The sequence below is a fragment of the Ensifer sp. NM-2 genome (assembly GCF_003024455.1).
Classification (GTDB): domain Bacteria; phylum Pseudomonadota; class Alphaproteobacteria; order Rhizobiales; family Rhizobiaceae; genus Ensifer; species Ensifer canadensis.
On sequence record NZ_PVZR01000008.1, the window covers coordinates 225,969 to 281,307 of the forward strand.

59 protein-coding genes and 4 tRNA genes (2 of these 63 only partly in view) are annotated in these 55,339 nt (G+C 59.6%); 51 read left to right on the top strand and 12 right to left on the bottom strand.

Annotated features, from left to right (window positions below):
- On the top strand, positions 1 to 5 hold the end of the coding sequence (locus C6558_RS18195; RefSeq protein ID WP_025426634.1) for a DUF2155 domain-containing protein. Its footprint begins 448 nt before the window's first position; only the last 5 of its 453 coding nucleotides appear in the window; its start codon lies off the left edge, out of view; its stop codon occupies positions 3 to 5.
- Between the two features lie 357 nt (positions 6 to 362).
- Here the strand turns inward: C6558_RS18195 and aat are convergent, their stop codons facing one another.
- The 5 genes from aat to C6558_RS18220 form a co-directional block, all read right to left on the bottom strand.
- Positions 363 to 977: a leucyl/phenylalanyl-tRNA--protein transferase gene (gene aat, locus C6558_RS18200; RefSeq protein WP_025426635.1), complete on the bottom strand. Its 615-nt coding sequence runs from the start codon at positions 975 to 977 to the stop codon at positions 363 to 365.
- Positions 978 to 986: 9 nt separating this feature from the next.
- A complete protein-coding gene (accC, locus tag C6558_RS18205) occupies positions 987 to 2,330 on the bottom strand; it encodes an acetyl-CoA carboxylase biotin carboxylase subunit (protein WP_025426636.1) in 1,344 nt (447 codons plus the stop codon).
- Positions 2,331 to 2,342: 12 nt separating this feature from the next.
- Positions 2,343 to 2,807 carry an acetyl-CoA carboxylase biotin carboxyl carrier protein gene (gene accB / locus C6558_RS18210; protein ID WP_025426637.1) on the bottom strand — a complete coding sequence of 155 codons (465 nt, stop codon included), beginning with the start codon at positions 2,805 to 2,807 and terminating at the stop codon, positions 2,343 to 2,345.
- Positions 2,808 to 2,830: 23 nt separating this feature from the next.
- Complete coding sequence (gene aroQ / locus C6558_RS18215; RefSeq protein WP_025426638.1) at positions 2,831 to 3,277, bottom strand: type II 3-dehydroquinate dehydratase; 447 nt, start codon at positions 3,275 to 3,277, stop codon at positions 2,831 to 2,833.
- 118 nt (positions 3,278 to 3,395) lie between these two features.
- Complete coding sequence (locus C6558_RS18220; RefSeq protein WP_025426639.1) at positions 3,396 to 4,163, bottom strand: DsbA family protein; 768 nt, start codon at positions 4,161 to 4,163, stop codon at positions 3,396 to 3,398.
- A gap of 536 nt (positions 4,164 to 4,699) precedes the next feature.
- On the opposite strand from C6558_RS18220, the gene C6558_RS18230 reads away from it, so the two are divergent.
- On the top strand, positions 4,700 to 5,812 hold the full coding sequence (locus C6558_RS18230; protein ID WP_371412278.1) for a pyridoxal phosphate-dependent aminotransferase: 1,113 nt from the start codon (positions 4,700 to 4,702) through the stop codon (positions 5,810 to 5,812).
- A gap of 163 nt (positions 5,813 to 5,975) precedes the next feature.
- Here the strand turns inward: C6558_RS18230 and C6558_RS18235 are convergent, their stop codons facing one another.
- Complete coding sequence (locus tag C6558_RS18235) at positions 5,976 to 8,786, bottom strand: ribonuclease E/G (protein ID WP_084814296.1); 2,811 nt, start codon at positions 8,784 to 8,786, stop codon at positions 5,976 to 5,978.
- Between the two features lie 837 nt (positions 8,787 to 9,623).
- On the opposite strand from C6558_RS18235, the gene C6558_RS18245 reads away from it, so the two are divergent.
- The 3 genes from C6558_RS18245 (at position 9,624) to prfB (ending at position 14,827) form a co-directional block, all read left to right on the top strand.
- The gene (locus C6558_RS18245; protein WP_225906184.1) at positions 9,624 to 10,787 is read left to right on the top strand and encodes an N-acetylmuramoyl-L-alanine amidase; all 1,164 of its coding nucleotides are present in this window, start codon (positions 9,624 to 9,626) and stop codon (positions 10,785 to 10,787) included.
- A 357-nt stretch (positions 10,788 to 11,144) separates the two neighbouring features.
- A complete protein-coding gene (locus tag C6558_RS18250) occupies positions 11,145 to 13,598 on the top strand; it encodes a penicillin-binding protein 1A (protein WP_025426643.1) in 2,454 nt (817 codons plus the stop codon).
- 97 nt (positions 13,599 to 13,695) lie between these two features.
- Positions 13,696 to 14,827 (top strand): peptide chain release factor 2 gene (gene prfB, locus C6558_RS18255; RefSeq protein ID WP_107027587.1). Its coding sequence is split into 2 segments (ribosomal slippage): positions 13,696 to 13,764 and positions 13,766 to 14,827, totalling 1,131 coding nucleotides; the frame shifts between segments, so codons are not numbered across the junction.
- 142 nt (positions 14,828 to 14,969) lie between these two features.
- On the opposite strand, the gene C6558_RS18260 is transcribed toward prfB, so the two are convergent.
- A complete protein-coding gene (locus tag C6558_RS18260; RefSeq protein WP_025426645.1) occupies positions 14,970 to 15,479 on the bottom strand; it encodes a hypothetical protein in 510 nt (169 codons plus the stop codon).
- Positions 15,480 to 15,592: 113 nt separating this feature from the next.
- On the bottom strand, positions 15,593 to 16,366 hold the full coding sequence (locus C6558_RS18265) for an NAD kinase (protein WP_057211412.1): 774 nt from the start codon (positions 16,364 to 16,366) through the stop codon (positions 15,593 to 15,595).
- Positions 16,367 to 16,525: 159 nt separating this feature from the next.
- On the opposite strand from C6558_RS18265, the gene C6558_RS18270 reads away from it, so the two are divergent.
- Positions 16,526 to 16,601 (top strand) — tRNA-Thr (locus C6558_RS18270).
- Positions 16,602 to 16,720: 119 nt separating this feature from the next.
- On the opposite strand, the gene C6558_RS18275 is transcribed toward C6558_RS18270, so the two are convergent.
- On the bottom strand, positions 16,721 to 17,662 hold the full coding sequence (locus C6558_RS18275) for a LysR family transcriptional regulator (RefSeq protein WP_025426647.1): 942 nt from the start codon (positions 17,660 to 17,662) through the stop codon (positions 16,721 to 16,723).
- Between the two features lie 138 nt (positions 17,663 to 17,800).
- Between C6558_RS18275 and C6558_RS18280 the strand changes: the two genes are divergently transcribed.
- Positions 17,801 to 18,421 (top strand): FMN-dependent NADH-azoreductase, encoded by a 621-nt coding sequence (locus C6558_RS18280; RefSeq protein ID WP_025426648.1) that lies wholly within the window; start codon positions 17,801 to 17,803, stop codon positions 18,419 to 18,421.
- 129 nt (positions 18,422 to 18,550) lie between these two features.
- Entirely contained in the window at positions 18,551 to 18,847 is a 297-nt protein-coding gene (locus tag C6558_RS18285) for a hypothetical protein (RefSeq protein ID WP_025426649.1), read from the top strand.
- Between the two features lie 179 nt (positions 18,848 to 19,026).
- Here C6558_RS18285 and C6558_RS18290 read toward each other — a convergent pair whose 3' ends face one another.
- Positions 19,027 to 19,902: an RNA methyltransferase gene (locus tag C6558_RS18290; protein WP_025426650.1), complete on the bottom strand. Its 876-nt coding sequence runs from the start codon at positions 19,900 to 19,902 to the stop codon at positions 19,027 to 19,029.
- A 218-nt stretch (positions 19,903 to 20,120) separates the two neighbouring features.
- Here C6558_RS18290 and C6558_RS18295 point away from each other — a divergent pair.
- The 3 genes from C6558_RS18295 (at position 20,121) to tuf (C6558_RS18305) (ending at position 21,750) form a co-directional block, all read left to right on the top strand.
- Positions 20,121 to 20,205 (top strand) — tRNA-Tyr (locus C6558_RS18295).
- 23 nt (positions 20,206 to 20,228) lie between these two features.
- Positions 20,229 to 20,302 (top strand) — tRNA-Gly (locus C6558_RS18300).
- Positions 20,303 to 20,574: 272 nt separating this feature from the next.
- Positions 20,575 to 21,750, top strand: coding sequence for an elongation factor Tu (tuf, locus tag C6558_RS18305; RefSeq protein WP_025426651.1), 1,176 nt, complete (start codon positions 20,575 to 20,577; stop codon positions 21,748 to 21,750).
- A gap of 8 nt (positions 21,751 to 21,758) precedes the next feature.
- On the opposite strand, the gene C6558_RS18310 is transcribed toward tuf (C6558_RS18305), so the two are convergent.
- Positions 21,759 to 22,301, bottom strand: a complete 543-nt coding sequence (locus C6558_RS18310) for a GrpB family protein (protein ID WP_025426652.1) — start codon at positions 22,299 to 22,301, stop codon at positions 21,759 to 21,761.
- A 276-nt stretch (positions 22,302 to 22,577) separates the two neighbouring features.
- Between C6558_RS18310 and C6558_RS18315 the strand changes: the two genes are divergently transcribed.
- The 9 genes from C6558_RS18315 to rpoC all read left to right on the top strand — a co-directional run bounded on the left by C6558_RS18315 (position 22,578) and on the right by rpoC (position 35,021).
- Positions 22,578 to 22,653 (top strand) — tRNA-Trp (locus C6558_RS18315).
- A 195-nt stretch (positions 22,654 to 22,848) separates the two neighbouring features.
- Positions 22,849 to 23,049 (top strand): preprotein translocase subunit SecE, encoded by a 201-nt coding sequence (secE, locus tag C6558_RS18320; protein ID WP_025426653.1) that lies wholly within the window; start codon positions 22,849 to 22,851, stop codon positions 23,047 to 23,049.
- 16 nt (positions 23,050 to 23,065) lie between these two features.
- On the top strand, positions 23,066 to 23,596 hold the full coding sequence (gene nusG / locus C6558_RS18325; protein ID WP_025426654.1) for a transcription termination/antitermination protein NusG: 531 nt from the start codon (positions 23,066 to 23,068) through the stop codon (positions 23,594 to 23,596).
- A 208-nt stretch (positions 23,597 to 23,804) separates the two neighbouring features.
- Positions 23,805 to 24,233 (top strand): 50S ribosomal protein L11, encoded by a 429-nt coding sequence (rplK, locus tag C6558_RS18330; RefSeq protein ID WP_025426655.1) that lies wholly within the window; start codon positions 23,805 to 23,807, stop codon positions 24,231 to 24,233.
- 4 nt (positions 24,234 to 24,237) lie between these two features.
- Positions 24,238 to 24,936, top strand: a complete 699-nt coding sequence (gene rplA / locus C6558_RS18335; protein ID WP_025426656.1) for a 50S ribosomal protein L1 — start codon at positions 24,238 to 24,240, stop codon at positions 24,934 to 24,936.
- Positions 24,937 to 25,268: 332 nt separating this feature from the next.
- Positions 25,269 to 25,787 carry a 50S ribosomal protein L10 gene (rplJ, locus tag C6558_RS18340; protein WP_025426657.1) on the top strand — a complete coding sequence of 173 codons (519 nt, stop codon included), beginning with the start codon at positions 25,269 to 25,271 and terminating at the stop codon, positions 25,785 to 25,787.
- A gap of 58 nt (positions 25,788 to 25,845) precedes the next feature.
- Positions 25,846 to 26,223, top strand: a complete 378-nt coding sequence (rplL, locus tag C6558_RS18345) for a 50S ribosomal protein L7/L12 (RefSeq protein ID WP_025426658.1) — start codon at positions 25,846 to 25,848, stop codon at positions 26,221 to 26,223.
- A 266-nt stretch (positions 26,224 to 26,489) separates the two neighbouring features.
- Positions 26,490 to 30,629 (top strand): DNA-directed RNA polymerase subunit beta, encoded by a 4,140-nt coding sequence (gene rpoB / locus C6558_RS18350; RefSeq protein ID WP_025426659.1) that lies wholly within the window; start codon positions 26,490 to 26,492, stop codon positions 30,627 to 30,629.
- Between the two features lie 186 nt (positions 30,630 to 30,815).
- Positions 30,816 to 35,021 carry a DNA-directed RNA polymerase subunit beta' gene (gene rpoC / locus C6558_RS18355; protein WP_025426660.1) on the top strand — a complete coding sequence of 1,402 codons (4,206 nt, stop codon included), beginning with the start codon at positions 30,816 to 30,818 and terminating at the stop codon, positions 35,019 to 35,021.
- Between the two features lie 119 nt (positions 35,022 to 35,140).
- Here the strand turns inward: rpoC and C6558_RS18360 are convergent, their stop codons facing one another.
- Positions 35,141 to 35,437, bottom strand: a complete 297-nt coding sequence (locus tag C6558_RS18360; protein ID WP_025426661.1) for a hypothetical protein — start codon at positions 35,435 to 35,437, stop codon at positions 35,141 to 35,143.
- Positions 35,438 to 35,999: 562 nt separating this feature from the next.
- Here C6558_RS18360 and rpsL point away from each other — a divergent pair.
- The 31 genes from rpsL to rplQ all read left to right on the top strand — a co-directional run.
- Positions 36,000 to 36,371, top strand: a complete 372-nt coding sequence (gene rpsL, locus C6558_RS18365) for a 30S ribosomal protein S12 (RefSeq protein ID WP_003507760.1) — start codon at positions 36,000 to 36,002, stop codon at positions 36,369 to 36,371.
- A gap of 79 nt (positions 36,372 to 36,450) precedes the next feature.
- Entirely contained in the window at positions 36,451 to 36,921 is a 471-nt protein-coding gene (gene rpsG / locus C6558_RS18370) for a 30S ribosomal protein S7 (RefSeq protein ID WP_025426662.1), read from the top strand.
- Between the two features lie 29 nt (positions 36,922 to 36,950).
- The gene (gene fusA / locus C6558_RS18375) at positions 36,951 to 39,050 is read left to right on the top strand and encodes an elongation factor G (RefSeq protein WP_025426663.1); all 2,100 of its coding nucleotides are present in this window, start codon (positions 36,951 to 36,953) and stop codon (positions 39,048 to 39,050) included.
- Between the two features lie 72 nt (positions 39,051 to 39,122).
- Positions 39,123 to 40,298 (top strand): elongation factor Tu, encoded by a 1,176-nt coding sequence (gene tuf / locus C6558_RS18380; protein ID WP_025426651.1) that lies wholly within the window; start codon positions 39,123 to 39,125, stop codon positions 40,296 to 40,298.
- Between the two features lie 316 nt (positions 40,299 to 40,614).
- Positions 40,615 to 40,923 (top strand): 30S ribosomal protein S10, encoded by a 309-nt coding sequence (gene rpsJ / locus C6558_RS18385; protein WP_003507767.1) that lies wholly within the window; start codon positions 40,615 to 40,617, stop codon positions 40,921 to 40,923.
- A gap of 140 nt (positions 40,924 to 41,063) precedes the next feature.
- Positions 41,064 to 41,750, top strand: a complete 687-nt coding sequence (gene rplC / locus C6558_RS18390; RefSeq protein WP_025426664.1) for a 50S ribosomal protein L3 — start codon at positions 41,064 to 41,066, stop codon at positions 41,748 to 41,750.
- 12 nt (positions 41,751 to 41,762) lie between these two features.
- Complete coding sequence (gene rplD, locus C6558_RS18395) at positions 41,763 to 42,383, top strand: 50S ribosomal protein L4 (protein WP_025426665.1); 621 nt, start codon at positions 41,763 to 41,765, stop codon at positions 42,381 to 42,383.
- Entirely contained in the window at positions 42,380 to 42,673 is a 294-nt protein-coding gene (locus C6558_RS18400; protein WP_025426666.1) for a 50S ribosomal protein L23, read from the top strand. Before rplD ends, C6558_RS18400 begins: the two co-directional genes overlap by 4 nt.
- Positions 42,674 to 42,716: 43 nt before the next feature.
- On the top strand, positions 42,717 to 43,556 hold the full coding sequence (gene rplB, locus C6558_RS18405; RefSeq protein ID WP_025426667.1) for a 50S ribosomal protein L2: 840 nt from the start codon (positions 42,717 to 42,719) through the stop codon (positions 43,554 to 43,556).
- Between the two features lie 15 nt (positions 43,557 to 43,571).
- Positions 43,572 to 43,850: a 30S ribosomal protein S19 gene (rpsS, locus tag C6558_RS18410; protein ID WP_025426668.1), complete on the top strand. Its 279-nt coding sequence runs from the start codon at positions 43,572 to 43,574 to the stop codon at positions 43,848 to 43,850.
- Positions 43,851 to 43,852: 2 nt separating this feature from the next.
- On the top strand, positions 43,853 to 44,242 hold the full coding sequence (gene rplV, locus C6558_RS18415; protein WP_025426669.1) for a 50S ribosomal protein L22: 390 nt from the start codon (positions 43,853 to 43,855) through the stop codon (positions 44,240 to 44,242).
- Positions 44,242 to 44,955, top strand: a complete 714-nt coding sequence (gene rpsC, locus C6558_RS18420; RefSeq protein ID WP_025426670.1) for a 30S ribosomal protein S3 — start codon at positions 44,242 to 44,244, stop codon at positions 44,953 to 44,955. The genes rplV and rpsC overlap by 1 nt, the downstream gene beginning before the upstream one ends.
- 38 nt (positions 44,956 to 44,993) lie before the next feature.
- A complete protein-coding gene (rplP, locus tag C6558_RS18425) occupies positions 44,994 to 45,407 on the top strand; it encodes a 50S ribosomal protein L16 (protein WP_025426671.1) in 414 nt (137 codons plus the stop codon).
- A gap of 12 nt (positions 45,408 to 45,419) precedes the next feature.
- On the top strand, positions 45,420 to 45,620 hold the full coding sequence (gene rpmC / locus C6558_RS18430; RefSeq protein WP_025426672.1) for a 50S ribosomal protein L29: 201 nt from the start codon (positions 45,420 to 45,422) through the stop codon (positions 45,618 to 45,620).
- Between the two features lie 12 nt (positions 45,621 to 45,632).
- Entirely contained in the window at positions 45,633 to 45,869 is a 237-nt protein-coding gene (gene rpsQ, locus C6558_RS18435; RefSeq protein WP_025426673.1) for a 30S ribosomal protein S17, read from the top strand.
- Between the two features lie 178 nt (positions 45,870 to 46,047).
- Positions 46,048 to 46,416 carry a 50S ribosomal protein L14 gene (gene rplN / locus C6558_RS18440; protein ID WP_003536525.1) on the top strand — a complete coding sequence of 123 codons (369 nt, stop codon included), beginning with the start codon at positions 46,048 to 46,050 and terminating at the stop codon, positions 46,414 to 46,416.
- A 14-nt stretch (positions 46,417 to 46,430) separates the two neighbouring features.
- A complete protein-coding gene (rplX, locus tag C6558_RS18445) occupies positions 46,431 to 46,742 on the top strand; it encodes a 50S ribosomal protein L24 (RefSeq protein WP_025426674.1) in 312 nt (103 codons plus the stop codon).
- Entirely contained in the window at positions 46,735 to 47,292 is a 558-nt protein-coding gene (rplE, locus tag C6558_RS18450) for a 50S ribosomal protein L5 (RefSeq protein ID WP_025426675.1), read from the top strand. The genes rplX and rplE overlap by 8 nt, the downstream gene beginning before the upstream one ends.
- Positions 47,293 to 47,326: 34 nt before the next feature.
- Positions 47,327 to 47,632, top strand: a complete 306-nt coding sequence (rpsN, locus tag C6558_RS18455; protein WP_025426676.1) for a 30S ribosomal protein S14 — start codon at positions 47,327 to 47,329, stop codon at positions 47,630 to 47,632.
- Positions 47,633 to 47,644: 12 nt separating this feature from the next.
- Positions 47,645 to 48,043 (top strand): 30S ribosomal protein S8, encoded by a 399-nt coding sequence (gene rpsH / locus C6558_RS18460; RefSeq protein WP_025426677.1) that lies wholly within the window; start codon positions 47,645 to 47,647, stop codon positions 48,041 to 48,043.
- A gap of 40 nt (positions 48,044 to 48,083) precedes the next feature.
- Positions 48,084 to 48,617 (top strand): 50S ribosomal protein L6, encoded by a 534-nt coding sequence (gene rplF / locus C6558_RS18465; protein WP_025426678.1) that lies wholly within the window; start codon positions 48,084 to 48,086, stop codon positions 48,615 to 48,617.
- A gap of 12 nt (positions 48,618 to 48,629) precedes the next feature.
- The gene (rplR, locus tag C6558_RS18470; protein ID WP_025426679.1) at positions 48,630 to 48,992 is read left to right on the top strand and encodes a 50S ribosomal protein L18; all 363 of its coding nucleotides are present in this window, start codon (positions 48,630 to 48,632) and stop codon (positions 48,990 to 48,992) included.
- A 128-nt stretch (positions 48,993 to 49,120) separates the two neighbouring features.
- Complete coding sequence (rpsE, locus tag C6558_RS18475) at positions 49,121 to 49,690, top strand: 30S ribosomal protein S5 (protein ID WP_025426680.1); 570 nt, start codon at positions 49,121 to 49,123, stop codon at positions 49,688 to 49,690.
- Between the two features lie 12 nt (positions 49,691 to 49,702).
- The gene (gene rpmD / locus C6558_RS18480) at positions 49,703 to 49,906 is read left to right on the top strand and encodes a 50S ribosomal protein L30 (RefSeq protein ID WP_025426681.1); all 204 of its coding nucleotides are present in this window, start codon (positions 49,703 to 49,705) and stop codon (positions 49,904 to 49,906) included.
- 13 nt (positions 49,907 to 49,919) lie between these two features.
- Positions 49,920 to 50,390: a 50S ribosomal protein L15 gene (gene rplO, locus C6558_RS18485; RefSeq protein WP_025426682.1), complete on the top strand. Its 471-nt coding sequence runs from the start codon at positions 49,920 to 49,922 to the stop codon at positions 50,388 to 50,390.
- A 233-nt stretch (positions 50,391 to 50,623) separates the two neighbouring features.
- Positions 50,624 to 51,964 (top strand): preprotein translocase subunit SecY, encoded by a 1,341-nt coding sequence (gene secY, locus C6558_RS18490; protein ID WP_025426683.1) that lies wholly within the window; start codon positions 50,624 to 50,626, stop codon positions 51,962 to 51,964.
- Positions 51,961 to 52,539, top strand: coding sequence for an adenylate kinase (locus C6558_RS18495; RefSeq protein WP_025426684.1), 579 nt, complete (start codon positions 51,961 to 51,963; stop codon positions 52,537 to 52,539). The genes secY and C6558_RS18495 overlap by 4 nt, the downstream gene beginning before the upstream one ends.
- A gap of 231 nt (positions 52,540 to 52,770) precedes the next feature.
- Positions 52,771 to 53,139, top strand: coding sequence for a 30S ribosomal protein S13 (rpsM, locus tag C6558_RS18500; RefSeq protein WP_025426685.1), 369 nt, complete (start codon positions 52,771 to 52,773; stop codon positions 53,137 to 53,139).
- 228 nt (positions 53,140 to 53,367) lie between these two features.
- A complete protein-coding gene (gene rpsK, locus C6558_RS18505; RefSeq protein ID WP_003536496.1) occupies positions 53,368 to 53,757 on the top strand; it encodes a 30S ribosomal protein S11 in 390 nt (129 codons plus the stop codon).
- Positions 53,758 to 53,860: 103 nt separating this feature from the next.
- Positions 53,861 to 54,871, top strand: a complete 1,011-nt coding sequence (locus tag C6558_RS18510) for a DNA-directed RNA polymerase subunit alpha (RefSeq protein ID WP_025426686.1) — start codon at positions 53,861 to 53,863, stop codon at positions 54,869 to 54,871.
- Between the two features lie 44 nt (positions 54,872 to 54,915).
- A protein-coding gene (gene rplQ, locus C6558_RS18515) for a 50S ribosomal protein L17 (protein ID WP_025426687.1) crosses the window boundary here: on the top strand, positions 54,916 to 55,339 show its 5' portion. 2 nt of this gene lie beyond the right edge of the window; only the first 424 of its 426 coding nucleotides appear in the window; it begins with the start codon at positions 54,916 to 54,918; its stop codon straddles the right edge of the window (only 1 of its three bases is visible, at position 55,339).

Genomic DNA, 55,339 nt, shown 5'->3' on the forward strand with positions numbered 1-55,339 from the left:
GGTAGCCTTGCCTGGCAGGCGCCCTTGAACGCGGCTGCGATATGCCCTCAATTTTTCTGTGCCAACCCGCTCTTCGGTGCGCCGGAACGAGCGCGCACAACGGGCGGCGGTGGACCATCTCGTGATGGTTTCGCTTCGCGGACGTCCGCACCGGCCATGCCGTGACAAGCCGTCCGTAATGTCTTGGAAGTCCAGTAGAATAGCTCCCGCAAATAAATTTGGCAAAACAAAGCGATAGAGCGGTTGCGCGACTCCTTTTGTGAGCGGGCGATGCTCTGGCGCGGACATCCCTGGGCACTTTGAAGGGTCTGAGACGGGGTGGAAATGGGCGTTTGCACCGGGGGCTCAGGTCGACGATGAGCTCAAAACGATAGATCCGGAGAGTTCATCGCATTGGCGAGCATGATCTCATACTCCGCCTTCGGCACGTCGATCGCACCGAAGGACTTGAGATGCTCGGTCGTGAACTGGGTGTCCAGCAATTCAAAGCCCTTGGCGCGCAGGCGCTCCACCAGATGCACGAGGCAGATCTTGGACGCGTTGGTGCGTCTGGAAAACATGCTTTCGCCGAAAAATGCCGAGCCGAGTGAGACGCCGTAGAGACCGCCGACCAGCGCATCGTCCTCCCAGGCTTCGACGCTGTGCGCGTAGCCCATCGAGTGAAGCGTGGCGTAAAGCGAGCGGATCTTGTTGTTGATCCAGGTGGTCGGGCGATCCGGCGCCGGCGCGGCGCAGCCTTCCATCACGGCCTCGAAGGCGGTGTTGAAGCGGATGTCGAAGTGGCTCTTGCGGATTGTCTTTGCAAGACTGCGCGAGACGTGAAAGCCATCGAGCGGAATGACGCCGCGGATTTCCGGCTCGACCCAGAAAAGCTCTGGATCGTCAGCCGAATCGGCCATCGGAAACAGGCCTATGGAATAGGCGCGCAGCAGCATGTCCGGTGTTACGTCGGGTTGCTTGCTGCGCGTCCCTTTCAATGCACGGTCCTATTCGGACGTCGTGGCCAGATGGTGCTCCAGCCAATGGATGTCGTATTCGCCGTTCGCGATATCCTGATTGTTGATCAGGTCCTGGAACAGCGGCAGCGTCGTCTTGATACCATCGATGACGAATTCGTCGAGCACGCGACGAAGGCGCATCATGCATTCGACACGGGTCCGGCCATGGACGATGAGCTTGCCGATCAAGCTGTCGTAGTAAGGCGGGATACGGTAGCCCTGATAGGCACCAGAATCGACGCGAACGCCGAGACCGCCCGGTGCGTGGAAATGCGTGATTGTGCCCGGCGAGGGGACGAAGGTGCGCGGATCTTCGGCATTGATACGGCACTCGATCGCGTGGCCGGAAAACACGATGTCTTCCTGCTTGACCGAAAGCCCGCCACCCGATGCGACGCGGATCTGTTCGTGCACCAGGTCGATGCCGGTGATCGCTTCGGTGATCGGATGCTCCACCTGGAGGCGGGTGTTCATTTCGATGAAATAGAACTCGCCATTCTCGTAGAGGAACTCGATCGTGCCTGCGCCGCGGTACTTCAGCTTTTTCATCGCATCGGCGCAAACCTGGCCGATCTTCATGCGCTGCTCGACGTTGAGGGCAGGGGAGTTTGCCTCTTCCCACACCTTCTGGTGGCGCCGCTGCAAGGAGCAGTCACGCTCGCCGAGATGGATCGCATTGCCTTCGCCGTCGCCGACGATCTGGATTTCGATGTGGCGCGGCTTGCCGAGATACTTCTCCATGTAAACAGCGTCATTGCCGAAGGCCGCAAGCGCCTCGGAACGAGCGGTTGACACGGCCTCGTCGAGGTCAGCCTCGGTCTTGGCGACTTTCATGCCGCGGCCACCGCCGCCGGCGGTCGCCTTGATCAGAACCGGGAAGCCGATCTTGCGCGCGGCTTCGAGGGCGTTCTCAGGCTTCACTTCGCCGTCGGAGCCCGGAACCACGGGGATGCCAAGTTCCTGCGCCGTCTTCTTGGCGGTGATCTTGTCGCCCATGATGCGGATATGTTCCGCCGTCGGACCGATGAAGGTGATGTCGTGGGCGTCGAGGATTTCGGCGAACTTGGCGTTTTCCGACAGGAAGCCGTAACCCGGGTGCACGGCGTCAGCGCCGGTGATTTCGCAGGCGGCGACGATCTGGTGAATGTTCAGATAGCTATCGCGCGACGGCGGAGGACCGATGCAGACGCTTTCGTCGGCCAGACGCACATGCATGGCGTCGCTGTCAGCCGTGGAATGGACGGCCACCGTCGCGATGCCGAGTTCCTTACAGGCGCGCAGTACGCGAAGGGCGATTTCGCCGCGATTGGCAATGAGAATTTTCGAGATCATCGCAGCGCCGCCTTATTCGATTACGATCAGCGGCTCGCCATACTCGACGGGGGCTGCGTCCTGGACGAAGATTTCGGTCACCTTGCCCGAACGCGGGGCAGGGATCTGGTTCATGGTCTTCATCGCTTCGATGATCAGGACCGTCTGACCTTCCTTGACCACGGTACCGACCTCGATGAACGGGCGGGCGCCTGGGGCCGGCGCGAGGTAGGCCGTACCGACCATCGGAGCCGTTAAGGCGTTTTTGGAATTGCGGCTGGTCTCGGCCGGAGCGACAACTGCAGCGGGCTGCGCAGCGTGGACGGCCGGCTGGGCCTGGTAGGTCGGCATCGACATGGCGACCGGCGTGCCGGCGCGCGATACGCGGATGCGGAGGTCTTCCTGCTCCACTTCGATCTCGGTGAGATCCGTGTCGTTCAGGATATTGGCGAGATCGCGGATCAGCGCCTGGTCGATACCGGGTTTCTTGTCAGCCATGGGATATGAGCCTCGTGTTCTTTTTATTTCGACGTTTCTGTCAGGTTCTTTAGCGCATGCAGCGCCAGAATGTAACTCTGCGCGCCGAAACCGCAGATGACGCCTTTGACCGCCGGGGCGATCATCGACTTGTGGCGGAATTCTTCACGCGCGTGGATGTTGGAAAGATGCAGTTCGACCACCGGGATGCCGATTGCGCGGATGGCATCGTGCAGCGCGATCGACGTATGGCCGTAGGCTGCCGGATTGATAGCGACGCCCGCCGCCTTTTCGCCGGCCTCATGCAGCCAGTCCACAAGCGTGCCTTCGTGGTTGGATTGCCGAAAATCGACCTCCAGTCCCAGCGTCTTGCCTTCCGTGGTGCACATCGCCTCGATGTCGGCGAGTGTCTGGCCGCCATAAATCCCCGGTTCGCGCTTGCCGAGCGCATTGAGGTTGGGGCCGTTCAGCACGAAAATTTTGGTGGGCATGCGGGATTCCGGTCCAGTGATAGAGGGTTACCTATAGACTGATGGTCCCGCGAGGAAAAGCCCTTTGGGTCCTCGCGGGATTTGTCCACAGTTGGGACGGGACGGCCAATGCAGGCGGTCAGCAGGCGGTCTTGCCGCAGCTGCGCATATTGGACACTTTGGTGCTGATTTCCTCGGCACCGACGGCTCCGAACACCGCCTCGTTGCCAATCACGTAGGAGGGCGTGCCGGTGATGCCGAGATCGTTGGCAAGGGTGTAGGCCTCGCGTACCGCGGCATCATGCGGCTCTTTTTCCATCTTGGCGCGCAGCTGCTTTTCGGTGACGCCGAGCTTGCCGGCAACGGCAATCGCCGTTTCCTCGGTTGCGCGGTCCTCGCCGCCGAGCAGGGCCCGATGGAACTCGCCGTACTTCTCCGGCGCGGCGAGACGGAATGCAGCGCTGACCTTGTGGGCAGCCAGCGAATCCGGGCCGAGGATCGGCAATTCCTTCAGCACGAAGCGGATGTTCTTGTCCTTCGACAGGATCTCGTCCATGTCCGTCAGCGCACGTTTGCAATAGCCGCAGTTGTAGTCGTAGAACTCGACGACGGTGACGTCTCCATCAGGATTGCCGAGTACCATGTCGTAGTCTGAGTTGAAGATCGCCTTCTTGTTTTCGGCGATCGCACCTTCAGCTGCTTCCTGCTGCTTGGCGCGCTGCTTTGTAGCCAGCGCCTCCTGGACTTCGAGCATGATTTCCGGATTGGCGAGCAGGTATTCCTTGATGAAGGCGCCAAACTCTTCCTTCTGTTTCTGGTCGAGCGCGAGTGCGCTTTGCGGCAAGCTGACCCCTGCCATGAACGCGGCGAGCGTTCCGGCGGCAATCATTTTCGTGCTGAAATTCATTTCTACCTCGTTGTCTCTGCCTGCCCTGTCTGTCGTCCATGTCGCGATACGGCGTCAATGCGCGCTTGTAAAAGACAACAGGAATCTCCAACACCGCAACACGCGGGCAGCATAGGGTGGGCTCCGGCGAAACGAAACGGCAAAATCGGCGGAAATACGGCGCTCGCGCACTTGTGAAGCTTTAAACGATCGGGCAAGGGGGCGGCATGTAGTACCAATCTGTGCTGATATTGACCCATTGCGTCGGAGCGATCTTGGTTTCTGGCGAGGAGACACCATGTGGTCCGGTGAGGATTGTCGACGCTATCCGGAGGCCAGAAGCGCCCGGCCCTTCGGGCGGGCCTTGTGCCGGCCACGGCAGCTTCACAATCCTCGACCGATGCCAAGGCATCGCTCGGCGGTACGCTCCCGCCCGGATGACCGCACACGGTCCCAAACAATAGGTCAATATCAGCGCAGGTTGGTATAGGCCGCTTCTTGAGGATATTACCTTGGTAGAATTGTCGAACCGCAGTGCTATCGAACCCTTTCATGCCATGGACGTGCTGGCCGAGGCAACGCGCCGACGCGACGCCGGCCATCCGGTGATTTCGATGGCTGTCGGCCAACCGGCGCATCCTGCGCCGAAGGCGGCTTTGGATGCGGCGCGCAAGGCGCTCGAGCATGGCCGGCTCGGCTACACCGACGCACTTGGCACCTTGTCTCTCAGAACCGCGATCGCCCGGCACTATCAAAAGCGCCACGGTATAGCGCTTGACCCGCAGCGCATTGCCGTGACCACCGGGTCGTCAGCCGGGTTCAATTTTGCCTTCCTCGCGCTTTTCGACCCCGGCGATTGCGTCGCAATCGCGCGACCCGGATATCCAGCCTACCGCAACATTCTCGCAGCGCTCGGCCTGACGGTCGTGGAGGTCGAGGCCAATGCCGAGAGCGGCTTCACGCTGACGCCGGAAAACCTGGCGCGTGCTGCCGCGAAGATCGGGCGCCCGCTGAAGGGCGTGCTTCTGGCGAGCCCGGCCAATCCGACAGGAACGGTCACGGGCAAAGCGGGGCTCAAGGCGCTTGCCGACTACTGCCGCGCCGAAAACATCGCCTTCATCTCCGACGAAATCTATCATGGGCTGACCTTCGCCGGTGAAGAGGCAAGTGCACTGGAGGTGACCGACGACGTCTTCGTCATCAACTCCTTCTCCAAATACTACTGCATGACCGGGTGGCGTATCGGCTGGATGGTGCTGCCGGAACTGCAGGTTCGCGGCTTTGAGCGTATCGCCCAGAGCCTCTACATTTCGCCGCCGGAGCTGTCGCAGATCGCGGCGGAGGCGGCGCTCGGTGCGCAGATTGAGCTCGATGGCTACAAGGCGGCCTATGCGGCCAATCGCGATATGCTGTTGAAGCGCCTGCCGGAGATCGGCTTTTCGATCGCGTCACCGATGGATGGCGCTTTCTATGCCTATGCGGATGTCAGTCGCTTCACCAATGACAGCATGGCATTTGCCCGGCGGATGCTGGCGGAAATCAACGTGGCGGCAACGCCCGGCTTCGATTTCGATCCGCTTGAAGGGCATCGTACGATGCGGTTCTCCTATGCCGGATCGATAGCCGACATGACCGAAGCGATGGAGCGGATCGCCCGCTGGATCGCCTGATCCTCTGTGGTTTCATCGAGTTGCGGCCTTTTCCGGACTCTTTTTGCGAAGCCCTTGATTCAAACTCGCAGCGAATACACGCTTTCGATTGTCTCCAAACGGAAACGAAAAAAGCCCGGACCAAGGTCCGGGCTTTTCTGTTCGTCCGAAGTTCAGGCGCGGCTTAGAAGAAGCCGCGGCGCTGCCACCATCCGCCCTTCTTGGGCTTGGACTGGTCTTCTTCGGTGCCTTCGTTCTTGTTCGTGACCGTCGAGGTCAGCACCGGTTCCGATGCGATCGTCGAAAGGTCGCGGTTCGCTCGAGCAGGCTTGCCTTCTTCGAGGTCAGCGGCCGTTTCTTCGATTGCTGCCGGCACCGGCTCAGCCGCTTCCGGCTGTGCTTCGACCGCGGTCTGTGCTGCCTCGTCGGCACTGACGACAGGCTCCTCAGCCTTGACGGCCTTCTTGCGTGTACGCTTCGGCTTGGCGGCCTTCTCGACGACCGGTTCCACCGCTTCCGCGACGGTCTCGGCTTCGGCAACGACGGCTACCGCTTCGACCTCGGCTTCTACGGGTGCTTCCGCGTCGCCTTGCTCGCCCGCTTCGCCGTCGCCGGATGCAGCAGCCTGCTCCTCGCCTTCGACTTCACCTTCGCCGAGTTCTGGTCGGTTGCGACGGCCACCGCGCTTGCCGCGACGGCGACGCTTGCGCTTCTGTTCGCCATCGGCGGTCAGCGCATCCGTATCGTTTTCGTCCTCGTCGGCATCGCTTTCGGATGCGTCATCGGCATCTTCAGTCGCATCGGCGTCCTGTGCGGTCGCACCTTCCGCCTGCTGGCTGCCCTTGCCGCGACGGCGGCGACGACGCTTGCGCTTGCGGCCGTTCTGATCGTCGGCCTGGGCCGCAGCCTTCGGCTGCTCCTGGCGCTGTTCGACGACGACTTCTTCTGCTTCTTCCTCGTCGAGATCCTCTTCGATCACGATGTCATCGTCTTCTTCGGGCTCGGGCTCGAAGTGCAGAATCTGTTCGATCTTGACCGGGTTTTCGACCGGCTCGCCGCGATCGATCGCGAAATGCTGCGCGCCGACATGGGCGTCAGCCTCGATGATGATCGAGACGCCGAAGCGCTGTTCGTAATCCATGATCGTGGCGCGCTTCTGGTTGAGCAGATAGAGCGCGATATCGGGGATCGTGCGAACGGTGATGTTGTGGGTGGTGTTCTTGAGCAGATGCTCTTCGATACCGCGCAGGACATGCAGCGCGACCGAAGACTGCGAGCGGACGTGACCCGTGCCGTTGCAATGCGGGCAGGTCTGCATCGTCGATTCGAGCACCGAAGCGCGAATGCGCTGGCGCGACATTTCGAGCAGACCGAAGTGCGAGATGCGGCCGACCTGGATGCGGGCACGATCGTTCTTCAGGCAATCTTTGAGCCTCTTCTCGACAGAGCGGTTGTTCCGCTTTTCTTCCATGTCGATGAAGTCGATGACGACGAGGCCAGCAAGGTCGCGAAGCCGCAGCTGACGGGCCACTTCTTCGGCGGCTTCCAGGTTGGTCTGAAGCGCCGTGTCCTCGATCGAATGCTCGCGGGTCGACCGACCGGAGTTCACGTCGATCGAAACCAGGGCTTCCGTCTGGTTGATGATGATGTAGCCGCCCGACTTCAGCGTCACCTGCGGCTGCAGCATCCGGTCCAGCTGCGCCTCGATACCGGAGCGCGAGAAGATCGGATGCACGTCGCGGTACGGCTGGACCACCTTGGCGTGGCTCGGCATCAGCATCTTCATGAAGCCCTTGGCTTCCTTGTAGCCTTCCTCGCCGGAAACGACGATCTCGCTGATGTCCTTGTTGTAGAGGTCGCGGATCGAGCGCTTGATCAGGCTGCCTTCCTCGTAGACGAGGCAGGGGGCCGTGGAGTTGAGCGTCAGCGTGCGGACGTTTTCCCAAAGGCGCATCAGATATTCGAAGTCGCGCTTGATCTCGACCTTGGTGCGGTTGGCACCGGCCGTGCGCAGGATGACGCCCATGCCCTGCGGCACTTCGAGGCCACGCGCAATTTCTTTCAGGCGCTTGCGGTCCTGCAGGTTGGTGATCTTGCGGGAAATGCCGCCACCACGGGCCGTGTTCGGCATCAACACCGAGTAGCGACCGGCGAGCGACAGGTAGGTCGTCAGCGCTGCGCCCTTGTTGCCGCGCTCTTCCTTGGCGACCTGAACGAGCAGGATCTGGCGACGCTTGATGACTTCCTGGATGCGATACTGCTTGCGCGGCTTGCGGACGTGACGATCCGGAACCTCTTCCATCGCGTCTTCGGCGCCGACCGACTCGATAATTTCCTTTTCGCCGTCGTGGTTGTCGTCATCATCGTCGTCGTCATCGCGACGGCGGCGGCTGTCGACGTCTTCCGAGACCGAATCGGTGTCGACCATGGCGGCCATCTCGCCACCATTGCTTTCTTCGCCGCCATCGGCCTCTTCGGTCGCTGCAGCTGCAGCGGCCTCTTCGGCGATTCTCGCCTTGGTGCGGCGTGGGCGCTTCGGCTTTGCCTTGGGCTTCTCGGCGGGCGCATCGACCTCGACGACAGCTTCGGCTGCCGTCTCGGTGACGACTTCCGTTTCAGCGGCGATTTCCAGATCGACCGGAACGCTGAGCCCGCTCTGGGTCGGCGTTGCCGTCTCAACGTGCTCGACATCGTCGTCGCGGCGCGCTTCTTCGGCTTCCGCCTTCAACAGCGCCTGACGGTCGGCGAGGGGGATCTGGTAGTAGTCGGGATGGATTTCGGCGAAGGCCAGGAATCCGTGGCGATTGCCGCCGTAGTCGACGAAGGCCGCCTGGAGCGAAGGCTCCACTCGCGTTACCTTTGCCAGGTAGATGTTGCCGCGGATCTGTTTCTTGTGTTCCGATTCGAAGTCGAATTCTTCTATGCGGTTCCCGCGAACGACAACGACGCGCGTCTCTTCAGAGTGAGACGCATCGATAAGCATTTTCTCTGCCATCTAAGTTGTGCTCCTCGGCGCGACAACGGAACGGGCGGCAGACGTTCTTCCATGGGAAGACTGCCACTCGCGTCAGAGGTTGCGCCGGATGTGAAAGGTCCTGTCTGGTGCAGGTGATGGTGCAGCAGCCAGATGGCAGCCGGAACGGTTACGTTCCGGGGCCTCTTTACTTCTGACCGATACCGCTGAGTCAACATCAATGACCAAACAAGAATGCCAATGTCAAAGGTCTCATAAAGACCCGATGAATGCGCCCGCTTGCGGGCTTGCCGGTGAAAAATCACCGCTAAGAACTCCGGCCACCGCCGGAAATTTACGATCCAGTGTACGGGGAGGAAATGCAGCGACGGCGGATGAACACCTTGCGGCCGCGGAAAGATGATACGGTTGCAACCGGCAATTCCGGCTCGATCACTCCCTGGCGCCAAGCTCTGGAAAGCTCCGGCTGCCCGGCCCACGATTCTATCCCGTCAACACTTTCTCCTTGTGATGCTTTTATGTTTTCTATGTCACATTGGCAAGGGAAAAGCCTGTGCCGCCACAATAATGATCGATTCGCTTGCCCCGGTAGAGTAGGTCGGGGAACGGCGAATCATATGCCTTGGCCGCGTTGCGTAAGGAGCGCTGTCAAGCTTTGGTTAACCATAAGGGTTCATTGATCAAGGGATGTCGCGGTATGTGTGGGCGGACGCCCGGCGCTTTGACCGCTCGAATTTCGTGGATTGACGGAGAGACCGGGTGAAGCCTTCGGCTAATCATATGCACGCTTCACTGTTGTCGACACTGCTGCGCGGCGGCGCGGGCGTCACGGCTTCAGTGTTCGTTGCAGGCGTCTTGATGATGACCGGACCGATAGCATACGCCGCCGAGTCGGCACCGTTTCTGGCATTCGGCGCACGGGTTGCCGGTGACGACGCGCGCACACGTGTCGTGGTCGAGTTCGACCGCAAACCCGACTTTTCCATTCATTATGTGGCAAACCCCGTGCGTGTCGTCGTCGATCTGCCGGAAACCGCCTTTGGCCTGAAGGCCGAGAGCCTCGAGCCGCGGGGATTGTTCGAGGCCATCCGCTATGGCGGCATGGGCGCCGGCAGTTCTCGCCTCGTGTTGTCGGCAAAGGGGCCGGTAGCGGTCACCCATGCCGAAGTCATCGAGCAAGAGGGCGGTAAGAGTTATCGCCTGGTCATCGATGCCGAGAAGGTCGACCAAACCCGGTTCGACGCGCTTCTTGGGGATCAGCAGTGGACGGGCTCGGTGGTCTCGGCAAAAACGGATCGGCCGACAATTGCACCTGCGCAAAAGACCGGTGCATTCGTGATTGCGATCGATGCCGGCCACGGCGGTATCGACACCGGCGCGATCGGCAGCGGCACCAAGACCGAGGAAAAGCATGTCACGCTTGCCTTCGCGCAGGAGCTTGTCGCCACGCTCAACCGCGAAGGCGGCATCGAAGCTTTTCTGACCCGCGACAAGGACGTTTTCCTGTCGCTGCCGCAACGCGTGCAGATCGCCCGCAACAAAGGCGCCAATCTGTTTATTTCGATCCATGCCGACACATTGAGACAGAAGGACATTCGCGGCGCCACCGTCTATACGATTTCCGACAAGGCGTCCGACCATCTGGCGGCCGACCTGGCGCAGCGCGAAAACCTTTCGGACGAGATCGCTGGCGTACCGCTCCAGAGCGAGCCGGCCGAAGTCGCCGATATCCTGATCGACCTGACGCGCCGCGAGACCCAGGCTTTCTCGGTCAACATGGCACGCACTGTCGTGTCGTCCTTCGAGGGGCAGATCAACCTCATCAACAATCCGCACCGTCACGCGGGCTTCCGTGTCTTGCAGGCGCCGGATGTTCCGTCGATCCTGCTCGAGCTCGGATTCATGTCGAACAAGGACGATGAGAAGCTGCTGCTCGATCCGGAATGGCGCAAGAAAGTGTCCGGCCTGCTCGCCGTTGCCGTGAAGCGCTACCGCGAACAGGCTGTCGCAAACGGCGGCTGAGATCCGGTCGCGATGATCTGTTTGACGGCGCAGCATACGATGTGATTTGTGTCGCCTCGGTAACAGCGATATGCTTTTCAACAGGATGCGCACTCGATAATCGGAAACAAGCCCTATTTTACGCACAATCCGGGACCTAACCCGAATTGCGCCCGGATTTGTTGGGAAACAGTGTTGATGCCCGGTGGCCCTCGCCATATGAGGAACTGGGTGGGCGCGTGTAGCCGCAATGCCAGACGATTTCTGATAGAAGCGTTTGGCCAGGCCGACGAAATGCGGACCGTTGGGACGGGAAGCGTCTCGATTGGCTTTTGCGGCCTGGCGATTGGACGATAATAAGGTACCGGTATCTGACTGATGATCAGACTGATTGGATATTTCTTCGGCATTGGTGCGTTCTTGCTGCTCGGTGTCGCCGCGGCCGTTGCCATCTATCTCGGCAGCGTCACCAAAGATTTGCCGGATTACGAGGTATTGGCGAAGTATTCTCCGCCGGTCACCACGCGCTTTCACGCCGGTAACGGCGCGCTGATGGCGGAGTACGCCCGCGAGCGGCGTCTCTATCTGCCGATCCAGGCGATCCCGGACCGTGTCAAGGCGGCATTCATTTCGGCCGAAGACAAGAACTTCTATCAGCACCCGGGCGTCGACATCACCGGTCTCGCGCGTGCCATCACCGTCAATCTCCAGAATTTCGGATCGGGTCGCCGCCCCGTCGGCGCGTCGACGATCACGCAGCAGGTGGCCAAGAACTTCCTGCTTTCGTCGGACCAGACGATCGACCGCAAGGTCAAGGAAGCGATCCTCTCCTTCCGTATCGAGCAGGCCTATAGCAAGGACCGTATTCTCGAACTCTATCTCAACGAGATCTTCTTCGGCCTCAATTCCTATGGCATCGCCGGTGCAGCACTCACCTATTTCGATAAATCGGTGACAGAACTGACCATCGCAGAAACTGCGTACCTTGCGGCTCTGCCGAAGGGTCCGGCCAACTACCATCCTTTCCGCAAGGTGGATGCTGCGATCGAGCGACGCAACTGGGTCATCGACCGTATGGTCGAGAACGGCTACGTCACCAAGACCGACGGCGAAGACGCCAAGAAGCAGCCGCTCGGCGTCAATCCTCGCCGCGGTGGCGCACATCTCTTCGCATCCGATTTCTTTGCCGAGGAAGTGCGTCGGCAGATCATTCAGAAGTACGGCGACAACGCGCTTTATGAAGGTGGCCTTTCGGTCCGTACCTCACTCGATCCGCGCATGCAGATCGCCGCGCGCAAGGCGCTGCAAGACGGGCTGCTCAGCTATGACGAACGCCGCGGTTTCCACGGTCCGGTCAAGTCGATCGAGATCGGCGGCGACTGGGGCGAGCCGCTCGGCAAGGTCGTGTCCTTGGCCGACGTGCCGGAATGGAAGCTCGCTGTCGTGCTTTCGGCCGATGGTCAGGGTGTCGAGATCGGCATCCAGCCGGACAAGGAAGCCTCCGGCAAGATCATCGCAGAACGCGTGACCGGTCATATCTCCGCAAAGAACATGCAGTGGGCCTATCGCTCGGCCGCTGGCGAACGCAAATCCGCCAAGTCGCCTGAAGGTGTGCTGGGCCCGGGCGACGTCGTCTATGTCGAGCCGTTGGCAGAAAAGGGTGAATACCGCCTGCGTCAGCCGCCGAAGGTCCAGGGTGGCCTCGTCGCGATGGATCCGCAGACCGGCCGCGTGCTGGCGATGGTCGGCGGCTTTTCCTACGGTCAGTCGGAATTCAACCGCGCGACCCAGGCGATGCGCCAGCCGGGTTCCTCGTTCAAGCCGTTCGTTTATGCTGCTGCGCTCGACAACGGCTATACGCCCGCATCCGTTATTCTCGATGCGCCGATCGAAATCGTTGCCGGTGGCCAGGTCTGGCGCCCTGAGAACTATGGCGGCGGCTCGGCCGGCCCGTCGACGCTGCGCCTCGGCATCGAGAAATCGCGTAACTTGATGACGGTTCGCCTTGCGAACGACATGGGCATGAACATCGTTGCCGAATATGCCGAACGCTTCGGCATCTACGACAAGATGCCACCGCTGCTGGCGATGTCGTTGGGCTCGGGCGAAACGACGGTGCTGCGCATGGTTTCGGCCTATTCGGTTCTTGCCAATGGCGGCAAGCAGATCAAGCCTTCGCTGATCGACCGGATCCAGGACCGCTACGGCAAGACGATCTTCCGTCATGAAGACCGGACCTGCGACAACTGCAACGCGGCTGATTGGGGCAACCAGGAAGAACCTGTCTTGACCGACAACCGCGAACAGGTTCTCGACCCGATGACCTCCTACCAGATCACCTCGATGATGGAGGGGGTGGTCCTGCGTGGCACCGCCGCCGGCAAGATCACGCTCGATCGCCCTGTTGCCGGCAAGACCGGCACCACCAACGACGAGAAGGACGCCTGGTTCGTCGGCTACACGCCTGATCTCGTCGCCGGCCTCTACCTCGGCTTCGACAATCCGGCCCCGCTCGGTCGCGGCGCGACAGGTGGCAGCCTTGCCGTGCCGATCTTCAACAATTTCATGCAGGAAGCCGTCAAGGGTTCGCGCCCGGGCAAGTTCGTGGTGCCGGAAGGCATGAACATGATCGCCGTCAACCGCAAGACCGGCATGGCGGCCTACGAGGGCGAGCCGGACACGATCATCGAAGCCTTCAAGCCTGGCACCGGCCCGGCCGATACCTTCTCGGTCATCGGCGGCCTCGACCAGTACGTGCCGCCGGAGGAAATTTTGAAGAATTCCCCGCAGGCAAACCAGGCTGTCACATCCGGTTCCAACGGCCTGTTCTAGGCCCTTTCCCAGTCTCCCGATGCCCGCCGCCTTTACATCAGCGGCGGGCATCGCTATTTGACGCTCACGTTAAATCGGGTTCACAAGAAGCAGGATCATGCGCAGCGAAATCGAGAACATTGTCGACGAAATCAAGCAGGCCATAAGCCTGCTGAGGAGGCATCTTTGACTGGGATCAGGCGGTAAGACGACTGGACTGGTTGAATAACAAGGCGGAAGATCCGTCGCTCTGGAATGATGCGGCCGAAGCGCAGAAGCTGATGCGCGAGCGCCAGCAACTCGACGATGGCATCAACGGCCTGCGCCGTTTCGAGCAGCAGCTCAGCGACAACATCGAACTGATCGAGCTCGGTGAAGAAGAGGGCGATGCCGCCATCGTTGCCGACGCCGAACAGGCGTTGCGCGAACTGCGCAATGAAGCGGCCAAGAAGCAGGTCGAGGCGATGCTGTCCGGCGAAGCGGACCAGAACGACACCTATCTCGAAGTGCATTCCGGTGCCGGCGGCACCGAGAGCCAGGATTGGGCCAACATGCTGTTGCGCATGTACACCCGCTGGTCCGAGCGCCAGGGATACAAGGTCGAACTGATGGAAATTCAGGACGGCGAAGAGGCTGGCATCAAATCGGCCACACTGCTCGTCAAGGGCCACAATGCTTATGGTTGGCTGAAGACCGAATCGGGCGTCCACCGCCTGGTTCGCATCTCGCCCTATGACAGCAACGCGCGTCGCCATACGTCGTTCTCTTCGATCTGGGTCTATCCGGTTGTCGACGACTCGATCCAGATCGACATCAACGAGAGCGATTGCCGTATCGACACCTATCGCTCGTCGGGCGCCGGCGGCCAGCACGTCAACACCACCGACTCTGCGGTGCGCATCACGCATATGCCTTCCGGTATCGTCGTACAGTGCCAGCAAGAACGTTCTCAGCACAAGAACCGGGCCAAAGCCTGGGACATGCTGCGCGCCCGCCTTTACGAGTCCGAGTTGAAGAAGCGCGAAGACGCGGCCAACGCCGAAGCAGCATCGAAGACCGATATCGGCTGGGGCCACCAGATCCGCTCCTACGTGCTGCAGCCCTACCAGCTGGTCAAGGACATGCGCACCGGCGTCGAAAGCACGGCGCCGGGTGATGTACTGGACGGCGAGTTGAACGAGTTCATGGAGGCAGCCCTTGCCCACCGCGTCAGCGGTGGTGCTGATGCCGTCGTGGATGATTTGAACTAGTCTGGCACTGCTCGGCGCTCGTGTGCCGGCATGACGTAGGACGTACGGGACGAAGAAGGCCGGGTGTTTTCATCCGGCCTTTGTTTTTGGCTTAGAGCGTGGCACGCAAAGTGCGCGCGGTCATTGGAGATCGCGATGCGCTTCAGTTCGATGCCCGCTCGACCTTGATGTCGCCGAGATCGTCGATCAGGACCGTCCAACTCTCCGGCTCGCGGGCGGCAGGGTCGGTCTTCAGATAAACGGTCGCGAACATGCCGGGCTGCGCGGTCACGCCTGTGGATGTTTCCGGCCGTATGTCCGTGACATAAGCCCTCAGCGACGAGAATTCCTCGAGTTCGGCGGATGAGACGACTTCCGGCCCAGCGGGCGTCGCCTCGATCTGCTGCAGGTGAATATGTGCGGTGCCGTCCTGTTGCCGCAGCGCGATCAGCTTGTAGTAGCCGCGCCGTGCGCCTTCGGCACTCTTCGGCTTAGTGGTTGCTTCCGCCTGCGTGCCGTTCGGGTCCAGCGCCGAAAGCCGATCGCCGCTTTCTTCCCAGTAGCCTGTGCTGGTGACAAAGGTCACTTCGGGCGAAACCACGCTCGCATCCTCGGCATGGGCGTTCGCGCCGGCCATGGCGAGAAGAAGCGCAAGGAGGAGAGGCTTGTGCATTGCTTTTGATTTCCCGTTCGAACTGCGACGCGGCGCTGGCTGCAAAATTGGTCCTTCGCCGATGATCCGGCGATCGCGGAAATCATACCATATCGCGCGTTCAGAACGTCGGCTCAATTGGAAAATTGCTCGGCCAGGATGCGGTCCGACCAGGAATGATCGGGATCCGAGAGAATGCGGGCGGTCATGTTTTCCGATTCGGCGATACGCACCTTCGCCACCGACTTGACCTCCTGGTGGTCGGCAACGGCGTTGACCGGGCGCTTGTCGGCCTCGAGGATTTCGATCTCGACGGTGACATGGTTTGGCAGCAGGGCGCCGCGCCACCGCCGCGGACGGAACGGGCTGACGGGCGTCAGCGCCAGAAGAGGGGCTTCCAGCGGCAGGATCGGACCATGGGCCGAGAGATTATAGGCGGTGGAGCCGGCGGGCGTGGCCAGCAGCAATCCGTCGCAGGTCAATTCCTCGAGCCGGGTCTTGCCGTCGATGACGACGCGCAGCTTGGCTGCCTGGTAGGATTGCCGGAACAGATAGACCTCGTTGATGGCGAGCGCCGTGAATGTCGCGCCTTCACCGTCAGTGGTCTGCATCTCCAGCGGGTGAAAGGCATTCTCGACGGCATTGCAGATGCGCGCCGTCAGATTTTCGGTGCTGTAGCGATTCATCAGGAACCCGACAGACCCCCGGTTCATGCCATAGACGAGCTTGCCCGAATTCATCGTCTGGTGCAGCGTCTGCAACATGAAGCCGTCACCGCCGAGCGCGACGATCACGTCGGCCTTGTCGGCCTCATGATCGCCGTAGATGGCCTTCAGATCAGCCGCCGCCTTTTGCGCCTCTTCCGCTGGAGAGGCAAGGAATGCGAGGGAAGTGAACGTGCGAGCCATGAATTTTCAGTCCGTTCAACATGTTGAGCATCGCCGCGGTGGCCGAGCCTAGGCTTCGTTTCTGGCACGGCCTGACCCTAAACGCATCTGAAAAATTGGGAGAATTCGCAATTTTGCTTTACACGCTGTGAGATTATGATAACTCCCACCGCTGAAAGTGCCCTTATAGCTCAGTTGGTAGAGCACCTGATTTGTAATCAGGGGGTCCCGGGTTCGAGTCCTGGTGGGGGCACCACTTTTTCAATTACTTGCTGGATTTTTGACCGCCTCATGAGGCGGTCGTGTGCTTTTTGGCGAAATCACCGCTATTGCGGCCAGGCACCACGCGACTTGTCGGCCGGTTGGCACAGCGTTTCAGATATCGAACGTCCCAGCGCCCCGGGGCGTGATCTCTCTGCATTTTTGCAGGGCGTTCAGCAAATTGTCGGCGAGGTAGTCTATCAGGGCGCGCGTCGCCGGCAGCATGCCGTGGCGTGAGGGGAAGACGAGGTGGACGACGACGTCGCCCGAGCTCCATTCTGGCAGCACCGGGGCAAGCACGCCGGCGCGGAAGGCGCGTTCGCAGATGTGGTCGGGCAGCAACGCTACGCCCATGCCCTCGATCGCTGCGCGCTCGAGGATGAGGAAATCGCTGCAGCCGATGATCGGCCGGTGCGAAATTTCGGTGGTGTTGCCTTCGCTATCGACGAGGCGCCAGACGTCGGTGGCGTGCTGCTCGTTCATCGACAGTGTCGGCATCTCGTTGAGATTTTCGATGGTGACGTCGTCGAAGCGGGTGAGCAGGGTGGGGCTCGCCGCCAACCTCTGGCGCACTTCTCCGAACCTGCGAATGATCAGCTGATTGTCGGTGTCCAGTTGATCGCGGGCGCGCAACGCCACGTCGATCCTTTCCTCGATCAGATCGATCCGCCGGTTGGTGGCAGTAATCAGCAGGCGAACGCCGGGATAACGGCGATGGAACGCAGGCAGGATGTCGGCGAGCATCGGCGTGAAGCCGAGCGGGCAGGCGAGCCTGACCGTACCGGTCGGCTCGGCCTTGACGGCGGCGATCTCGGCCTCTGCCACGGCAACGCCATCGAGCAGGCTCTGGCAATGTTCGTAGAAGACGCGTCCGATCTCGGTAACGCGAAGCTTGCGCGTCGAACGCTCCAGCAGCCGGACGCCGAGCTGCTCTTCGAGGCGCGCCACGTGTTTGCTGAGCTTGGATTTGGGGATATTCAGATCACGCGCCGCGGCACTGAAGCCGTTGTTGCGCACGACGGCCGCGAAGAGGGCGAGGTCGTTCAGGTCCTGCATCTATTTCCGTCTCCCATCGCCGATCGCGGTCTCACTGTTTCTATCCGGAAACAGTATGTCAAATAACCGCTGACTTATCGCGCGATTGTTTTCCAATCATATGTGATGCACCGCAACGCCAACACAAAGGTGCTTCACATGAACGTCCTTCACATCGACTCCGGTATTCTGGGTGATCACTCCGTTTCCCGTCGCCTGACGGCGGCGATCACCGCTCAGATCAAGGCAGACCGTCCGGATGCCAAAGTTGCCTACCGCGATCTCGCCACCAGCCGGATCCCGCATCTGACCGGCGCACAGATCATGGCGCCTGCCGATCTCGCAGGTGTTGACGCCGACCTGGCTGCCGAAGTCAAGATCGGCCGCGAGATGCTCGAAGAATTCCTGGCTGCCGACACTGTCATCGTCGGCGCGCCGATGTACAACTTCTCCATTCCGAGCCAGCTCAAAGCCTGGATCGACCGTCTCGCCGTGAACGGCAAGACCTTCCGTTACACCGAATCTGGCCCGGAAGGCCTCGCCAAGGGCAAGAAGGTTATCATTGCTTCGACCCGCGGTGGCCACTATTCCGCCGGCCCGGCTTCGGCGATGGATCATCAGGAATCCTACCTGAAGACGGTCTTCGGCTTCTTCGGTATCACAGACGTCGAATTTGTGCGCGCCGAGGGCCTGAACCTCAGCGCCGACTCCAAGCAGTTCGCGATCGCCGAGGCAGAAAAGACCATTGCCGAAGGCACTGTCCTTCGTCTGGCCAGCTAAAACAAGAGTTCATCGGATCACGTCAGTGGTCCGATGAAGGGGCGTTGGCCCCATTGCGGACGGTGCCGGTTGAGCATGCAGCCGGCATTGTCCGTTTTCGTGTCAGCGGATCTGTATTATGATGCGCTCATGAAAGACCGGCGGAGAAGGCCCTTGGCTGTCATCGCTGCGGTGGTCGCGCTGGTGGCCGCCGATGTCGGGTATGCGTCGCCGCCGGACACGCGCTGCACCTGCCGCAATCGCGATGGCTCGAAATACGAGCTCGGGCAGATCGCCTGCCTGCGCGTCGGCGGCATTTCCTATCTTGCGCGCTGCGAGATGAACCTCAACGTCACCACCTGGAAGAAGCTTCGCGACGGATGCCCGACGGCGAGCAATCAGAGCCTATGGCTTCGAGTTGACGAAGATATAGCGACGCGTTTCTGACGACAGCAATGGCGTGCATCGCAGCTGCTACACGGGGATCGGTTCCCCAGCGTCGAGGTAGACACCCGCGGATGCTTCCGGTATCGCCAATCAATGGCTCTATTCGGCGGGCTAGCCTCTCCGGCTTCAAGTAGCCGGAGAGCTTCACAGGTGTTTGGCGATCTTAACGACCGGCCGTCTTATTTGCTCAGGAACTGACGCGCCGCATACATGGCGATCGCTGCCGCATTCGACACATTCAGCGACTTGATTGCGCCGGGCATGTCGAGGCGGGCGAGCGCCTTGACGGTCGACCGTGTCTTCTGCCTGAGACCCTTGCCCTCCGAACCAAGCACCAGCGCGACCTTGTCGCCGGCGAAGGTGCCTTCGAGCGGGGCCGGTCCTTCCGAATCGAGCCCGATCGTGTGGAAGCCGAGGCGGTGCAGTTCGTCGATCGTGTCGGCGAGATTGGTGATCTGGATATAGGGGATCATTTCCAGGGCGCCGGAGGCTGATTTCGCAAGAACGCCTGATTCGGTCGGGCTGTGACGGATGGTGGTGATCAAGGCGCCAGCATCGAACGCAACGGCCGAACGCATGATCGCGCCGACATTGTGCGGATCGGTGACCTGGTCGAGCACGAGAATGAGCCTGGATTCGCTGAGTGCCTCGAGCTTGCGCAGCGGCAGCGGCTTGGTTTCAAGCATCACGCCCTGGTGAATGGCGTCGGGCCCGAGGATCTTGTCGAGGTCCTGCGGCGCCACGGTCTCGACCGGGAAGGGAAGTTCGGAGAACTCGCCGAGCTCCAGACGCGTCGCAGCGTTCTGGGTCACGCACAGGCGAACGATCTTGCGCGCCGGGTTGTCGAGTGCCGCGCGAACGGTATGCAGGCCATAGAGCAGCACCTGTTCGGGTGCGAGCACGGGCGGCTTCCAGTCGCCCGGCTGCTTGCGCCAGCGATCCTGCTTTGGCGTCGGAATTTCTCCGCGCTCGCGCTTGGCGTCGCGGTGGGCGCGTCTGAGAGTGGCGTAATGGGTGTTCTTGGCGCTCTTGTCGCCCGTATCATCTTTGCTCATGCCTGCCTTATAGAGCGCTTCGCTTGGCCTGGGAACGGAATTCGATAGTGGTGGACAAAGCGGACCTGTGGAGAATTTCACAAATTTTCCGTTCTGGCGTGTTGACAGGAGCAAGGCGGGCCGTCATATACCCGGCGCAGATCGAGAGGCGGCAACGACAAATCGCTGGATGTCTCACGATCTCAAATGCTTGGTCGACTTGATCCCGACAGAATAATGGAGGGATGCCCGAGTGGTTAAAGGGGACGGACTGTAAATCCGTTGGCTCAGCCTACGTTGGTTCAAATCCAACTCCCTCCACCATTCTGCTTCTGGATCGAAGGCCCGCGGGTATAGCTCAATGGTAGAGCAGCAGCCTTCCAAGCTGAATACGCGGGTTCGATTCCCGCTACCCGCTCCAGCAGCGCGCTGACGTTTTCTCCTTTTTAATGCGACGCTTCAACTGCTCATCGTAAGCTGTTGTTTGTTCTTTCGTCACGCGACGAAGTGATTCGGGAATCTGCCCGGCTTGCATCTTCGATGCGCCATTCTTACATGAGGTAGGAAAAGGCGGCCGTGGCCGGTCCGGGCGTACGCAATTAAGTCTTGCGCAAATCCCTTGAAACCCTTAAACGGCTCCACAAACCGGCCCCGCCGGCTGATCAATCATACTTGACCACAGGAAACGTACCCATGGCAAAGAGCAAATTTGAGCGCAACAAGCCGCACGTTAACATTGGCACGATTGGCCACGTTGACCATGGCAAGACGTCGCTGACTGCAGCGATCACGAAGTACTTCGGCGAGTACAAGGCGTACGACCAGATCGACGCTGCTCCGGAAGAAAAGGCCCGTGGTATCACGATTTCGACGGCTCACGTTGAGTATGAGACGGCGAACCGTCACTACGCGCACGTCGACTGCCCCGGCCACGCCGACTACGTCAAGAACATGATCACCGGTGCAGCGCAGATGGACGGCGCGATCCTGGTTTGCTCGGCTGCTGACGGCCCGATGCCGCAGACCCGCGAGCACATCCTGCTTGCTCGCCAGGTTGGCGTTCCGGCGATCGTCGTGTTCCTCAACAAGGTCGACCAGGTTGACGACGCCGAGCTTCTCGAGCTCGTCGAGCTTGAAGTTCGCGAACTGCTGTCGTCCTACGAATTCCCGGGCGACGACATTCCGATCATCAAGGGTTCGGCACTTGCTGCTCTTGAAGATTCGGACAAGAAGATCGGCGAAGACGCGATCCGCGAGCTGATGGCCGCTGTTGACGCCTACATCCCGACGCCTGAGCGTCCGATCGACCTGCCGTTCCTGATGCCGATCGAAGACGTGTTCTCGATCTCGGGCCGTGGTACGGTTGTGACCGGTCGCGTTGAGCGCGGCATTGTCAAGGTTGGCGAAGAAGTTGAAATCGTCGGCATCCGCGACACGTCGAAGACGACGGTTACCGGCGTTGAAATGTTCCGCAAGCTGCTCGACCAGGGCCAGGCCGGCGACAACATCGGCGCGCTGATCCGTGGTGTTAACCGTGACGGCGTTGAGCGTGGCCAGATCCTGTGCAAGCCGGGTTCGGTCAAGCCGCACAAGAAGTTCATGGCCGAAGCCTACATCCTGACGAAGGAAGAAGGCGGCCGTCATACGCCGTTCTTCACGAACTACCGTCCGCAGTTCTACTTCCGCACGACGGACGTGACGGGTATCGTTACGCTTCCGGAAGGCACGGAAATGGTTATGCCTGGCGACAACGTCACGGTTGCCGTTGAGCTGATCGTTCCGATCGCGATGGAAGAAAAGCTGCGCTTCGCTATCCGCGAAGGTGGCCGTACCGTCGGCGCCGGCATCGTTGCTTCGATCGTCGAGTAATCTCAGGATTATTTCGCTTCAAAAAGGCCCCGCTGGAAACAGCGGGGCTTTTCGTTTTGAGCCCGACGCAGGACGCCGGCGATGAACTCGCTCTTTCCGCTGGCGTAGATGTCCCAATTGCCTCTTGCCTGGATGATCAGTTTCCGTTTGAGCAGTTCGTACTGTCGCGCGACTCCCGTGTGTCGGCGCAGGTAGTCGCGAAACAGGATGCGCGCTTGATGCGCGTGGTTGTCAGGCCCGCATATATAGAGGCGGGTACCATAGGGCGCCCCGCTCATGGTGAGTGTCCATAGGCCATTGCCGTAGGGATCTCCGTGGAAGTGATAGCCGGCCGTAGCCGCGCTTTCGAGCGCTACCGGAATGTCGCCTTCAGATTGAAGGACGGCGTCGATATCTATCTTCGGCTTGGCCGCCAGTCCGGGTACGGCTGTGCTGCCAACGTGTTGAATGTCGGCAATGAGTGGCGCCAGGAGGCCTGCGATGACGCGGCGACGCGCTGCAAAATCCTCTGGCCAGAACGGATCATATTCAACCAGGCGGATATCAGTCATAGGTTTGCCTTGTCGCACTCGACCGATTCGCAATCCTATCTGTTGGCTTCGAAACGGTGCTCGAAAATCGCAGAGGAGGAGGTGGCATCATTGAAAACAATGCGTTTTCGCTAGGTCATATGGCGGGCGAGCGGCCGTCTGGGCGGAGGGGGGAAGACTTGATTGAGGATTTTTGCTCTTTTCCGTCAAAGACGCTTGTCATCGCCCGATAAACTGAATAATAAGCCGCTGACTTGATGCGCTGACCGGTTCGAGAATGACCGGCTGAAGCGATCTAGGGGTATAGCTCAGTTGGTAGAGCGGCGGTCTCCAAAACCGCAGGTCGTCGGTTCAAGCCCGGCTGCCCCTGCCATTGCCTTCGCCTTTGCAAGCGGCTCAAAGCCGGGTAAGGTGGAAGGAGGTCGGATAAGCCGACCATCGAAATTCACAGAAAAGACCGAATGCCTCTTGTGATTTGTAGAATCGGTCTTTATGTAGGGTCCAAACAGACACGCGGTGCGTGGGGCTGAATCATCGGCTTTACGCGCCGTAATGGCGTGAGCATTACATGGCATCCAAAACGAATCCGTTTACGTTTCTGCAGCAGGTTCGCTCAGAGGCGTCGAAAGTAACTTGGCCATCCAGGCGCGAGACGATGATCTCGACGCTGATGGTTTTTGTCATGGTCTTTTTTGCCGCTGCCTTCTTCTTTGCTGCGGACCAGTTGATGGGTTGGCTGATTGGCCTAGTCCTCAACGCTGGCGCTTGATTGGGTGGAGGGTAGTATGGCTGCACGCTGGTATATTGTTCACGCCTATTCGAATTTCGAAAAGAAGGTAGCTGAATCGATCGAGGAAAAGGCCAAGCAAAAAGGTCTTTCGCATCTGTTCGAGAAGATCCTTGTTCCGACCGAAAAGGTTGTCGAGATTCGCCGCGGCCGCAAGGTTGATGCCGAGCGCAAGTTTTTCCCGGGTTACGTCCTGGTGCGCGCCAACCTGACGGATGAGGCCTTTCACCTCATCAAGAACACGCCGAAGGTCACCGGTTTCCTCGGGACCGACAGCAAGCCGGTTCCGATTCCGGATCATGAAGCCGATCGTATCCTCGGCCAGGTCCAGGATGGCGTCGAGCGTCCGAAGCCGTCCGTCTCCTTTGAGATCGGCGAGCAGGTTCGCGTCTCGGATGGTCCGTTCGCCTCGTTCAACGGCATCGTTCAGGATGTCGACGAGGAGCGGTCGCGCCTGAAGGTCGAGGTTTCGATCTTCGGTCGTGCGACCCCGGTCGAACTGGAATACGGCCAGGTCGAGAAGGTCTGAGAAGATCAAAAGAGATTGGGCAAGTCGTTTAGGCCTGCCCTGGCGGAGAAATCCGCATGCGCGTGGAAGGACGTCGGCCTTAGCCGGGACGAAGGGTCCGCACCACGCAACCGCAGCCGCCGATCCCTGATCGGCTACATGCCGGGAAACCGGCGCAACAGTTCCTCGTTTCGATCCGTCGCGATGAGGCAATGAGAGGCAGAGAGAAATGGCTAAGAAAGTTGCAGGCCAGCTCAAGCTGCAGGTGAAGGCAGGGTCGGCCAATCCGTCCCCGCCGATCGGTCCTGCACTCGGTCAGCGTGGCATTAACATCATGGAATTCTGCAAGGCGTTCAATGCCGCCACGCAGGAAATGGAAAAGGGTATGCCGATCCCGGTCGTCATCACCTATTACCAGGACAAGTCGTTCACCTTCGTCATGAAGCAGCCGCCGGTCAGCTACTTCCTGAAGCGTGAATCGAAGATCACGTCCGGTTCGAAGACCCCAGGTAAGGCCAAGGCTGGCTCGATCACCAAGGCTCAGATCCGCACGATCGCAGAGGCCAAGATGAAGGACCTCAACGCGGCCGATATCGAAGGCGCAATGGCAATGGTCGAGGGCTCTGCCCGCTCCATGGGCCTGGAAGTGGCGGGCTAAGACCATGGCGAAGATTGCAAAGCGTGTACAGAAGTCCCGCGAGGGCATCGACCCGACGAAGATCTACGGCCTCACCGAAGCCGTATCGCTGGTCAAGGAACGTGCAACTGCCAAGTTCGACGAGACTGTTGAAGTCGCGATGAACCTTGGCGTTGACCCGCGCCACGCCGACCAGATGGTTCGCGGCGTCGTCAACCTGCCGAACGGCACGGGCCGCACGGTTCGTGTTGCCGTGTTCGCACGTGGTGCCAAGGCTGATGAAGCCAAGGCTGCCGGTGCAGACATCGTCGGCGCTGAAGAGCTCGTCGAAATCGTTCAGGGCGGCAAGATCGACTTCGATCGTTGCATCGCGACCCCGGACATGATGCCGCTCGTCGGCCGCCTCGGTAAGGTTCTCGGCCCGCGCGGCATGATGCCGAACCCGAAGGTCGGAACGGTCACCATGGACGTTGCCGGTGCCGTCAAGGCATCCAAGGGCGGCGCCGTCGAATTCCGCGTCGAGAAGGCTGGTATCATCCACGCCGGCATCGGCAAGGCTTCGTTCGACGCCAAGGCTTTGGAAGAAAACATCCGCGCCTTCGCTGACGCGGTCGTCAAGGCGAAGCCTGCTGGCGCCAAGGGCAACTACGTCAAGCGCGTAGCGATTTCGTCGACCATGGGCCCGGGCCTGAAGATCGACCCGGCAACGCTCAGCGTCGCCTAATGAATTTCGGGCTTCGGCCCGAGCAATAATTTCCGGCCCTTCGGGGCCGGAAATCCGGATCTCGATCCGGAACTCCTGTCCGAGATTGCGGGTGGTTTTACCTTAATCACTTCGGCCTGCATGAGACGGGTAAGATCTGAATTTCACGATGACGCCGGAGGCGTCGAAATTCGGTTCGAGCCTCGCTTGCCTTGTGTCAGACCCGGCTTTCCGGGAACGCCAAGGGACAGGATCCTCAAGCGTTACTTGGGATCTTTTTTGAGATCCCTGGTGACAAAGGCAAACCCGGCAGGGGCTGCAGTTCATGCAACCCTGTCAACTGGAGACAGACAGTGGAAAGAGCGGAAAAACGCGAATTCGTCACGGAGCTGAACGAAGTCTTCAAGGCTTCCGGTTCGGTTGTCGTGGCCCACTATGCTGGTGTCACAGTTGCGCAGATGAACGACTTCCGTTCGAAGATGCGCGCTGCTGGCGGCACCGTCAAAGTCGCGAAAAACCGCCTGGCCAAGATCGCTCTTCAGGGCACCGAGTCGGAAGGGATGACAAATCTCTTCAAGGGTCAGACGCTGATCGCATTCAGCCAAGACCCGATCACGGCTCCTAAGGTCGTCATGGATTTCGCCAAGACCAACGACAAGCTCGTTGTTCTCGGTGGTTCCATGGGAACAACCACGCTCACCGCCGAAGCAGTCAAGTCGCTTGCGACCCTGCCTTCGCTGGACGAGCTGCGCGCAAAGCTGCTGGGCCTTCTCAATGCCCCGGCAACCCGCGTTGCTACGGTTGTTGCAGCACCGGCAAGCCAGCTTGCCCGCGTGTTCGCCGCCTATGCCAAGAAGGACGAAGCCGCCTAAGGCGGATTTTCGCTGTTGTATTTAAAACCAGTTCGAACCGAACAAAAGGAAAAGTAAAATGGCTGATCTCGCAAAGATCGTTGAAGACCTCTCCTCGCTGACCGTCCTGGAAGCTGCTGAGCTTTCCAAGCTGCTCGAAGAGAAGTGGGGCGTTTCTGCAGCTGCTCCGGTAGCTGTTGCTGCTGCTGGCGGCGCCGGTGCTGCTGCTCCGGTCGAAGAAGAAAAGACCGAATTTGACGTTATCCTCGTTGACGCTGGCGCCAACAAGATCAACGTCATCAAGGAAGTCCGCGCCATCACCGGTCTCGGCCTCAAGGAAGCCAAGGACCTGGTCGAAGGCGCTCCGAAGCCGGTCAAGGAAGCCGTTTCGAAGGCTGAAGCTGCTGACCTCAAGAAGAAGCTCGAAGACGCTGGCGCCAAGGTTGACGTCAAGTAATTCGGCATTTTGCAAGGGGAGGTGGCCATTTCGGCCGCCTCTCTTTGACCGTTTTTAGAACATATTACCCAAAAGCCTGTCGCAAAACGGCTTTTGGGTAATGGGTTCTTCAAGAGGATGGTCTCGAACGGAATTCAGCACAGCAATCCGCGCTGGGCGTTTTCCGCAAGTTAGACGAGATTGAACTACTCATTGATTGACGGGGTCGACTGGCCATCGGTTCCCGTCCGTTGCAGGCCCGGATGCAAGATTGACAAGGAGCGACGATGGCTCAGACCCTTTCGTTTAACGGTCGCAGGCGCGTACGCAAGTTTTTTGGTAAAATTCCAGAAGTCGCAGAAATGCCGAACCTCATCGAGGTTCAGAAGGCATCCTACGACCAGTTTCTTATGGTTGAAGAGCCCAAGGGCGGACGCCCTGATGAGGGCCTTCAAGCCGTTTTCAAATCGGTTTTCCCGATCAAGGATTTCTCCGGCGCTTCGATGCTCGAGTTCGTGTCCTACGAATTTGAACAGCCGAAGTTCGACGTCGAAGAATGCCGTCAGCGCGATCTGACCTACGCAGCACCGCTCAAGGTGACCCTGCGCCTGATCGTGTTCGATATTGACGAGGATACCGGCGCGAAGTCGATCAAGGACATCAAGGAACAGAACGTCTACATGGGCGATATGCCGCTCATGACCGACAACGGTACCTTCATCGTCAATGGCACCGAGCGCGTTATCGTTTCGCAGATGCACCGCTCTCCGGGCGTGTTCTTCGACCATGACAAGGGCAAGAGCCACTCTTCCGGCAAGCTGCTCTTCGCTGCCCGCGTGATCCCGTATCGCGGTTCCTGGCTCGACATCGAGTTCGATGCCAAGGATATCGTCCACGCCCGTATCGACCGCCGCCGCAAGATCCCCGTGTCTTCGCTTTTGATGGCGCTCGGCATGGACGGCGAGGAGATCCTCGACACCTTCTACACGAAGTCGCTCTACCAGCGCGACGGCGCTGGCTGGCGCGTGCCGTTCCAGCCGGATGCGCTGAAGGGCCAGAAGGCGATCACCGAGATGGTCGACGCCGATACCGGCGAAGTGGTTGTCGAAGCTGGCAAGAAGCTGACGCCGCGCCTGCTGCGCCAGTTGCAGGACAAGGGTCTCAAGGCCCTGAAAGCGACCGATGACGACCTCTATGGCAACTACCTTGCCGAAGACATCGTCAACTTCTCGACCGGTGAAATCTACCTCGAAGCAGGCGACGAGATCGACGAGAAGACGCTTCCCGTCATTCTGTCGGCCGGCTTCGACGAAATCCCGGTTCTCGACATCGACCATATCAATGTCGGCGCCTACATCCGCAACACGCTGACCGTAGACAAGAACGAGAACCGTCAGGATGCTCTGTTCGATATCTACCGCGTAATGCGTCCGGGCGAACCGCCGACCATGGATTCTGCGGAAGCCATGTTCAACACGTTGTTCTTCGATGCCGAGCGTTACGACCTCTCGGCCGTCGGTCGCGTGAAGATGAACATGCGTCTCGACCTTGAAGTGGCTGATACCGTTCGTATCCTGCGCAAGGAAGACATCCTGGCTGTCGTCAAGATGCTGGTCGAGCTGCGTGACGGCAAGGGCGAAATCGACGACATTGACAACCTCGGCAACCGCCGTGTTCGTTCTGTCGGCGAACTGATGGAAAACCAGTACCGCCTTGGTCTGTTGCGCATGGAGCGCGCGATCAAGGAACGCATGTCGTCGATCGAAATCGATACCGTCATGCCGCAGGACCTGATCAACGCCAAGCCGGCTGCCGCCGCCGTCCGCGAATTCTTCGGCTCCTCGCAGCTGTCGCAGTTCATGGACCAGGTGAACCCGCTTTCGGAAATCACCCACAAGCGCCGTCTTTCGGCACTTGGCCCGGGTGGTCTGACCCGCGAGCGCGCAGGCTTCGAAGTCCGTGACGTTCACCCGACGCACTACGGCCGTATCTGCCCGATTGAAACGCCGGAAGGCCCGAACATCGGTCTGATCAACTCGCTTGCAACCTTTGCCCGCGTCAACAAGTACGGCTTCATCGAAAGCCCGTACCGTAAGATCGTTGACGGCAAGGTGACGAACGACGTCGTTTATCTCTCCGCAATGGAAGAAGCGAAGTACCACGTCGCCCAGGCAAACTCGGTTCTCGATAGCGATGGTGCGTTCTCGGAAGAGTTCGTCGTTTGCCGTCATGCCGGCGAAGTTATGCTGGCACCGCGTGACAACATCAACCTGATGGACGTTTCGCCGAAGCAGCTCGTTTCGGTCGCCGCGGCGCTCATCCCGTTCCTGGAGAACGACGACGCCAACCGCGCACTGATGGGCTCGAACATGCAGCGTCAGGCCGTGCCTCTGCTGCGCGCCGAAGCTCCGTTCGTCGGTACCGGCATGGAACCGGTCGTTGCCCGCGACTCCGGCGCTGCCATTGCAGCCCGTCGTGGCGGTGTCGTCGACCAGGTCGATGCGACCCGTATCGTTATCCGCGCCACCGAAGACCTCGATCCGTCGAAGTCGGGCGTCGATATCTACCGTCTGCAGAAGTTCCAGCGTTCGAACCAGAACACCTGCGTCAACCAGCGCCCGCTGGTCACCGTCGGTGACGTTCTGAACAAGGGCGACATCATTGCTGATGGTCCGTCGACCGATCTCGGCGATCTGGCACTCGGCCGCAACGCGCTCGTCGCGTTCATGCCGTGGAACGGCTACAACTACGAAGACTCGATCCTGTTGTCCGAGCGCATCGTGCGTGACGACGTGTTCACCTCCATCCACATCGAAGAATTCGAAGTGATGGCGCGTGACACCAAGCTGGGTCCGGAAGAAATTACCCGCGACATTCCGAACGTTTCGGAAGAAGCGCTGCGTAATCTCGACGAAGCCGGCATCGTCTACATCGGTGCTGAGGTTCAGCCGGGCGATATCCTGGTCGGCAAGATCACGCCGAAGGGCGAAAGCCCGATGACGCCGGAAGAAAAGCTTCTGCGCGCCATCTTCGGTGAAAAGGCTTCCGACGTGCGCGACACGTCCATGCGCATGCCCCCGGGCACGTTCGGCACCGTCGTCGAAGTTCGCGTCTTCAATCGCCACGGCGTTGAGAAGGACGAGCGCGCGATGGCGATCGAGCGCGAGGAAATCGAACGACTGGCCAAGGACCGCGACGACGAACAGGCGATCCTCGATCGTAACGTCTACGCACGTCTCGTCGACATGCTGCGCGGTCACACCGCGGTTGCAGGTCCGAAGGGCTTCAAGAAGGGCACTGAGCTGTCCAACCTCGTCGTCAGCGAATATCCCCGCTCGCAGTGGTGGATGTTTGCCATCGAAGACGAGAAGGCTCAGGGCGAGATCGAAGCGCTTCGCGCCCAGTACGACGAATCCAAGTCGCGCCTTGAACAGCGCTTCATGGACAAGGTCGAAAAGGTCCAGCGCGGCGACGAAATGCCTCCGGGCGTCATGAAGATGGTCAAGGTCTTCGTCGCTGTTAAGCGCAAGATCCAGCCGGGCGACAAGATGGCCGGCCGTCACGGCAACAAGGGTGTCGTGTCGCGTATCGTGCCGATCGAAGACATGCCGTTCCTGGAAGATGGTACGCACGTCGACGTCGTTCTGAACCCGCTCGGCGTGCCTTCGCGCATGAACGTCGGCCAGATCCTCGAAACCCATCTTGGCTGGGCTTGCGCCGGCATGGGCAAGAAGATCGGCGCGATGCTCGATGCCTACAAGGCAGGTGCCGATATCCAGCCGCTGCGCGACACCATCGACAGCGTCATCGGGTCGGGCCCGAAGGGTGAGCCGATCAAGCAGTACGACGACGAGTCGATCGTACGGCTTGCCGAGCAGACCCGTCGTGGCGTTTCGATCGCGACGCCGGTCTTCGACGGTGCTGTCGAAGCTGACGTCAACGAGATGCTGGAGCAGGCGGGCCTGAAGGTAACCGGTCAGTCGACGCTTTATGATGGCCGTACCGGCGATCAATTCGACCGCCAGGTGACCGTCGGCTACATCTACATGCTGAAGCTGAACCACCTTGTCGACGACAAGATCCACGCCCGTTCGATCGGTCCTTACTCGCTCGTCACCCAGCAGCCGCTGGGCGGCAAGGCGCAGTTCGGCGGTCAGCGCTTCGGGGAAATGGAAGTCTGGGCGCTCGAAGCCTACGGCGCCGCCTACACCCTGCAGGAAATGCTGACGGTGAAGTCGGACGACGTGGCCGGTCGTACGAAGGTCTACGAAGCGATCGTCCGTGGCGACGATACCTTCGAAGCGGGCATTCCCGAGAGCTTCAACGTTCTCGTCAAGGAAATGCGCTCGCTGGGCCTCTCGGTCGAACTCGAGAACACCAAGGTCGACGAACTCGGTGCAGCGCAGCTGCCTGACGCAGCCGAATAAGAAACATCAAGGTGCGTGCCGCGTCGCGGCGCGCACCGCTTCCTCCGCAAGGCTTCATTGGCAAGCGAGAGGAACGGGGCCGCATCAAATGCGGTTTTAGCTGTTTATGGGGCAGAGGGGCCGGCGCCCGGGATTTGTCGGCACTCTCGCCAAGCTCAGGGCGTTAAGCCCGTAAAGGAGACAGGCATGAACCAAGAGGTCATGAATCTTTTCAATCCGCAGGTGCCTGCACAGACTTTCGATTCCATCCGGATTTCGATCGCCTCGCCGGAGAAGATTCTTTCCTGGTCTTACGGTGAGATCAAGAAGCCGGAGACGATCAACTATCGTACGTTCAAGCCGGAACGTGACGGTCTCTTCTGCGCTCGTATCTTCGGTCCGATCAAGGATTACGAATGCCTGTGCGGCAAGTACAAGCGCATGAAGTACAAGGGCATCATCTGCGAAAAGTGCGGCGTTGAAGTTACGCTGTCGCGCGTTCGCCGTGAGCGCATGGGCCATATTGAGCTCGCCGCTCCCGTTGCCCACATCTGGTTCCTGAAGTCGCTGCCGAGCCGCATTTCGACGCTGCTCGACATGACGCTGAAGGATGTCGAGCGCGTTCTCTACTTCGAGAACTACATCGTCACCGAGCCCGGTCTGACGTCGCTGAAGGAAAACCAGCTCCTCAGCGAAGAAGACTACATGCTCGCCGTCGACGAGTTCGGCGAAGATCAGTTCACCGCGATGATCGGTGCTGAAGCGATCTATGAAATGCTCGCTTCGATGAACCTCGAGAAGATCGCTGGCGATCTGCGTTCGGATCTGGCCGAGACCACCTCGGATCTGAAGCAGAAGAAGCTGATGAAGCGGTTGAAGATCGTCGAGAACTTCATGGATTCCGGCAATCGCCCGGAATGGATGATCATGAAGGTCGTTCCGGTGATCCCGCCGGACCTGCGCCCGCTCGTGCCGCTCGACGGCGGCCGTTTCGCGACGTCGGATCTGAACGATCTCTATCGCCGCGTGATCAACCGTAACAACCGTCTGAAGCGTCTGATCGAACTGCGCGCTCCAGGCATCATCATCCGCAACGAAAAGCGCATGCTGCAGGAATCTGTGGACGCGCTGTTCGACAACGGCCGTCGCGGTCGCGTCATCACCGGCGCCAACAAGCGTCCGCTGAAGTCGCTGTCCGACATGCTCAAGGGCAAGCAGGGCCGCTTCCGTCAGAACCTGCTCGGCAAGCGCGTCGACTACTCCGGCCGCTCGGTTATCGTGACCGGTCCGGAGCTGAAGCTGCACCAGTGCGGTCTTCCGAAGAAGATGGCGCTCGAGCTGTTCAAGCCGTTCATCTACGCTCGCCTCGACGCCAAGGGTTATTCCTCGACCGTCAAGCAGGCCAAGAAGCTCGTCGAAAAGGAAAAGCCGGAAGTCTGGGATATCCTGGACGAGGTCATCCGCGAGCATCCGGTTCTGTTGAACCGCGCACCGACGCTGCACCGCCTGGGCATCCAGGCCTTCGAACCGACCCTGGTCGAAGGCAAGGCCATCCAGCTGCACCCGCTCGTCTGCACGGCCTTCAACGCCGACTTCGACGGCGACCAGATGGCCGTTCACGTGCCGCTGTCGCTCGAAGCGCAGCTCGAAGCACGCGTGCTGATGATGTCGACGAACAACATTCTGCACCCGGCTAACGGCGCGCCGATCATCGTTCCGTCGCAGGACATGGTTCTGGGTCTCTACTATCTGTCGATCCTGAACCAGAACGAGCCCGGCGAAGGCATGGCGTTTTCTGACATGGGCGAGCTGCATCACGCGCTCGAAACCAAGTCCGTGACACTGCACGCCAAGATCCGTGGCCGTTTCAAGACCGTCGATGCCGAGGGCAACCCGGTTTCGAAGATCTACGAAACCACGCCTGGCCGCATGATCATCGGTGAACTGTTGCCGCGCAACGTCAACGTGCCGTTCGAGACCTGCAACCAGGAAATGACCAAGAAGAACATCTCCAAGATGATCGACACGGTCTACCGTCACTGCGGTCAGAAAGACACGGTCATCTTCTGCGACCGCATCATGCAGCTCGGCTTTGCCCATGCTTGCCGCGCCGGCATTTCGTTCGGCAAGGACGACATGGTCATTCCGGACACCAAGGTGAAGATCGTCGGCGATACTGAAGCGCTCGTGAAGGAATACGAGCAGCAGTATAATGACGGCCTCATCACCCAGGGCGAAAAGTACAACAAGGTCGTTGACGCCTGGGGCAAGGCTACCGAGAAGGTCGCCGACGAAATGATGGCCCGCATTAAGGCTGTGGAGTTTGACGACAACGGCCGTCAGAAGCCGATGAACTCGATCTACATGATGTCGCACTCCGGCGCCCGTGGTTCTCCGAACCAGATGCGTCAGCTGGGCGGCATGCGCGGCCTGATGGCCAAGCCGTCGGGTGAAATCATCGAGACGCCGATCATCTCGAACTTCAAGGAAGGTCTGACCGTTAACGAGTACTTCAACTCGACCCACGGTGCCCGTAAGGGTCTGGCCGACACCGCCTTGAAGACCGCGAACTCGGGCTACCTGACGCGTCGTCTCGTCGACGTGGCGCAGGATTGCATCGTCAACTCCGTCGATTGCGGCACCGAGAATGGCCTCACCATGACGGCGATCGTCGATGCCGGTCAGGTTGTGGCTTCGCTTGGCGCTCGTATTCTTGGCCGTACGGCTCTGGACGACATCGATCACCCGGTCACGGGCGTTCGTCTCGTCGACGCCGGCCGGATGATCCTGGAACCCGACGTCATCGAGATCGAAAAGGCTGGTATCCAGTCGATCCGCATCCGTTCGGCGCTGACCTGCGAAATCCAGACGGGCGTTTGCGGCGTCTGCTACGGCCGCGACCTGGCACGTGGTACGCCGGTCAACATGGGCGAAGCGGTTGGCGTTATCGCTGCACAGTCGATCGGTGAACCGGGCACCCAGCTCACCATGCGTACCTTCCACTTGGGCGGTACGGCGACCGTGGTCGACCAGTCGTTCCTGGAAGCGTCCTACGAAGGCACGGTACAGATCAAGAACCGCAACATGCTGCGCAACTCTGACGGCATCCTTGTCGCCATGGGTCGTAACATGGCCGTCCAGATCCTCGACGAACGTGGTGTCGAGCGCTCCTCGCAGCGTGTCGCCTACGGTTCGAAGATCTTCGTCGACGATGGTGACAAGGTGAAGCGCGGTCAGCGTCTTGCCGAGTGGGACCCCTACACCCGTCCGATGATGACGGAAGTGGAAGGTACCGTTCACTTCGAAGACGTCGTCGACGGCATCTCCGTGCTCGAAGCGACCGACGAGTCCACCGGCATCACCAAGCGTCAGGTTATCGATTGGCGTTCGACGCCGCGCGGTACCGACCTGAAGCCGGCGATCGTCATCAAGGACAAGAACGGCGCGGTCCTGAAGCTGTCGCGTGGTGGTGACGCCCGCTTCATGCTTTCGGTTGACGCCATTCTCTCGGTTGAACCGGGCACGAAGGTTTCCCAGGGTGACGTGCTGGCACGTTCGCCGCTGGAAAGCGCCAAGACCAAGGATATCACCGGTGGTCTGCCGCGCGTTGCCGAACTGTTCGAAGCACGTCGTCCGAAGGATCACGCCGTCATCGCTGAGATCGATGGTACGATCCGCTTCGGCCGCGACTACAAGAACAAGCGTCGCGTTCTGATCGAGCCTGCTGAAGACGGTGTTGAGCCGGTCGAATACCTGATCCCGAAGGGCAAGCCCTTCCATCTTCAGGATGGCGACTACATCGAAAAGGGCGACTACATCCTCGACGGCAACCCGGCGCCGCACGACATCCTGGCGATCAAGGGAGTGGAAGCACTCGCTTCCTACCTGGTCAACGAAATCCAGGAAGTCTACCGACTGCAGGGCGTTGTGATCAACGACAAGCACATCGAAGTCATCGTTCGTCAGATGCTGCAGAAGGTGGAAATCACCGATGCCGGCGACTCGACCTACATCGTCGGTGACAATGTCGATCGCATCGAGCTCGAAGACGTCAACGACGGCCTGATCGAACAGGGCAAGAAGCCGGCATACGGCGATCCGGTCCTGCTCGGCATCACCAAGGCCTCGCTGCAGACACCGTCGTTCATCTCGGCGGCGTCGTTCCAGGAAACCACCAAGGTGCTGACCGAAGCGGCGATCGCCGGCAAGGTCGACGGCCTGCAGGGTCTGAAGGAAAACGTCATCGTCGGCCGTCTGATCCCGGCTGGTACCGGCGGAACGATGACGCAGATCCGCCGCATCGCGACGGCGCGCGACGAGATGATTCTCGAAGAGCGTCGCAAGGGTACGGGCGCAGATGTTGCCACCCCGATGCTCGCCGATCTCGCGAAGGAAAACGCAGCGGCCGAATAATGGGAGGAGGGCGTTCTCGCCCTCGTTTCCTCAAATCAGAAAAGCCGCCCGGAGCGATCCGGGCGGCTTTTTCATTGTGGTAGGCTGGAAGGGGAGGCGACGTTGGGGCGTCGACGGCCTCAGCTGAAACGGATGATCGCAACTTCGCCTTCGAGGGCGCCCTGGTAGGCCGAGGCATGCGGCTCCTCGTTCGGCACGTCTGTCAGTGTGCCGATCTGATCGAGGTCGGCCTCCAGGAAGCCTTCCTCGGCGAGCGCGTTCAGCGCCTCGCGCACGGCCGTATCGTCGTCGGGTGCGCGCAACATCACGTGAATGTCCACGCCTTCGTCGTCTCCGTCGGTCTCATAGGCCTTGCCGATGATGATGAAGACCATCGGCTCGTCCGGTGCATTGTCGTTGTCAGGCGTGACGCTCATTGAATATCCTTTCGAGTGCGCGGCCGACTTTAGCGCCCTTTTCAGTGCAGCGCGAAAGAAATAGCTGCGAGGCCACAGGCTTTGGCGACTCGGCAGAATCATGGCGGTGGAAAACCGTCACAAACTGGTTGCCGATTCCTTAACCCTGTTCGAAGCTGTCTGTGTTCAAGTGCAGACAGGGTCGCCAGGACCCACCCCGACACCCGCCAAAGCCTTGTTTTCCGGGCATGGCGGGTCTGTTGGCGGGAGAATATTTGTTAATTGCCCTTGACTGTCGGCCTTGAAATCAGTACACCCCGCCGCATCGGAGCCCATGTGAGGCTGGCTGGTTCGGAACGTCGCGTTCTGGAGTTCGCCTCAAACAAGGTTCGAAACGCACGCTGACTACAAAAAATGCTGCACGCATGACGCGCGAAATGCTGTGTCCTCTGCTTTTTGTAGGGCCATCCGCGACAAAGCGGATCGGTCCTCGTTTGCGCATTTTACAGGTGTCCGTATCGCCGGAGACGGCAACGATCCGCCCGCAAGGGTAACGAGACAAGATTTTGCAAGGGATGGTTACATGCCTACCGTAAACCAGCTGATCCGCAAGCCGCGTCAGGCACAGGTAAAGCGCAACAAGGTTCCTGCTCTGCAGGAAAACCCGCAGAAGCGTGGTGTTTGCACCCGCGTCTACACGACGACCCCGAAGAAGCCGAACTCGGCTCTGCGTAAGGTTGCCAAGATTCGCCTGACCAACGGTTTCGAGGTCATCGGCTATATCCCGGGTGAAGGTCACAACCTTCAGGAACACTCGGTTGTCATGATCCGCGGCGGCCGCGTAAAGGACCTTCCGGGTGTCCGTTACCACATCATCCGTGGCGTTCTCGATACGCAGGGTGTCAAGAACCGCAAGCAGCGCCGCTCCAAGTATGGTGCGAAGCGTCCGAAGTAATTTCGGGTTTCACGAATTCGGCGCTGCGCGAGGTTCTCCGCGTGTTAAGGCGCCAGTCAACAGTTGAGAGACAAAACGTATGTCACGTCGTCACAGTGCAGAAAAGCGCGAGATCAACCCGGATCCGAAGTTCGGCGATCTGGTTGTCACCAAGTTCATGAACGCCATCATGCTTCATGGTAAGAAGTCGGTTGCTGAAAGCATCGTTTACGGTGCCTTCGATGCCGTTCAGGGCAAGCTGAAGCAGGAGCCGATCGCCGTGTTCCATTCGGCCCTCGACAACATCGCTCCGCACGTCGAAGTCCGTTCGCGCCGCGTTGGTGGTGCAACCTACCAGGTTCCCGTCGACGTTCGTCCGGAACGCCGTCAGGCGCTCGCCATCCGCTGGCTGATTGCTGCTGCCCGCAAGCGCAACGAAACGACCATGGTTGATCGCCTCTGCGGCGAACTCATGGACGCTGCGAACAACCGTGGCAGCGCCGTCAAGAAGCGCGAAGACACGCACAAGATGGCCGACGCCAACCGTGCATTCTCGCACTACCGCTGGTAATCGACGACCAATTTCGAAAGGGAGTCCCTATGGCTCGCGAATACAAAATCGAAGACTACCGCAATTTCGGTATTATGGCGCACATCGACGCCGGCAAGACGACGACGACCGAACGTATTCTCTACTACACCGGTAAGTCCCATAAGATCGGCGAAGTCCACGACGGCGCCGCTACCATGGACTGGATGGAGCAGGAGCAGGAACGCGGCATCACTATCACGTCTGCTGCGACCACGACCTTCTGGAAGGGTCGTGATGGCAAGACCCGCCGCTTCAACATCATCGACACCCCCGGCCACGTTGACTTCACCATCGAAGTCGAGCGTTCGCTGCGCGTTCTCGACGGCGCCATCGCGCTGCTCGACGCCAACGCCGGTGTTGAGCCTCAGACGGAAACCGTCTGGCGTCAGGCTGAGAAGTACAACGTTCCGCGCATGATCTTCTGCAACAAGATGGACAAGACCGGCGCTGACTTCTACCGCTCTGTCTCGATGATCAAGTCGCGCCTCGGTGCGATCCCGGTCGTCATGCAGCTGCCGATCGGCGCTGAGACCGAGTTCAAGGGCGTCATCGACCTGATCGAGATGAACGCTCTCATCTGGCGCGACGAATCGCTCGGCGCCCAGTGGGACGTCGTCGAAATTCCTGATGACATGAAGGCAGAAGCGCAGAAGTACCGCGAACTTCTGATCGAGACCGTTGTCGAGATCGATGAAGCTGCGACTGAAGCGTATCTCGAAGGCAACCTGCCTGATAACGACCAGATCCGTGCGCTCGTTCGCCGCGGCACCATCGACGTGAAGTTCCACCCGATGTTCTGCGGCACCGCGTTCAAGAACAAGGGCGTTCAGCCGCTTCTCGACGCCGTTGTCGACTACCTGCCGTCGCCGATGGACATCCCGGCGATCAAGGGCATCGACGTCAAGACCGAAGCCGAGACCGAGCGCCACGCTGACGACAGCGAGCCGCTTTCGATGCTCGCCTTTAAGATCATGAACGACCCCTTCGTCGGTTCGCTCACCTTCGCCCGTATCTACTCCGGCAAGCTCGAAAAGGGCACGTCGGTCATGAACACGGTCAAGGAAAAGCGCGAGCGCGTCGGCCGTATGCTTCAGATGCATTCCAACAGCCGTGAAGACATCGAAGAAGCCTTTGCTGGCGACATCGTTGCTCTGGCTGGCCTCAAGGAAACCACCACTGGCGATACGCTCTGCGACCCGCTGAAGCCGGTTATCCTCGAGCGCATGGAATTCCCGGAGCCGGTTATCCAGATCGCGATCGAGCCGAAGACCAAGGGCGACCAGGAAAAGATGGGCCTCGCGCTCAACCGCCTGGCTGCAGAAGACCCGTCGTTCCGCGTCAAGACCGACGAAGAGTCCGGCCAGACGATCATCGCAGGCATGGGTGAACTCCACCTCGACATCCTGGTTGACCGCATGCGTCGCGAATTCAAGGTCGAAGCAACCGTCGGCGCGCCGCAGGTTGCCTACCGCGAAACCATCACGCGTCAGCACGAAGAAGACTACACGCACAAGAAGCAGTCCGGTGGTACCGGCCAGTTCGCGCGCGTCAAGATCGTCTTCGAACCGAACCCGGATGGCGAAGACTTCAAGTTCGAGTCCAAGATCGTTGGCGGTGCTGTTCCGAAGGAATACATCCCCGGCGTCCAGAAGGGCATCGAAAGCGTTCTGTCTTCGGGTCCGCTGGCTGGCTTCCCGATGCTGGGCGTCAAGGCGACGCTCATCGACGGTGCCTTCCACGACGTCGACTCGTCGGTTCTGGCGTTCGAAATCGCTTCGCGTGCCTGCTTCCGTGAAGCAGCCAAGAAGGCCGGCGCTCAGCTCCTCGAGCCGATGATGAAGGTCGAAGTCGTAACGCCGGAAGATTACGTCGGTGACGTTATCGGCGACCTGAACTCGCGCCGTGGCCAGATCCAGGGCCAGGAAGCACGCGGTGTTGCCGTCGTCATCAATGCGAACGTCCCGTTGGCGAACATGTTCAAGTACGTGGACAACCTGCGCTCGATGTCTCAGGGCCGCGCCCAGTACACGATGACCTTCGATCATTACTCGCCGGTCCCGTCGAACGTCGCACAGGAAATCCAGGCAAAGTATTCCGGTCAGAAGTGACCGGAATACCCTTTCGCTGAAAACAGATAGATAAGGTTTCCCCGACAGGGGACAGGAAACGGAGAGCCGAAAATGGCAAAGAGCAAATTTGAGCGCAACAAGCCGCACGTTAACATTGGCACGATTGGCCACGTTGACCATGGCAAGACGTCGCTGACTGCAGCGATCACGAAGTACTTCGGCGAGTACAAGGCGTACGACCAGATCGACGCTGCTCCGGAAGAAAAGGCCCGTGGTATCACGATTTCGACGGCTCACGTTGAGTATGAGACGGCGAACCGTCACTACGCGCACGTCGACTGCCCCGGCCACGCCGACTACGTCAAGAACATGATCACCGGTGCAGCGCAGATGGACGGCGCGATCCTGGTTTGCTCGGCTGCTGACGGCCCGATGCCGCAGACCCGCGAGCACATCCTGCTTGCTCGCCAGGTTGGCGTTCCGGCGATCGTCGTGTTCCTCAACAAGGTCGACCAGGTTGACGACGCCGAGCTTCTCGAGCTCGTCGAGCTTGAAGTTCGCGAACTGCTGTCGTCCTACGAATTCCCGGGCGACGACATTCCGATCATCAAGGGTTCGGCACTTGCTGCTCTTGAAGATTCGGACAAGAAGATCGGCGAAGACGCGATCCGCGAGCTGATGGCCGCTGTTGACGCCTACATCCCGACGCCTGAGCGTCCGATCGACCTGCCGTTCCTGATGCCGATCGAAGACGTGTTCTCGATCTCGGGCCGTGGTACGGTTGTGACCGGTCGCGTTGAGCGCGGCATTGTCAAGGTTGGCGAAGAAGTTGAAATCGTCGGCATCCGCGACACGTCGAAGACGACGGTTACCGGCGTTGAAATGTTCCGCAAGCTGCTCGACCAGGGCCAGGCCGGCGACAACATCGGCGCGCTGATCCGTGGTGTTAACCGTGACGGCGTTGAGCGTGGCCAGATCCTGTGCAAGCCGGGTTCGGTCAAGCCGCACAAGAAGTTCATGGCCGAAGCCTACATCCTGACGAAGGAAGAAGGCGGCCGTCATACGCCGTTCTTCACGAACTACCGTCCGCAGTTCTACTTCCGCACGACGGACGTGACGGGTATCGTTACGCTTCCGGAAGGCACGGAAATGGTTATGCCTGGCGACAACGTCACGGTTGCCGTTGAGCTGATCGTTCCGATCGCGATGGAAGAAAAGCTGCGCTTCGCTATCCGCGAAGGTGGCCGTACCGTCGGCGCCGGCATCGTCGCTTCGATCGTCGAGTAATCGGCGAACGGGCGGAATGAGGCGAGGCGCATTGTTATGCGCCTCGGACATAGCCGCCCAGCATGATTTAGTTGGTCGCACGGCTTGCCGACGACGCCGAAATAGTGCAAATGGCGCGCAAGCGTGATTTGCATGGTGCGTCGGCATAGTGCGATCGCGAAAGTACAGGCCGGCCACGGCCGCTCAAATAGGAAGGGGCAGGGGAAACCTTGTCCCTCCGATCTTTGAAAAATTAGCGGACTGGCCGAACATCAAACGAAGTTCAATGCGCGTTTCTCCACGGAAACCGCAACTAACATGAACAAGGATAAGTCGTATGAACGGCCAGAACATCCGCATCCGCCTCAAGGCGTTTGATCACCGGATCCTCGATGCCTCGACACGCGAAATCGTCTCGACGGCCAAGCGCACCGGTGCCAGCGTGCGCGGTCCAGTACCGCTGCCGACGCGCATTGAAAAATTTACGGTCAACCGTTCGCCGCACGTCGACAAGAAGAGCCGCGAACAGTTCGAAATGCGTACCCACAAGCGCCTTCTCGATATCGTAGATCCGACTCCGCAGACCGTTGACGCGCTGATGAAGCTCGACCTCGCTGCCGGCGTCGACGTGGAAATTAAGCTTTAATAACAAGGAAGGTACGTGGGCTTCGGTCCAACGGCTTCCAGAAACGGGCGACCCGGCGTTCCGCAAGGATCAGAGGGAGACCTTAAACAAGAGATGCGAAGGGGTTCGCCCCGACGTTAACTCTCAAGAGGAATGAACCGATGCGTTCAGGTGTGATTGCACAGAAAGTGGGAATGACGCGCGTCTACAACGACGCCGGCGAGCATATCCCGGTAACAGTATTGCGGCTGGAAAACTGCCAGGTGGTAGCCCAGCGCACGGACGACAAGAACGGCTATACCGCTGTCCAGTTGGGCGCCGGCACTGCCAAGGTCAAGAACACGCCGAAGGCGATGCGCGGCCACTTTGCTGCCGCCAACGTCGAACCGAAGGCGAAGCTCGTCGAATTCCGCGTTTCCGCGGACAATCTGATCGACATCGGCTCCGAACTGACCGCCAACCATTTCGTTGCGGGCCAGCTCGTCGACGTCACCGGTACCACGATCGGTAAGGGCTTTGCCGGCGCCATCAAGCGCCACAACTTCGGCGGTCTGCGTGCAACGCACGGCGTTTCCGTATCGCACCGTTCGCATGGTTCGACCGGTTCCAACCAGGATCCGGGCCGCGTCTGGAAGGGCAAGCGCATGGCTGGTCACATGGGCCAGACGCGCGTCACCACGCAGAACCTCGAAGTCGTATCGACCGATGAAGACCGCGGTCTGATCCTGGTCAAGGGCGCTGTCCCCGGCTCCAAGGGTGCCTGGATCGTCGTTCGTGACGCCATCAAGTCGGGCACCCCGGAAGGCGCACCGCGCCCCGCGGCCGTGCGCGCCGAAGCATCGAAGTAAGGGAGCCGAATAATGGATCTCACCGTCAAAACCCTCGAGGGCAAGGACGCGGGAAAGGTTTCCCTTTCGGACGCCATTTTCGGTCTCGAACCCCGTGAAGACATCATCGCCCGCGTCGTTCGCTGGCAGCTCGCTAAGAAGCAGCAGGGCACACACAAGGCCAAGGGCCGCGCGGAAGTTTCGCGCACCGGCGCCAAGATGTACAAGCAGAAGGGTACGGGCCGCGCCCGCCACCACTCCGCTCGTGCTCCACAGTTCCGTGGCGGTGGTAAGGCTCATGGCCCGGTTGTTCGCAGCCACGCCCATGACCTGCCGAAGAAGGTTCGTGCACTCGGCCTTCGCCACGCTCTGTCTGCCAAGCTGAAGGCTGAAAACATCATCGTTCTCGATGATCTCGTTGCCGCAGAAGCAAAGACGAAGACCCTGGCTGGCGTATTCGCCTCGCTCGGTCTGACCAATGCTCTGATCATCGGCGGCGCTGAAATCGAGAACAACTTCAAGCTCGCCGCTCAGAACATCCCGAATGTGGACGTTCTGCCGGTTCAGGGCATCAACGTTTACGACATTCTGCGCCGTGGCAAGCTCGTGCTTTCCAAGGCTGCCGTGGAAGCTCTGGAGGAGCGGTTCAAATGACGGATCTTCGCCACTACGACGTGATCGTGTCTCCCTCGATCACTGAAAAGTCGACGCTGGTTTCCGAACAGAACCAGATCGTCTTCAACGTCGCCAAGGGTGCTTCGAAGCCTGAAATCAAGGCTGCTGTCGAAGCTCTGTTCGGCGTCAAGGTTACGGCCGTGAACACGCTCGTCCGCAAGGGCAAGACCAAGCGGTTCCGCGGCTTTACCGGAAAGCAGAAGGACGTGAAGAAGGCGATCATCACGCTCGCCGACGGTCAGTCCATCGACGTCTCCACCGGTCTCTAACGGATAGGCCCATTAGGGTAAAAACCCAAAAGGGAACAATAAAATGGCATTGAAAAGTTTCAATCCGACGACCCCGAGCCAGCGCCAGCTGGTCATCGTTGACCGGTCCGGCCTCTACAAGGGCAAGCCGGTAAAGGCGCTGACCGAAGGTCTGCACTCCAAGGGCGGTCGCAACAACCTCGGCCGTATCACCGTTCGCTTCCAGGGCGGCGGTCACAAGCGGACCTACCGTCTGGTCGACTTCAAGCGTCGCAAGTTCGACGTAGAAGGCACCGTCGAGCGTCTGGAATATGACCCGAACCGCACCGCGTTCATCGCGCTGGTAACCTACGCCGATGGCGAACAGGCCTACATCCTCGCTCCGCAGCGTCTCGCTGCCGGCGACAAGGTCATCGCTTCGGAAAAGGCAGCAGTCGACGTCAAGCCCGGCAACACCATGCCGCTGCAGTTCATCCCGGTCGGCTCCATCATCCACAACGTGGAAATGAAGCCGGGTAAGGGCGGCCAGCTGGCTCGCTCGGCCGGTACCTACGCGCAGCTCGTTGGTCGTGACCAGGGCATGGCAATCCTTCGCCTGAACTCGGGTGAACAGCGCCTCGTGCACGGCTCTTGCCTCGCATCCATCGGTGCTGTATCGAACCCCGATCACGGCAACATCAATGACGGTAAGGCTGGTCGTTCGCGCTGGCGCGGTAAGAAGCCGCACGTTCGCGGCGTCGTCATGAACCCGGTTGACCACCCGCACGGCGGTGGTGAAGGCCGTACGTCCGGTGGTCGCCACCCGGTTACCCCTTGGGGCAAGCCGACGAAGGGCAAGCGGACGCGCTCCAACAAGTCGACCGACAAGTTCATCATGCGGTCGCGTCACCAGCGCAAGAAGTAAGAGAGGAAGTCTCAAGTGGCTCGTTCAGTATGGAAAGGTCCGTTTGTTGACGGCTATCTTCTCAAGAAGGCTGAGAAGGTTCGTGACGGCGGTCGTAACGAAGTGATCAAAATGTGGAGCCGTCGCTCCACGATCCTTCCGCAGTTCGTGGGTCTCACCTTCGGCGTCTACAACGGCAACAAGCATGTTCCCGTTTCGGTGTCAGAAGAAATGGTCGGACACAAGTTCGGTGAATTCTCTCCGACCCGGACCTATTACGGTCATGGTGCGGACAAGAAGGCAAAGAGGAAGTAACAATGGGCAAGGCAAAAGCCGAACGCCGGCTGAAGGATAATGAAGCGCAGGCAATTGCGCGCACGATCCGCGTCAGCCCCCAGAAGCTCAACCTGGTTGCAGCGATGATCCGCGGCAAGAAGGTCGAGCGCGCTCTGGCCGAACTCGAGTTCTCGCGCAAGCGGATCTCGGAAACGGTCAAGAAGACGCTTGAATCCGCGATCGCAAACGCTGAGAACAACCACGACCTCGACGTTGATTCGCTCATCGTCGCTGAGGCGTATGTTGGCAAGTCGATTGTGATGAAGCGCTTCCACGCTCGTGGTCGCGGCCGTGCATCGCGTGTTGAAAAGCCGTTCTCTCACTTGACGATCGTCGTTCGTGAAGTGGAAGCCAAAGGGGAGGCCGCATAATGGGCCAGAAGATTAATCCGATCGGTTTCCGTCTCGGCATCAACCGGACCTGGGATAGCCGTTGGTTCGCTGATAACGCGGAATACGGTCAGCTTCTTCACGAAGACCTGAAGATCCGCGCTTACCTGATGGAAGAGCTGAAGGCCGCTGGCATTGCCAAGGTCGTGATCGAGCGTCCGCACAAGAAGTGCCGCGTAACGATCCACTCGGCTCGTCCGGGCCTGATCATCGGCAAGAAGGGCGCAGACATCGAAAAGCTCCGCAAGAAGCTTTCCGAGATGACCAACTCCGAAACCCACCTCAACATCGTTGAAGTGCGCAAGCCGGAAGTTGACGCAACGCTCGTTGCCCAGTCGATCGCTCAGCAGCTCGAGCGCCGCGTGGCTTTCCGCCGTGCGATGAAGCGCGCTGTTCAGTCGGCCATGCGTCTTGGCGCCGAAGGCATTAAGATCACCTGCGCCGGTCGTCTCGGTGGTGCCGAAATCGCTCGTACCGAATGGTACCGCGAAGGTCGCGTTCCGCTGCACACTCTGCGTGCGGACATCGACTACGGTACGTCTGAAGCTCAAACCGCTTTCGGTATCTGCGGCATCAAGGTCTGGATCTTCAAGGGCGAGATCCTTGAGCACGATCCGATGGCTTCCGAGCGTCGCGCGATCGAGAGTGACAACCAGGGCGGCAGCAGCAGAGACCGTCGTCGCGAAAACGCGTAACATGCGCGCGTGGCAGCCAATATCGGAGAATTAAAAAAATGTTGCAGCCAAAGCGTACGAAGTATCGCAAGCAATTCAAGGGCCGCATCAAGGGCGTAGCCAAGGGCGGATCTGATCTTTCCTTTGGTGAATTCGGCCTGAAGGCTCAAGAACCAAACCGCGTCAATGCGCGCGAGATCGAAGCGGCCCGCCGCGCGATCACCCGCCATATGAAGCGTGCCGGCCGCGTCTGGATCCGTGTGTTCCCTGACGTTCCGGTCACCGCCAAGCCTACCGAAGTCCGCATGGGTAAGGGTAAGGGCTCGGTTGAATACTGGGCATGCAAGGTCAAGCCTGGTCGTATGATGTTCGAGATCGATGGTGTCAGCGAAGAACTCGCCCGTGAGGCACTTCGTCTTGGTGCTGCCAAGCTCTCTGTCAAGACGCGCTTCGTGCAGCGTATCGCAGAGTAAGGAGTGAATCTCATGAAAGCCGCAGATGTTCGCGCTCTGAGCGCCGATCAACTCAACGAAGAGCTTGCCAAGCTGAAGAAAGAGCAGTTCAATCTGCGTTTCCAGAAGGCAACCGGCCAGCTCGAAAAGTCGTCGCGTATTGACGAAGTCCGTAAGGACATCGCACGCGTCAAAACAATTGCCCGCCAGAAGGCGGCAGAAGCCAAGGCCTAAGGACCACAAAATATGCCGAAACGCATTCTGCAGGGCACAGTCGTCAGCGACAAGAACGACAAGACCGTCGTCGTCAGAGTCGAGCGCCGCTTTGCGCACCCGATTCTCCAGAAGACCGTCCGCCGTTCGAAGAAGTACAAGGCGCACGACGAAAACAACCAGTACAAGGTTGGTGACGTTGTTTCCATCGAGGAATGCGCGCCGATCTCCAAGGATAAGCGCTGGACGGTGGTTGCCGCCCAGGCTTGATTTCTACGGGATTTGACCGCGAGACCCTTGCGTCTTGGGCAAATATCTGTATGAAGCACGCAATTGAAGTAGAGGAACGCTCGAGTCCGGGCGTTCTTTTGCTTTGAGATAGGCACAATAAGCCGGGCGAGGGGGTCTAGACCCAACCGGCCTGGTAACAACAAGAAGGCGACCTGACATGATTCAGATGCAAACAAACCTCGACGTGGCGGATAATTCCGGCGCACGTCGTGTCATGTGCATCAAGGTGCTGGGCGGCTCCAAGCGTAAGTACGCGTCGATCGGCGACATCATTGTCGTTTCGATCAAGGAAGCCATTCCGCGCGGCCGCGTGAAGAAGGGTGATGTCATGAAGGCTGTTGTCGTTCGCACCGCGAAAGACATCCGCCGTGCGGATGGCAGCGTCATTCGTTTTGACACAAACGCAGCCGTTCTTATCGATAACAAGAAAGAGCCGATCGGCACCCGTATCTTCGGACCGGTTCCGCGCGAACTTCGCGCCAAGAACCACATGAAGATCATCTCGCTGGCTCCGGAAGTACTCTAAGGGAGCGTTGAGAGATGCAAAAGATTCGTAAAGGCGACAAGGTCGTCGTTCTCACCGGTAAGGACAAGGGCCGTACCGGCGAAGTCGTACAGGTTATGCCGAAGGAAGATCGGGCTGTAGTGCGTGGCGTGAACATGGTGAAGCGTCACCAGCGCCAGACCCAGAGCCAGGAAGCCGGCATCATCAACAAGGAAGCCTCGATCCATCTTTCGAACATCGCGATTGCCGATCCGAAGGACGGCAAGCCGACCCGCGTCGGCTTCAAGATCGACGGTGACAAGAAGGTCCGCGTGGCCAAGCGTTCGGGAGTAGTGATCGATGGCTAAGTCCGCTTATGAGCCCCGGCTCAAGAAGGAATATGTCGAGCGTATTCGTGCGGCTATGCAGGAGAAGTTCTCCTACGCCAACGAAATGCAGATCCCGCGCCTCGACAAGATCGTCATCAACATGGGTGTTGGCGAATCGACCGGCGACTCCAAGAAGCCGACCGTCGCAGCTGCCGACCTCGCTGCGATTGCTGGTCAGAAGCCGGTAATCACCCGCGCTCGCAACTCCATCGCTGGCTTCAAGCTGCGCGAAGGCATGCCGATTGGTGCCAAGGTTACCCTGCGCGGCGTTCGGATGTATGAGTTCCTGGATCGTCTCGTGAACATCGCTCTTCCGCGTGTTCGCGACTTCCGTGGCCTCAACCCGAAGTCCTTCGATGGCCGTGGCAACTTCGCCATGGGCGTCAAGGAGCACATTGTGTTCCCTGAGATCAACTACGACAAGGTTGATCAGATGTGGGGCATGGACATCATCGTTTGCACGACGGCTACTAACGACGACGAAGCACGCGCTCTGCTCACAGAGTTCAACTTCCCGTTCCGTCAGTAATCCGTAACGACAAGCGTAAAGAAGGATAACTGTTATGGCGAAAACGAGCGCAGTTGAAAAGAACAAGCGCCGCCGCAAACTGGTTGCCGGGCAAGCCTCTAAGCGCGCCGCTCTGAAGGCAATCATCATGAACCAGTCTCTGCCGATCGAAGAGCGGTTCAAGGCAACCATCAAGCTGGCTGAACTGCCGCGTGATGGATCCAAGACCCGCATCCGCAACCGTTGTGAAGTTACGGGCCGTCCGCGCGCCTACTATCGTAAACTTCGCATGTCGCGTATTGCGCTTCGCGAACTGGGCAATTCCGGCCGCGTGCCGGGTATTGTCAAGTCGAGCTGGTAAGGAGACGGGCACATGGCAATGACTGATCCGCTGGGCGATATGCTCACCCGTATCCGTAACGGCGCGGCACGCCGCAAGTCGAGCGTTTCCACGCCGGCTTCGAAGCTCCGCGCACGTGTTCTGGATGTCCTTCAGGCTGAAGGCTACATCCGTGGATACTCTGAAGTCGTATTTGGCAACGGCAAGGCCGAGCTGAACATCGAACTGAAGTACTACGAAGGCGCTTCCGTAATCCGTGAGATCGGACGCGTTTCCAAGCCGGGCCGCCGAGTTTATGTCTCGGTTAAGTCCATTCCGCAGGTCGCGAACGGCCTCGGCATCACCATCCTTTCGACTCCGAAGGGTGTGATGGCCGATCATCAGGCACGCGAACAGAATGTTGGTGGCGAGATTCTTTGCTCCGTCTTCTAAGACGTAACATGATCTCCATAGCGAACAGACAGGTATAAAAATGTCTCGTATCGGTAAAAAGCCCGTTCAAGTTCCTGCAGGCGTCACGGCAAGCGTTGATGGCCAGAAGGTAACGGCGAAGGGCCCTAAGGGCGAACTGTTCTTTGTTGCAAACGACGAAGTATCGGTAGCGCTCGAAGACAACGCGGTTGTTGTACAGCCGCTCAACCAGAGCAAGGATGCTCGTTCCAAGTGGGGCATGTCCCGCACGATGATCGAGAACATCCTGAAGGGTGTTAAGGACGGTTACGAGCGCAAGCTCGAAATCAACGGCGTTGGTTACCGCGCTTCGCTGCAGGGCAAGAACTTGCAGCTGGCACTCGGTTTCAGCCACGACGTGGTCTACCAGACGCCGGAAGGCATCACGATCGCTGTACCGAAGCCGACGGAAATCGTCGTCTCCGGCATCAACAAGCAGCAGGTCGGCCAGGTTGCAGCGGAAATCCGCGAATACCGCGGCCCCGAGCCCTACAAGGGCAAGGGCGTCAAGTATGCCGGCGAGCGGATTGTCCGCAAAGAAGGCAAGAAGAAGTAAGGATCACGCGAAATGGCTAGCAGGAAAGATACTCTTGTGCGTCGCGCCAACCGCGTGCGCCGTCAAATCAAGGCGGTCGCGAATGGCCGTCCGCGCCTGTCGGTTCATCGCTCGTCGAAGAACATCTACGTACAGGTTATCGACGACGTGGCCGGCAAGACGCTTGCGTCTGCCTCCACGCTCGACACCGATCTGCGTTCGTCTTTGAAGACGGGCGCTGACGCGGCAGCTGCTGCTGCCGTCGGCAAGCTCATCGCTGAGCGCGCCGTAAAGGCTGGCGTCAAGGACGTTGTCTTTGATCGTGGCGCCTTCATCTATCATGGTCGCATCAAGGCTTTGGCCGAAGCTGCACGTGAAGGTGGTCTGAACTTCTGATCGGTTGCCAGGCGGGCCTTGCGCCCGCCTGGAACCCTCATAAGTTTCCGGTCGCTTCCGATCCACAGGACGGGGGCGACTTTTGTCAATCTGCCGATTGCACCCGGAAAAGAAAAAGGAAAAGGACAATGGCACAGGAAAGAAGGGGTTCTCGCGAAGATCGCCAGAACCGCGAAGAGCGCGACAGCGAATTTGTCGATAAGCTCGTAGCAATTAACCGCGTCGCCAAGGTGGTGAAGGGCGGTCGTCGTTTCGGTTTCGCAGCTCTCGTCGTCGTTGGCGACCAGAAGGGCCGCGTTGGCTTCGGTCATGGCAAGGCGCGCGAAGTGCCGGAAGCCATCCGCAAGGCAACGGAAGCCGCCAAGCGCGATCTGATCTTCGTCCCGCTGCGTGGTGGTCGTACCCTGCATCACGACGTTCACGGCCGTCACGGCGCCGGCAAGGTGCTGCTGCGTTCGGCCAAGGCCGGTACCGGTATCATCGCTGGTGGCCCGATGCGCGCCGTTTTCGAAACGCTCGGCGTTCACGACGTCGTCGCTAAGTCGACCGGTTCGTCGAACCCGTACAACATGGTTCGCGCAACGTTCGACGCCCTCAAGAACCAGATGCACCCGAAGGACATCGCAGCTCAGCGCGGCATGAAGTACGCCACGCTCCAGGCTCGTCGTGTTTCCTCCGGCGCTGCTTCCGAAGAATAAGGGAGCTGACAGATGGCTAAGAAAGAAAACGCTGCGAAGACGGTTACCGTCGAGCAGATCGGTAGCCCCATTCGCCGTCCGGCCGTACAGCGTCAGACGCTCATCGGCCTGGGCCTCAACAAGATGCACCGGGTTCGCACGCTGGAAGATACCCCAGCTGTTCGCGGCATGATCCGGTCGGTCCAGCACCTCGTTCGCGTCGTCGACGAGAAGTGAGGGGGATAAGCTCATGAAACTGAATGAAATCAAGGACAACGAAGGCTCGACCAAGAACCGCAAGCGTCTTGGCCGTGGCATCGGTTCCGGCTCCGGCAAGACTGCCGGTCGCGGTGTGAAGGGTCAGAAGGCTCGTTCGGGCGTTGCCATCAACGGCTTCGAAGGCGGCCAGATGCCAATCTACCGTCGTCTGCCGAAGCGCGGCTTCAACAACATCTTCGCTTCGGAGTTTGTTGTCGTGTCGCTCGGCCGCATCCAGACGGCTATCGACGCCAAGAAGCTTGACGCTTCGAAGACCGTCGATGCAGCAGCTCTCAAGGCTGCCGGCGTGATCCGTCGCGAAAAGGACGGCGTTCGCGTCCTGGCCGATGGCGAACTGAAGGCGAAGATCTCGCTCGAAGTTGCAGGTGCTTCCAAGCCGGCGATCGAAAAGATCGAAAAGGCTGGCGGCTCCATCAAGCTGCTTTCGGCTGCTGCCGAATAATATTACTGATCAACCGCCCGGGGTGCTTCACTCCGGGCGGTTTTGCTCCCATATGTGAGCCTCACGTCCGCGATGGCGAATCGCTCGCCTCGGCGGACATAGCGGAAACCACGGTGAGGCATCCGATTGCAGACACAATCGCCTCGCGTCCGGTTTTCAAGACGAAAAGTTAGTCCTTCCGGAACGGACAGGGTACTCCCGCTGATTCCGAGATTTGGTACGCGGAGAATTGCATGGCTTCTGCAGCGGAACAGCTCGCCTCGAACCTGAATTTCTCGACTTTCGCCAAGGCGGAAGATCTGAAGAAACGACTGTGGTTCACGCTTGGTGCGCTTTTGGTCTACCGTCTTGGCACCTATATCCCGCTGCCCGGCCTCAACCCGGACGCGTTTGCGCAGGCCTTCCAAGGCCAGAGCGGCGGCATTCTCGGGCTCTTCAACATGTTTTCGGGCGGCGCAGTGGAGCGCATGGCGATCTTCGCGCTCGGCATCATGCCCTATATCTCTGCCTCGATCATCGTTCAGCTGATGACCTCCGTCGTTCCGGCGCTGGAACAGCTGAAGAAAGAAGGCGAGCAGGGTCGCAAGATCATCAATCAGTACACCCGCTACGGCACGGTGCTTCTCGGCGTCATGCAGGCCTATGGCATTGCCGTCGGCCTTGAGAGCGGCAACGGCCTCGTGAACGATCCGGGTTGGTTCTTCCGTATTTCCACGGTTATCTCGCTGCTCGGCGGCACGATGTTCCTGATGTGGCTCGGCGAGCAGATCACATCGCGGGGCATCGGTAACGGCATCTCACTGATCATCTTCGCCGGCATCGTCGCCCATCTGCCGACGGCTCTTGCCGGAACGCTCGAGCTTGGCCGCACCGGTGCGCTTTCGACCCCGTTGATCCTGGCGATCATCGTCATGGTCGTTGCCGTCATCGCGCTCATCGTCTTCGTCGAACGCGCCCAGCGTCGTCTTCTGATCCAGTATCCGAAGCGCCAGGTCGGCAACCGCATGTTCCAGGGCGACACGTCGCACTTGCCGCTGAAGCTCAACACTGCGGGTGTTATCCCGGCGATCTTCGCATCGTCGCTGCTGCTGCTGCCGGCGACGCTTGCTGGTTTTGCCAACACCGCGGCGTTGCCCGGCTGGGCCACATCTATCGTCAGCGCGCTCGGTCACGGCCAGCCGCTCTACATGGTGCTCTACGGCGGCATGATTGCGTTCTTCGCCTTCTTCTACACGGCCATCGTCTTCAATCCGAAGGACACAGCCGACAATCTGAAGAAGCATGGCGGCTTCATTCCGGGCATCCGCCCGGGCGAGCGTACGGCTGAATACATCGACTACGTTCTGACGCGCATCACCGTGCTTGGAGCGATCTACCTGATCTTCGTCTGTATCCTGCCCGAAATCCTCATCGCCCAGACTGGCGTGCCGTTCTACCTTGGTGGTACGTCGCTTTTGATTGTTGTCAGCGTTACCCTTGATACGGTAGCACAGATCCAGGGTCACCTCATCGCTCAGCAGTATGAGGGGCTGATCAAGAAGTCGAAGCTGCGCGGAGGAAAGAGGGGACGATGAGACTGATTTTTTTGGGACCGCCCGGAGCTGGCAAGGGGACACAAGCCAAGCTTCTGACGGAGAGGTACGGTATTCCGCAGCTTTCCACAGGTGACATGCTGCGGGCGGCCGTCGCCCAGGCGACCGACGTCGGCAAGCGCGCCAAGGCTGTTATGGACGCCGGACAGCTCGTTTCTGATGCGATCGTCAACGAGATCGTGTCGGACCGGATCGACGCCCCGGATTGTGCCAACGGCTTTATCCTCGACGGATATCCGCGCACGGTCCCGCAGGCGGTCGCTCTCGGCCAGATGCTTAAAGGCAAGGGCTTGAAGCTCGATGCCGTGATCGAGCTCAAGGTCGACGAGACGGCGCTTGTAAAGCGTATGGAGAATCGCGTAGCGGAAACTATCGCTGCGGGCGGCTCGGTCAGATCGGACGATAATCCGGAAGCCTTCAAGCGTCGGCTGACGGAATATCGGGAAAAGACCGCACCTTTGTCGGAGCACTATGCCGGCACCGGTGAGCTTAAGACGGTCGACGGCATGGCCGATGTAGACGCCGTGACTGCACAGATCGAGAAGATTCTGGCCTAGACCCTGGGTCTTTGCCGAAAAGGAACCGCCGGGGAGTTGACTTTTCCGGCTGATTCCGCCAAAGACAGCGCCAACTCGCGACATGGGAGCGATCGGCGCGGTCTTCAACGAAACGAAGTCCGGGTACGGTCGGTTTTGACGTGTCTCGAACCTCAATCAACGTGCGGCTCTTGAGGTCGCGTAACGAAGCACCTATTGCCGGATGGCAACTGGAACGCAAGGAGAATAGACGTGGCACGTATCGCTGGCGTCAACATCCCGACGGCAAAGCGCGTTGTTATCGCGCTGACCTACATTCACGGGATCGGACCGAAATTCGCACAGGAAATCGTCGAGAAGGTCGGTATTCCGGCTGATCGCCGCGTGCATCAGTTGACGGACGCTGAAGTTCTTCAGATCCGCGAAACGATCGACCGCGACTACCAGGTTGAAGGTGACCTGCGTCGCGACACGTCGATGAACATCAAGCGTCTGATGGACCTGGGCTGCTACCGCGGCCTGCGTCATCGCCGCAGCCTGCCGGTGCGCGGTCAGCGTACCCACACCAATGCCCGCACCCGCAAGGGTCCGGCAAAGGCGATCGCCGGTAAGAAGAAGTAATTTCCCGAATAGGGAGATTGGGAGGCTGGCGCACGCGCCGGCCTCCTTTTGCAGTTTGGGAAGGGCGTTGCCCGACCGTCGCATTGCCTAACCGGTTTTGCGAAATGCCTGCAGGGCCGGTTCCACCGGTCCTGGATGAAACTGAAGAAGCAGGGCAGGGGACGAAAATTCCTTTCCCGGTGGAGCCGCTGGAATTACGGCGGTGCAGAGATCTAAGAAAGGGATCCTATGGCCAAGGAAGCCACCCGCGTTCGCCGTCGCGAACGCAAGAACATCACGTCTGGCGTCGCGCACGTCAATTCGTCGTTCAACAACACCATGATCACCATCACCGACGCACAGGGCAACGCAATTGCCTGGTCGTCTGCCGGTGCCAAGGGTTTCAAGGGCTCGCGTAAGTCGACCCCGTTTGCCGCTCAGATCGCCGCTGAAGACTGCGCCAAGAAGGCCCAGGAACACGGCATGAAGTCGCTTGAAGTTGAAGTTTGCGGTCCGGGTTCCGGCCGTGAATCCGCACTTCGCGCGCTGCAGGCTGCGGGCTTCATGATCACCTCGATCCGCGATGTGACCCCGATCCCGCACAACGGTTGCCGCCCGCGCAAGAAGCGCCGCGTCTGATCATTTGCGTTCAAAATGCCGGTGAGGGCGCTTCGGCGTGCTCCCGGACTTCGGGGCTCGGTTGTCACGATTGGATGGTGACAACGAACGGAAGGCACAAAACATGATCCAGAAAAATTGGCAGGAACTGATCAAGCCGAACAAGGTGGAGTTCATCTCCTCGGGCCGCACCAAGGCAACGTTGGTCGCGGAACCGCTTGAACGCGGCTTTGGTCTGACGCTCGGCAACGCGCTTCGCCGCGTGCTGCTGTCGTCGCTTCGCGGTGCTGCTGTTACCGCGGTGCAGATCGACGGCGTCCTGCACGAGTTCTCCTCTATCCCGGGCGTTCGGGAAGACGTGACGGACATCGTGCTCAACATCAAGGAAATCGCCATCAAGATGGATGGCGACGACGCAAAGCGCATGGTTGTGCGCAAGCAGGGTCCGGGCGTTGTAACCGCCGGTGACATCCAGACGGTTGGCGACATCGAAATCCTCAACCCGAACCATGTGATCTGCACCCTCGACGAGGGCGCTGAAATCCGCATGGAGTTCACCGTCAACAACGGCAAGGGCTACGTTCCGGCTGACCGTAACCGTTCGGAAGATGCTCCGATCGGCCTCATCCCGGTCGACAGCCTGTACTCGCCGGTCAAGAAGGTCTCGTACAAGGTGGAAAACACCCGCGAAGGCCAGGTTCTTGATTATGACAAGCTGACGATGTCCATCGAGACGGACGGCTCCGTCACCGGTGAAGATGCGATCGCGTTTGCGGCCCGCATCCTTCAGGACCAGCTGTCGGTTTTCGTCAACTTCGACGAGCCGCAGAAGGAAGCAGAGGAAGAGGCAGTCACCGAGCTCGCCTTCAACCCGGCGCTTCTCAAGAAGGTCGACGAACTGGAACTTTCCGTCCGTTCGGCCAACTGCCTGAAGAACGACAACATCGTCTACATCGGCGACCTCATTCAGAAGACCGAAGCAGAAATGCTCCGCACGCCGAATTTTGGTCGCAAGTCGCTGAACGAAATCAAGGAAGTTCTCGCTTCCATGGGCCTGCACCTCGGCATGGAAGTGCCGTCCTGGCCGCCTGAGAACATCGAAGATCTCGCCAAGCGTTACGAAGACCAATACTAACCATTAGACTGCGGGCAGATGCCTGCAAGTGAAGGAGAATAGCAATGCGCCACGGTAAAGCCGGCCGCAAGCTGAATAGAACCGCCAGCCACCGCAAGGCGATGTTTGCCAACATGGCAGCTTCGCTGATCGAGCACGAGCAGATCGTTACGACCCTGCCGAAGGCTAAGGAAATCCGCCCGATCGTTGAAAAGCTCGTCACTCTCGGCAAGCGCGGCGACCTGCATGCTCGTCGTCAGGCGATCTCGCAGATCCGCGACGCCGCTGTCGTTTCGAAGCTGTTCGACACGATCGCATCGCGTTACGCCACCCGCAACGGCGGCTACCTGCGTATCATGAAGGCTGGTTTCCGCCAGGGCGACAACGCTGCTCTCGCCGTCATCGAATTCGTTGACCGCGACACCGATGCAAAGGGTGCGAAGGATCGCGCTCGCGTCGCAGCTGAAGCTGACGCCGCAGAAGCAGCCT

Excerpts from the sequence above, each read along its gene's own strand:
- rplN (WP_003536525.1), top strand. The coding sequence starts at position 46,048 with ATGATTCAGATGCAAACAAACCTCGACGTGGCGGATAATTCCGGCGCA.
- secY (WP_025426683.1), top strand. The coding sequence starts at position 50,624 with ATGGCTTCTGCAGCGGAACAGCTCGCCTCGAACCTGAATTTCTCGACT.
- C6558_RS18400 (WP_025426666.1), top strand. The coding sequence starts at position 42,380 with ATGACGGATCTTCGCCACTACGACGTGATCGTGTCTCCCTCGATCACT.
- rplE (WP_025426675.1), top strand. The coding sequence starts at position 46,735 with ATGGCTAAGTCCGCTTATGAGCCCCGGCTCAAGAAGGAATATGTCGAG.
- aroQ (WP_025426638.1), bottom strand. The coding sequence starts at position 3,277 with ATGCCCACCAAAATTTTCGTGCTGAACGGCCCCAACCTCAATGCGCTC.
- rplR (WP_025426679.1), top strand. The coding sequence starts at position 48,630 with ATGGCTAGCAGGAAAGATACTCTTGTGCGTCGCGCCAACCGCGTGCGC.
- rplD (WP_025426665.1), top strand. The coding sequence starts at position 41,763 with ATGGATCTCACCGTCAAAACCCTCGAGGGCAAGGACGCGGGAAAGGTT.
- tuf (WP_025426651.1), top strand. The coding sequence starts at position 20,575 with ATGGCAAAGAGCAAATTTGAGCGCAACAAGCCGCACGTTAACATTGGC.
- rplB (WP_025426667.1), top strand. The coding sequence starts at position 42,717 with ATGGCATTGAAAAGTTTCAATCCGACGACCCCGAGCCAGCGCCAGCTG.
- C6558_RS18245 (WP_225906184.1), top strand. The coding sequence starts at position 9,624 with ATGATGACCGGACCGATAGCATACGCCGCCGAGTCGGCACCGTTTCTG.
- accB (WP_025426637.1), bottom strand. The coding sequence starts at position 2,807 with ATGGCTGACAAGAAACCCGGTATCGACCAGGCGCTGATCCGCGATCTC.
- C6558_RS18235 (WP_084814296.1), bottom strand. The coding sequence starts at position 8,786 with ATGGCAGAGAAAATGCTTATCGATGCGTCTCACTCTGAAGAGACGCGC.
- C6558_RS18275 (WP_025426647.1), bottom strand. The coding sequence starts at position 17,662 with ATGCAGGACCTGAACGACCTCGCCCTCTTCGCGGCCGTCGTGCGCAAC.
- C6558_RS18230 (WP_371412278.1), top strand. The coding sequence starts at position 4,700 with ATGGACGTGCTGGCCGAGGCAACGCGCCGACGCGACGCCGGCCATCCG.
- tuf (WP_025426651.1), top strand. The coding sequence starts at position 39,123 with ATGGCAAAGAGCAAATTTGAGCGCAACAAGCCGCACGTTAACATTGGC.
- C6558_RS18360 (WP_025426661.1), bottom strand. The coding sequence starts at position 35,437 with ATGAGCGTCACGCCTGACAACGACAATGCACCGGACGAGCCGATGGTC.
- C6558_RS18495 (WP_025426684.1), top strand. The coding sequence starts at position 51,961 with ATGAGACTGATTTTTTTGGGACCGCCCGGAGCTGGCAAGGGGACACAA.
- secE (WP_025426653.1), top strand. The coding sequence starts at position 22,849 with ATGGCATCCAAAACGAATCCGTTTACGTTTCTGCAGCAGGTTCGCTCA.
- C6558_RS18285 (WP_025426649.1), top strand. The coding sequence starts at position 18,551 with ATGAAAGACCGGCGGAGAAGGCCCTTGGCTGTCATCGCTGCGGTGGTC.
- fusA (WP_025426663.1), top strand. The coding sequence starts at position 36,951 with ATGGCTCGCGAATACAAAATCGAAGACTACCGCAATTTCGGTATTATG.
- rpsN (WP_025426676.1), top strand. The coding sequence starts at position 47,327 with ATGGCGAAAACGAGCGCAGTTGAAAAGAACAAGCGCCGCCGCAAACTG.
- rpmC (WP_025426672.1), top strand. The coding sequence starts at position 45,420 with ATGAAAGCCGCAGATGTTCGCGCTCTGAGCGCCGATCAACTCAACGAA.
- rpmD (WP_025426681.1), top strand. The coding sequence starts at position 49,703 with ATGGCTAAGAAAGAAAACGCTGCGAAGACGGTTACCGTCGAGCAGATC.
- C6558_RS18280 (WP_025426648.1), top strand. The coding sequence starts at position 17,801 with ATGAACGTCCTTCACATCGACTCCGGTATTCTGGGTGATCACTCCGTT.
- C6558_RS18250 (WP_025426643.1), top strand. The coding sequence starts at position 11,145 with ATGATCAGACTGATTGGATATTTCTTCGGCATTGGTGCGTTCTTGCTG.
- rplP (WP_025426671.1), top strand. The coding sequence starts at position 44,994 with ATGTTGCAGCCAAAGCGTACGAAGTATCGCAAGCAATTCAAGGGCCGC.
- rplL (WP_025426658.1), top strand. The coding sequence starts at position 25,846 with ATGGCTGATCTCGCAAAGATCGTTGAAGACCTCTCCTCGCTGACCGTC.
- C6558_RS18310 (WP_025426652.1), bottom strand. The coding sequence starts at position 22,301 with ATGACTGATATCCGCCTGGTTGAATATGATCCGTTCTGGCCAGAGGAT.
- rplF (WP_025426678.1), top strand. The coding sequence starts at position 48,084 with ATGTCTCGTATCGGTAAAAAGCCCGTTCAAGTTCCTGCAGGCGTCACG.
- nusG (WP_025426654.1), top strand. The coding sequence starts at position 23,066 with ATGGCTGCACGCTGGTATATTGTTCACGCCTATTCGAATTTCGAAAAG.
- rplK (WP_025426655.1), top strand. The coding sequence starts at position 23,805 with ATGGCTAAGAAAGTTGCAGGCCAGCTCAAGCTGCAGGTGAAGGCAGGG.
- C6558_RS18265 (WP_057211412.1), bottom strand. The coding sequence starts at position 16,366 with ATGGCTCGCACGTTCACTTCCCTCGCATTCCTTGCCTCTCCAGCGGAA.
- C6558_RS18260 (WP_025426645.1), bottom strand. The coding sequence starts at position 15,479 with ATGCACAAGCCTCTCCTCCTTGCGCTTCTTCTCGCCATGGCCGGCGCG.
- rpsG (WP_025426662.1), top strand. The coding sequence starts at position 36,451 with ATGTCACGTCGTCACAGTGCAGAAAAGCGCGAGATCAACCCGGATCCG.
- C6558_RS18290 (WP_025426650.1), bottom strand. The coding sequence starts at position 19,902 with ATGAGCAAAGATGATACGGGCGACAAGAGCGCCAAGAACACCCATTAC.
- rplC (WP_025426664.1), top strand. The coding sequence starts at position 41,064 with ATGCGTTCAGGTGTGATTGCACAGAAAGTGGGAATGACGCGCGTCTAC.
- rplX (WP_025426674.1), top strand. The coding sequence starts at position 46,431 with ATGCAAAAGATTCGTAAAGGCGACAAGGTCGTCGTTCTCACCGGTAAG.
- accC (WP_025426636.1), bottom strand. The coding sequence starts at position 2,330 with ATGATCTCGAAAATTCTCATTGCCAATCGCGGCGAAATCGCCCTTCGC.
- rpsC (WP_025426670.1), top strand. The coding sequence starts at position 44,242 with ATGGGCCAGAAGATTAATCCGATCGGTTTCCGTCTCGGCATCAACCGG.
- rplV (WP_025426669.1), top strand. The coding sequence starts at position 43,853 with ATGGGCAAGGCAAAAGCCGAACGCCGGCTGAAGGATAATGAAGCGCAG.
- rplA (WP_025426656.1), top strand. The coding sequence starts at position 24,238 with ATGGCGAAGATTGCAAAGCGTGTACAGAAGTCCCGCGAGGGCATCGAC.
- rpsL (WP_003507760.1), top strand. The coding sequence starts at position 36,000 with ATGCCTACCGTAAACCAGCTGATCCGCAAGCCGCGTCAGGCACAGGTA.
- C6558_RS18510 (WP_025426686.1), top strand. The coding sequence starts at position 53,861 with ATGATCCAGAAAAATTGGCAGGAACTGATCAAGCCGAACAAGGTGGAG.
- rpoC (WP_025426660.1), top strand. The coding sequence starts at position 30,816 with ATGAACCAAGAGGTCATGAATCTTTTCAATCCGCAGGTGCCTGCACAG.
- rplO (WP_025426682.1), top strand. The coding sequence starts at position 49,920 with ATGAAACTGAATGAAATCAAGGACAACGAAGGCTCGACCAAGAACCGC.
- rpsE (WP_025426680.1), top strand. The coding sequence starts at position 49,121 with ATGGCACAGGAAAGAAGGGGTTCTCGCGAAGATCGCCAGAACCGCGAA.
- rpoB (WP_025426659.1), top strand. The coding sequence starts at position 26,490 with ATGGCTCAGACCCTTTCGTTTAACGGTCGCAGGCGCGTACGCAAGTTT.
- rpsK (WP_003536496.1), top strand. The coding sequence starts at position 53,368 with ATGGCCAAGGAAGCCACCCGCGTTCGCCGTCGCGAACGCAAGAACATC.
- rpsJ (WP_003507767.1), top strand. The coding sequence starts at position 40,615 with ATGAACGGCCAGAACATCCGCATCCGCCTCAAGGCGTTTGATCACCGG.
- rpsQ (WP_025426673.1), top strand. The coding sequence starts at position 45,633 with ATGCCGAAACGCATTCTGCAGGGCACAGTCGTCAGCGACAAGAACGAC.
- rpsH (WP_025426677.1), top strand. The coding sequence starts at position 47,645 with ATGGCAATGACTGATCCGCTGGGCGATATGCTCACCCGTATCCGTAAC.
- C6558_RS18220 (WP_025426639.1), bottom strand. The coding sequence starts at position 4,163 with ATGAATTTCAGCACGAAAATGATTGCCGCCGGAACGCTCGCCGCGTTC.